Source organism: Vibrio sp. Isolate32 (assembly GCF_022397955.1).
Taxonomy (GTDB): domain Bacteria; phylum Pseudomonadota; class Gammaproteobacteria; order Enterobacterales; family Vibrionaceae; genus Vibrio.
In genome coordinates this window covers 115,343-173,013 of sequence record NZ_JAKEUQ010000007.1, presented here as the reverse complement: position 1 = coordinate 173,013, position 57,671 = coordinate 115,343, and the positions used below count along the sequence as shown (strand labels likewise).

The following is a 57,671-nucleotide window of genomic DNA, read 5'->3' as shown; positions in this document are numbered from 1 at the left end:
AGGTACCAGTCTTTCAGGACAAGCGGTTTCAGATTCTGTACTTATCACTCTGACCGACGATTGGCGTGGCCATGAGATCGTCGATAACGGCAATCAAATCATTCTTCAACCCGGTGTGATTGGCGCTGATGCCAATAAATACCTAGCCCCTTTTCAACGTAAAATCGGCCCAGATCCAGCTTCCATCAACACCTGTAAGATTGGTGGTATTGCCGCCAACAACGCCAGTGGCATGTGTTGTGGTACCGCGCAGAACTCCTATCGCACTGTAGAAAGCATGAAAGTCGTGTTGAGCGATGGCACCCTACTCGATACCGCAGACAATGCCAGCGTTGAATCATTCAAGCAGTCACACAAAACGTTGTTTGATGGTATTGCTGAATTACATCGCCAAACCAGCTCAAATCAAGAACTCGCCGACAGAATCCGTCACAAATACCGTCTTAAAAACACTACGGGCTACGCGCTCAATGCATTGGTCGATTACCACGACCCAATCGAAATCATCAAGCACCTGATGATTGGTTCAGAGGGCACGCTAGGCTTCATCGCCGAGATCACTTACAACACGGTGATTGAGCACCCAAATAAAGCCTCAGCTCTGCTTGTGTTTGCGGACATCGAGCAAGCAAGTAAAGCCGTAACTACACTGTCCAAAACTCCGGTTGCTGCTGTTGAGTTGATGGATGGTAGAGCACTGCGTTCTGTCGCGGATAAGCCGGGTATGCCTGCGTTCATGCCAAGCCTAGATCTAGAAGCTGCAGCTATTTTGGTGGAATCACACGCCAGCTCCCAGCAGGACTTAGATTTACAATGTAAATCAATTTTGGATGCATTGGCTGATTACACGATTATTGAATCTGTTCCTTTCACGTCCGATCCGAAGACTGTCGCTACCCTGTGGGGCATCCGAAAAGGCATGTTCCCAGCCGTTGGTGCAGTGCGTGAAGTCGGTACGACCGTCATTATTGAAGATGTTGCTTTCCCAGTTGAAAACCTAGCGAATGGTATTCGAGAGCTGCAAGAGCTGTTCGATAAATACGACTACAGTGAAGCAATTATTTTCGGTCACGCCCTAGAAGGCAACCTGCACTTTGTATTTACCCAAGGCTTTGATAGCCAAGAAGAGATCGACCGTTACGGTGGTTTCATGGATGACGTTGCCGAGCTTGTCGCCGTGAAATATCAAGGCTCTCTGAAAGCGGAACACGGCACGGGCCGCAACATGGCGCCTTACGTAGAATTGGAATGGGGCAAAGATGGCTACGCTTTGATGCAACAGATCAAAGCGCTGTTCGATCCAGAAAGACTGCTTAACCCTGGCGTTATCATCAACGACAATCCAAACTCCCACATCACAGACTTAAAGCCAATGCCTGCTGCCGACGACCTTGTCGACCGCTGTATTGAGTGTGGATTCTGTGAGCCTGTTTGTCCGTCTCGCACACTGACCTTGTCACCACGACAGCGTATTGTGTTGTACCGTGAGCTGCAACGCCGCCGAGCTGCAGGTGAAGAGATAGAAGCCAGTGAACTAGAGAAAACCTTCGAATACCAGGGTATTGATACCTGCGCGGCAACAGGCCTGTGTGCTGAGCGTTGTCCGGTAGGCATTAACACGGGTGACTTGGTGAAGAAGCTTCGTGTTGCCAAGTATGAGAAGTTCACACCAATCGCTAAGTGGACAGCCGATCATTTCTCGACCACTACGAAGCTCACTAAAGCAGGCCTAAAGACCAATCAAGTAGCGAGTAAAGTCTTGGGTGCAAACACGGTCGGCAAGCTTACCAATGGCTTACGCTCAGTGACCAAAGGCGCGACACCGATTTGGATGCCAGAGATGCCGCAGTCCAACAGTCACTCGCTCACGGCTTCACCAATGACAGCCGCAACATCGAATAACACTAAAAAAGTGGTTTACCTTCCTTCATGTGCCAGCCGAACCATGGGGCAACAGAGCGATGCGAGCGACCAGCGCCCTCTTACTGAAGTGACCATGTCTCTGCTTAAAAAAGCCGGATTTGAAGTCATCCTGCCTAAGAAATTAGACGACCAATGTTGCGGTATGCCTTACGACAGCAAAGGGATGACCGACTTAGCCCAATCTAAAGTACAACAACTCGAAGAAGTCTTGTGGCAAGCGAGTCGTCAAGGTGAATACCCAGTATTGATGGACACCAGTCCGTGTGCCAAACGCAGTATTGAGCAGTTCACCAAGCCGTTAGAAGTACTAGAGCCGACAGGGTTTGTGAATCAATACTTGCTAGAGCACCTGACGCTAGAGCCACTTAAAGAGACCGTGATGCTACATGTCACTTGTAGCTCTCGCCGAATGGGCTTAGAGGGGGCTATGTTAAATCTTGCGAAGGCCTGTACCGAAGAAGTGATTGTTCCAGAGCATATTCAATGTTGTGGCTGGGCGGGTGACAAAGGCTTCACCACGCCAGAACTGAATGAAGCGGCAGTGCACCCACTCAAGGAACAAGTCCCAAGCAACTGCACTCGCGGCTTTAGCAACAGTCGAACCTGTGAGATCGGTTTATCACATCACAGTGGTATTCCATATCAATCGATCTTGTACTTGGTGGACGAAGTGGCGCAGTAGCTTCACTCATACTGCGAGCAATGTGCTCTAGTTTAAAACGAAAATGGCAGCCCAATCAGGCGGCCATTTCTTTATTCGGCTGAAATATATTATTGGACTAAATGCTATTAAGCGAGAACTACAGAGCCTTATGTTATTGAGCTAAGCGAATCAACTCTTCTGGCGAGTAGTGTTCTGCTTCTGCACCTTTGGCAATTAAGTCGATCACTTGGAACTCGCTCATGTCACCAAACTCTTTGGTCAAGTAATCACGAAACGCTTTTTCGTTCGGCCATTTTCCTCGCACGATATAACCCTCTTCTTTGTCGAAATCTTCCGTCTCAAAAAATGAAAAATCGGTCATACCAATATTGTGGCAATACAAAACAAGATACATCGTTAATCCTCAAACAAGGTTATTAATAAAAACTGACAGGAAGATAAAAATCCAACTCAAACACTTCATCACTATTAAGAAAGTGGTTCTTTTGATAATGCACATAAGCGGGCGTTGAACGTTGCTTAAAGCCTGAAGCGGGAAGCCACTTTTCTAATACCATACTGATCTGTGGGAGAAGTTCACCATATACACCCGTAAGGTGAAAAACCGCGTGCAATCCACTTGGAATCACCATCTGGTTAACGACACCACGATATTTAATCGGTTCATCTATCGCAATACACGCCACGTATCTACATTGGTCCATTTCAACCCATGCAGGGTTTGAGTGATGCAAGCCAAATTGGCTCGAAAAATCACGCTGTTCGGTATTTGCCCACGCCTTCAATATCAGCCAAGCATTCCGAATAGATCGGTTGTAGCCAGTATGACGAACATAGGCCGCCATGCGTTCTGGTACTTCCACAATTTTAGGCTCAGGTAATACACGTTGGGCAACCTTTAGATAGCCTGCCGCCACTTCAGGATCTTTCAAGTAAGGTTTTTCTGCTACCTGTAAATCATGTTTACGCCACTCACCCGGTGACATGTTAAAGGTCGCTTTAAATGCTCGGCTAAACGAAGACACCGAACTGAAGCCGCATTTATGAGCGATTTCAACCACAGACGAGCTGGTATCGAACATCAATTGATTGGCCGCATACTCCATCCGGGTGCGTCGGATATATTGATGCAACGACTCCCCGACCACACTTTTAAAGGTGCGATGAAAGTGTTGCTCTGAATAGGCCGCTATCTCAGATAACTCTTTGGCAGACAATGTCTGGCTGATGTCTTGGTGAATATGGAACAGAACATCATTGATTCGCGATATATGTTGACGTGACATCGTTTAAATAGCATAAATGGACATGTTTAAGAGCATAAACGGACACGCTAGTTTTTACAATTGCCGTGTAATATCAAGCGATAGAATAAAAACGATAAACGACGAGACACAACACATGGAAATCGCACAGTCATTACAACAAATTCAATCTTCATATATTCGAGAGATCCTCGCAGCCGCAAGTGATCCAAATGTCATCTCATTGGCCGGTGGTTTACCAGACGAGAAGACATTCCCTATCGATTTAATGAAGCCAACGCTAGAAAACCTAGCGAACATGCCTGAAGTTTTCCAATATGGTTCGACTGCGGGTTACGGCCCGTTGCTTGACCACCTAACACAAAGCTACCAATTGCCAGAGTCACACACGGCAATGATTTGTACCGGTTCTCAGCAAGGCCTAGATTTAATTGCGCGCGCGTATGTTGATCCGGGTGATGTGGTTGTGATGGAAGCGCCAAGCTACTTAGGTGCGATGCAGGTGTTTGGCCTAGTTCAAGCAAACATTGCGACCGTGTCTCAAACTGAATTTGGCCCGAACCTAGATGAGCTGGAAACGTGCTTTGCAGAGCAAGCGCCAAAAATGTTCTATGCTGTGCCTGATTTCCACAACCCAACAGGTGTGTGCTGGGCAACAGAAACTCGTCAAAAAGTGGCTGAGCTGTGTATCAAATACAACGTGGCCTTCATTGAAGATGCGCCTTACCGTGAACTACGTTTCACTGGTACAGAACTGCCGCTGGTTTCTTCATTCTGCCCTGATAACTCTATTGTTCTTCGTTCATTCTCTAAGATTGCATCACCAGGCCTACGTATTGGCGCGGTAACAGGCAAACGCAGCTACCTTGAGCCACTGATCAAAGTGAAACAAGGCGCGGACTTACACTCAAGTGTACCAATGCAAGCACTGCTTGTTGGTCTTCTAAAACATGAAGACTTCAACGTACACATGGAAAACATTCGCACACTGTACAAGTCTCGTTATGAGGTTCTGTTCTCAGAGCTAGAAAAACAACTGCCTGCAGATTGCGTGTTAAAATCCGTAGATGGCGGGATGTTCATTTGGGTTGAAATTCCAGAGTGCGATACCTTCGAATTAGCTAAAACCTTACTATCGAACGGCGTGGCGGTAGTACCAAGCCCTGTATTCTATCCAAAGGCCGGTGAAGCAAAAGCCGCACTGCGCCTAAACTTCACAAACGCCAACCCAGAAGAATTGACTGAAGCGGTGAAACGCTTAGCGGAAGTACTTAACCAAGCGTAATCGCTGATTAAGTAACACAGATTCAACACCAAGCCCTGCTGTATTTGTACAGCAGGGCTTTTTCGTTACTCAAGCCATAAATCCACAATAAAGCAAGTGATAAATAGCCCTACATTTGGTTGGTTTTTGTCCTACATCGCCTTGGTTATACTGCGGCGGATTTTAATAAGCCATCATGACAAGCTAGGTTTCATTGCCCAGCTATGATCAGAATAGGCAACCGCTCTGGATTTACGTTCCAGCTCGCAGAAAGGAAAAACCATGTCTCAATATGTTGTATGTGCTCTGTATAAATTCGTAGCACTTGATGATTACCAAGAAATTCGCCAACCGCTAACTGAGCTTCTAGAAGCCAATAACATTCGCGGTACTTTGTTACTTGCAAGTGAAGGTATCAACGGTACCGTTGCAGGTAAGCGCGAATCTATCGACGCTCTTCTTCAATGGTTCAAGCAAGACACTCGCTTAGCTGATGTTGTTTACAAAGAGTCGTTCAACGACGAACAACCATTCAACCGCACCAAAGTTAAGCTTAAGAAAGAGATCGTAACCATGGGTGTTGAAGGCATCGACCCTCGCCATGTTGTCGGTACTTACGTTAAGCCTAACGAATGGAACGACCTTATCTCTGATCCAGATGTGATCTTGGTTGATACTCGCAACGATTACGAAGTGGACATCGGCACATTCAAAAACGCGGTAAACCCAAACACGGAAACATTCCGTGAATTCCCTCAGTACGTTGAACACAATCTAGATCCTAAGAAGCACAAGAAAGTCGCGATGTTCTGTACGGGTGGTATTCGTTGCGAAAAATCAACGGCCTACATGAAAGAGCAAGGCTTTGAGGAGGTTTACCACCTTGAAGGCGGCATTCTAAAATACCTAGAAGAAGTACCTGAAGAAGAAAGCATGTGGGAAGGCGATTGCTACGTGTTTGATGGCCGTGTTGCCGTTAACCACCAGCTAGAAAAAAGTGGCTACGATGTATGTAACGCTTGTCGTCTACCAATCACAGAAGAAGACAAAGCCTCTGAGCATTTCGAGAAAGGCGTAAGCTGCCCTAAGTGTTTTGATAAGCACTCTGAAGAGCAGAAAGCGCGTTTCCGTGAACGTGAAAAGCAAGTACAGCTATCAAATGCACGCGGCGAAACTCACGTAGGTGGCGATGCTGCTCACCTAATCGAGCAACGTAAGAAAGAAAAACTGGCATACAAAGAGCAACAACGCTCTGGCAAAAAAGCGAAATAATCTCTTAGCAAAAACGCTGTAGCGATCAACGCAACTGAAAAAACAAAGGGCATCAGCGATTCCAATTGGGCACGCTAATGCCCTTTTTTGATCCTAATCTCGCTTTGTGTTTTGAACCACATTTATCTTCAAAAATAGGTTCTATACTGAAGTTAATTTAACGAAAGAGGAAGTGCCAATGCTCAATGAAAACCATGCCTTTATCTTAGATTTCCCAGAGCTGAAATTAGACATTGTTCAACTCAACCACGACGACGAAAAGTTCAAAGCAGACATGCAAAAGTACCATCAGCTAGATTATGATATCCGTCAGCTTGAGATCTCTGGTAGTCCAATTGATGACGACAGCATGCACTACCTAAAAGTAGAACGCATGGAGCTAAAAGACGCGCTACACAAACAGCTCACGCGCCACCACGCGCTTAAGATCGTATAGAAAAATAAATCCAACACTTTATTCTAAGCCATGCACCACGTATGGCTTTTTGGTTTCATCACAGCGTAAATCTAAGCTGATTCGGCTTCTTCAATTATGTTACTGTTTGCTTATTCGAAAGCGTTTGATAAGGAAGTGAGCAGAGTGACAATAGAAGAAGAAAATATACAATTCCAACTCGTTTCAAATTCTGAATTCGAAGAACTGTTTACGTGTGTTAAACAAGGTATTTTCATACACGTAGATAGCGTTTTCGGGTGGGACGACGACTTCCAACGCCAACGACTTTTAAACGATTACCACCCGTCTTGGTTTCATTGGATACGTCGTAAAAATGAAAGGGTGGGACTCGTCTGCTTTAAGCCTTACGACGACGCTTATCATGTTCACCTGTTGATCATCTCCCCTCAATACCAAGGTCAGTCTCTCGGTAAAAAAGTCATGTCGATCATGCACGAAAAAACGCTTCAAGAACAACGTAACCAAATCACTCTGTCGAGCTTTAGAAGTAACACTCGCGCCATTTGTTTTTATCAGTCACTTGGCTACCAAATTGTTGATGACAGCGATGAGGATTTTGTGGGGATGGCTCTCAACCTCGCTAACTCTCAGCCTCGCTAACCATAGAGAAAATACAGATAGCGAGTAGGTAGAGAGCGCTTACTTTAACGCACGGTTGAAATGTCTAATTTATCAATCAACGACGGAAAGCCCCAACCGTTCTCACCTGCCACCACAGGTTCTCCGGTCAAATACTCAAACAGCGTTGGCGCTAAAGAGCCATTAGCTTCGATTTTCAATTGCTGAGAGTTATCGCCAATTGGCGCTCCCCAGAATCCGATGAAGGCATCTTTCTCTAAGTAATCCTCACCAGCATGACGACCCGGTACCTTAGTGTTGTAGCCAATTCCCGCTTTAGGGAACAAGTTAACCGTGCCAGCCCTATCTTCAAGGTAGATATTAACCAGTTGATTCACTGAATCTGGTCGAGGTGTTGGTTGCGTCAATGAAGTCCACTCAGCACTGCTACACCACGTTGTCACATCCGCCTTAACTGCTCGATTAATACACTTTTCGACCAATTGAGAATACTGTGAAAAATCATCTTCGCTTGGTGATGCTAGGTATGGATTTAACCTTTGCGTATTGAGCAAAATCGGCGCTCGGTTGTCTTCAAATGACTCATAGAAAAGCTTGTCACCTTCACGTGTGATCAATTCATCGACCCGTTTTAAATCACGGTTGCCAATCACACGAACAGCGCAGCGTTGTTGATCACATGTGCTTTCTCTTACGACCATATAATCAAGACTTTCAGGCAAGCGTTGCGCTATCTGATTAATGATGTCGATATTCTGACCAGCTGACGCTGCAATCGGAGACCACTGCGTGAGTTCTTGGTAAACCGGCTGAACCTGCCACCCTTGAGCCGAATTAAAAAAGTCCATCATGAAGTTACCACCCGCAGTAGAGGCAACCACCACATCCAACTCCTTAGAACTTGGGTAACTTAGCGCATTGGTAATCTTAGGTCCTTCACCTTCGTCTGAAGATATTTTCTTCACGACAATGGGATAGTCTAACTCCGCTTGCAAGCCTTCAAATACCTGCTTTTCGGGATTGAGTGCGTAGAACACCGGCGTTAAACCATGATCCCCTGCCATACCCCATAGCGTTTTATCGTAAACGCCTGCACTACGGTAAGCCGCTTCAATCTGACGTATCCAATAGTCTAGTCGGTTAAGCTCTCCAGTCGGCATCAAAATCTCATCACTGAAAGGCCCTGTAAAATGGGCGAAATGATCGGGCCATGGGTTATACACCAAGGTATAGTCTGGCAACCCTTTTCCATCTAACTCGGCAAACTGAGTGATCGACTGTTTAACCTGAGCCCTCTTTGAAAACTTAGTGAAAAAATCAAAGCCAGATATAGACTGATACGCCTCAATATCTTCAATCAAGGCTTGACGCTTTTCTTGCAAAACCACTTCGACTTCTGAACGTTCTTGAAGCTCTTTCACGCAACGTTTCTCACCATAATCACGCAGTGACTCACCCAAGCCTAGGTTAACCAGCCCATCGTAAGTGGTATGAGCATTCCAATCGTATTGGGCGTTGCAGTTCAGCGTTTTTAGGTAATCGAGACGATCAAACATCGTCTGTACCTTATTGTCTGCCATTAGTACATCCAGCTGTAGAGCATCATTGCCGAAGAAGTAATAAGCTCGGTCGATATCCCGGTCTACAAAGTGGAAGTTAGGCACGCCTGTCCCACCTTCGTCAGAAACCTTAGCGCCCGTTTTGATGATAGGCAGGTTACGCACGCTGATCGTTGGAGTCGACGAAATACCGACGCGGCTAATGTTGTCTCGATGATCTTGATAAAGCTTTTTAAAGAAAGGCAGATAATGTGGATCACGGTAGGTTTGTTCAGATAGAACTTCCATGAACCTCACTTGTTGCTGATGCTCTGGCTCAATAACACTTTCGAACCTCGGCTTATATTGACTACGTTGTTTATGGTTGTGATAAGCAACCGAAATAAAAGGGGCATTTTCATCAACTAAACCCTCAATCAACCCTTGCTGTAAGCCATCTACCGTCACTTGCACTGCAAAACGTTTATTCTGTTGGGATTCTAAGAACTGAATGAGCGCATCAGGCTGGTCACTGAACGCTTGCTGCATCCAATCATCGAGCGCTTCTGCACGTTCTTCTTTAAACACAAATTGGCGGTAGGCTTTCAGCAAGTTTAAGCGCACAAAATCAATAAGCGTGATGGTAAGAGCTTGTGCTTTGTTATTCGGCTTATCAGCATTTTCTGGTTTACCATCTTCTGCAATCGCCAACATTGCAGACTTCATATCGCCGTCATCCATTCCCAATACCGCTTTACCGATCAAATCAACGATGATCGGTTGAATCTGAGCGATGATCGCTAGATCTTCAGGGCTATTAGTTAAGTAGGTGTAATTATCTGGGAGCTTATCCATATCCTGCCAAACACCAATTTCGAATAACGCATCGTAGATAATCACCATATTGGCAATGAAGTGTTCATCAATACGAATACCTTCATGGTGTCCCGTTGCTTCAGTCGAGGTATCTGATTTGTTATGCTCAGAGACAGGCTCATCACCAACATGATAGAGACTATGTTCAAAGCCCTTTAGCACAGGCTCATCATAAACCGTCGATAAGTAAGATTTGAACACATCTTCACTGCCTAAGCCTGAATAGCGATCGTAATAACTATAGAGAAAATACCCCAAAGGAATTGAGTACGTCGGGCTGGATAACTGTGCAATAACTCGAGCTTTGGTTTTAGCATCTAAAGGCAGCGCGAGAATGTACGCATCTAATGTTACGCCGCCAATCGTGAAAAGTGCCGCGTCGCGAGTAAGCGTGGCCGAGTAACTTAAACTTGAAAGCACCTGATTTTTCAACACTTCACTAGAGCTAAACACACCACCAATAACAGGCGTTGTTGATATATCAGCGGCACTCGGAGCTGACGCAAACGCCAACGAAAGCGTGCTGAATAACATGGCACGGCCGCGAAATTGGGAATAGAAACTCATCAAATATCCTTAGTTTAATGTGTTTTTATAAATGTAATTTATTGTTCCAGTTTACTTTAATAACCCAAACACGCCCACTTAAGCGCCATTTTTTAACAAGCTATAATATGAACAAACCACACTTTGCACCCGACGCAGAAACTGATTCACCATATGTGGTGTAAAGACCTCTACAAACGCTTACCGCTGCCGTCTTCCCACATCACTTCACACTCTTCTTTGATGGCGGCTTTCAATAATTCAACCAGTGGAAATGCTCGGCTACCGATATTAACAGGCGCTTCAGCAACTTCATCTTCATTGTCGTCATCCGTATCGTCTTGCTCTACAGCTTGGCTCTGCTCCGCAGCGATTGCGGTGCGCAGGTTATTCAATGCTTGGGGAACTTCTGTAGCACCAATCGCTCCTGGGATCGTGCCACTATGTCCGAGCATTTTAATAAACTGAAGGCCTACTTCACCAAACATCGTGACACTTGCGTGCGCCTTGCAACTGAACGTAATTAACATAATTGGCCCCTTAATAGTCTAATACTAGAAGAACTATGTGGAGTAAATCATTGGAAAGCAAGCACATAATCATCAGCTAATTTTTACTAAACTTCGCCATTAGTGACATTCATCACCATTTAAAATTCGTTAGCCATCCTTTCATATGAAACCTTGAGAATAGTCACATTAAATGGTCAGCTAAGGCTCCGCGAAGCCAATTATTTAATCTAGTATTAATACCATTATAGAAAATTAGTGGCACGAATCACATGAACAGGCTTGTAGGAAGGCACCTTGAAGAAATGGCGGACATCCGCTCTACCCGAAAACAAAAAATCGTCTACTCCTTTTCACTGACTGCAGCCGCACTCTTTATTTTTTACACATGGGCTTATTTTCAGCGGCAGCACTACACCCTATCGCTGTTCGAGCTGTGTTTCGCTTTTATCGCTATCGCCAATGCGATTTATGTAAGAAAAGTCTTCAATCCGGAGTATTCCGAATTAATCCTTAGCTGTGTGCTGCTTGTACAGGGCGTAATTTTATTTTTATACAGCTATGCAATTCCAAATCGCATACTTTGGCTTTACCCGATTCTAGCTGCCGTAATATTCATCAACGATTTTAGAATTGGCGTTATCCTCAGTACCTTTTTTTGCTTGTTTATCAGCACACTAATTACCGCACTACCCAACAATTTTTCCTTACCTTTTAACAGCACCCATCGTTTTATCCTAAGCTTGTTTACTATGAGTTTGGTGTGTCATACCTCCGCTTATTACTACACGAAAGCCATGAGTTATATTCAACGCTTATATAAAGAAGGGATTGAAGACTTGGCTTACCGAGACCAACTCACTGGGCTAGCAAACCGATGGAGCTTTGAACGTTGGGCTGTTGAAAAGCTCGCCACTGTCGATAGAGAGCGATCACTTACCGCGTTGGTCTTCTTAGATATTGATGATTTCAAAGGCATCAACGACAACTATGGTCACGATGTTGGCGACAGTGTTCTACAACATTTTGCGAATCGCCTAAGTAACAATATTCGTACCCGAGATCGAAAAAACCACAAATACGACTATTCCATCGCACGCTTTGCCGGAGATGAGTTTGTGCTGATGCTCTACGATATCCCAACCAGAAAAGACCTCGACGGTATTCTAGACAGGATCTGTGGATTATTTGATAGCGGTTACCAGACCAACGAGAGAATAAAGGAGCTGACTCTCAGCGTCGGTGTGTCACTGTATCCGCAAGATGCTCAAGATTTACATGAATTAACAAGGTGTGCCGACAAAGCCATGTATGTTGCGAAACATTCAGGCAAGAACCGATACGCATATTACCACGACAACCCTATTTCGACATCAATAGAAGAGTATCCGATGGATAACACCTATTCGAGGCTTGACTCTCCTGAAGTTGAGCAGAGGCTTGAAGCGGGAATAGAAGGAAGTAATGTTACCTTGCTAGAGACTCGCTAATGTTAGCCTGCCAAATACATGGCCCACAAACTGACCAAGCCAATAACAATAATCCAAACCACTTGCCGAACTCGGCTTCGGTTTTCCCACTTGGATCTTGAGACGGTTTTAAACGCAGATTCCTTTGCTGAATGTATAAAAGGCGCCTCAATTTCTCGCTTTTTGATGCGACGTTTCACTGCGCTATTCGCAACCTCGGTAAAACGCTGACCTTGTTCTGTCGTAAAGTCATTATCAAAACCCATCCGACCATGCCTTTCGCCATGTTTTTGCTGAACTGCCATAGCGGCCTCCTTGGCGGTCTACTCTCTATTCAAGTATAGACATAATTTCATATTGTTACCTGTTCAAGATTTTCGAATAAGTCACTCAACGCTGTGCCATCTTCTTTTTCAATCAAATTACATAAACTACAGCTATTCAAGTTTATGAGGGTTGCAATATGTCGAATGTAAGAACCGTAGATCATGTAATCTCAGCACATGCCACCTCAGATGGTGATGGCGTCAAAATCCAAAGACTCGCGGGTTTTAATAACACGCGTTTCTCTCCATTTTTGATGATTGATGAACTTAAATCGGACGAAAGCAAAGACTATGTTGGCGGCTTTCCTCCACATCCTCACCGTGGGATAGAAACGCTCACTTACATGCTCCAAGGTCACTTCCAACACAAAGACCATATGGGGAATGTTGGAGAGTTACGCAGCGGTGGCGCGCAGTGGATGGCTGCAGGTCGTGGTGTCATTCACAGTGAAATGCCAATGATGGAAGAAGGCGCGCTGCATGGTTTTCAGATTTGGATAAACCAACCTGCGACACACAAAATGCAGCCAGCGCAATATCACGACTTCCAAAGTGAAAGCATCGCAGAACATCAAAGTGAACAAAGTGGTTTGTTAAGAGTGATTGCCGGAGGGTTTGAACTGCGCAATCACACTGACGATGATTCAGAGGCTTTACGAACGCAAGGTCCATTACAGAAAACAGGTGTGCCATTAAGCGTTGCGGATTGGCGCTCTCATTCTGGGCAAAAAGTCACGTTAGGGACTAATGTTAATCAAAATGCAATGACTTACGTGTACCGAGGCAGTATTAAGATCGGCGACAAAGTCATCAACCAAGGTCAACTAGCCCTGCTTACCAAAGCTGACTTTCTGTCTTTGGGGAGCTTAGAAGATTCAGGGGTACTGATTTTTTCCGGTGAACCGATTAATGAACCAGTTGTTCACTATGGTCCGTTTGTCATGAACTCGATGGAAGAGATTGAACAGACAATTCAAGACTACAACAACGGTATGTTTGAGACTTACTGATGTCTTGGTTTTGAGCTATGAGCTATGAAGATTGAAGATTGAAGATTGAAGATTGAAGAGATTTTGCAACGAACAACTATTTGGTCATCCACTTGATGACTGCAAAAACAAGTGACACTATCCACTGCCGGTTACTATCACTTATTTAACCACGCTCCTAGAGCGTGGTTTTTTCTATTCAATCAGAGACAAAGATGCCCTGATAGAACGAATTTAGGCCTGATTACAAGTACTCACACAGGTAAGCAGTTGCTTCTTTTACCTGTAGGTCGAATGAAGAGTCACCCGCAACATCAAAAGACTCACCAGATTGGTATGTCGTCCAGTCATCATCGCCAACACGCTTTACAATCAAAGCACCTTTAACAACCGTCATCTTTTCTGGAGCAGCTGTACCGAACGTGTACTCGCCAGCCGCCATTACACCAACACTCACATCAGCACCAGACTGGTTAAACGCTAACGACTTAACGCCACCTTCAAAGTATGTGTTTTCTTTAATCATTGTACTTCCTTGTTATCTTCAAAATGCAATTATTGAGCTCACCGAGTAAGCCTATGCGTAAATTTAGGTGATAATTGTTTTAACCAATTCGAGACTTTCCTACAAGAAATAAATACGCATAGCTTAAGCATTTCTGGAATTCGCTTTCATTGATGACGCAAATGCTGGGGAGCAAGGCTAAAAACCACTAACGCAACCAAATTTATTAGAACATTCGATCCTGCTTCTAACTCTTAGAACAATTTTTGCAAACTAAGGTTTTAGTTAATAGAATCTAAAACAATATCAGTCGAAAAATGAAGAGATAATGGCAAAAAAGCCGACTAAAAGCAGAGATATATTTGCCAACTCGTTACTCTACGGCTTCCTATTAGTTGGCTTTATGGTAGCCCTCACCGCCGGCTATTTTGCTTACCAAGCCCACCAGCAATCTGTCAGCCCAAGCAACGTCTATGGCACATGGATAGAGATTGCGGCGCCACCTTACAACACCGATATCCTTACACTTTCAGATAAAGGTGTCATGATGAATCATCGCCTCATTGCTACCTCGTTTGACTTTGATGGCAAAATTGTCACAATCAATACAGGTTCCGGACCAACGGTTTACACCATCAGTGGCACTTACGATTCACCTCGCTTGAAGCGACTAGAGCCAAGCGTACCATCTCAGCAATTTATTAAAGAAGGCTACGAAAATACTGCTGCTGGTGATACCCATAGTGTCATGCAACAACGGCGTGCTTCCTTAGCGGAAGAATTCAAAAGATAATCCCCTTGTTCCCAGAAGCACAAGTCTTCATGCTTACTCATCGCTCGACCTTGCTCGCTCAACAGACTTCACTTTGTGATTCTGCTTCAACCCACAGTATTTTCTTATAGTTTGTCGCACCTTGTCATAACTTCATGTCGTGAATTTTCACTTGTTAGATTTTCATTCTGAAAGATGATTTGTTTTATAAAACATGGACTCAGCCTCTCATTCATTAAGCAACAGAATTGTAACAAGATACAATTTTTTAGTTGTCCATCGAAAACGGATTTATTTTCAGTTATAAAATTAAAACTCTCTCGAATACTGACTGGGAAGCTCCTTCAAGACTGACTGGAGCCGTTTATGGGGCCATTTGGTTCTCGTAACCTTCAAGGAATGAGAGAAAAAGTATGATTCGTATAAATACCTGTGCTGCGAGCATTGCTCTAGCGCTATCTGGTACAGCATTAGCTGCTCCAACGGCACCTAGCATCGACATGTATGGTTCCAACAACCTGCAGTTTTCTAAAATTGAACTCGCGATGGAAACCACATCAGGCTACAACCAGATGGTGAAATATCACGACAAAGCAAAGGTCGACGTCAAGTTCAACCAATGGAGCGGAACGTCAGGAAACACGTACAACATCTACTTCGATGGCGTTAAAGTTGCCACTGGCCCAATTACTGGCAGCCAAACCACAGCTTCATTCGAATACAGCCAAGGCGGCTTATTTGAGATGGAAATCGAAGCATGTGATGAAACAGGTTGTAGCAAGAGCACACCTGCTCAAATCACGATCGCTGATACCGATGGCTCACATTTGGCGCCACTTGCGATGAATGTGGATCCTAACAACAAGTCATACAACACAGATCCAAACACGGTAGTAGGTACTTACTTTGTGGAGTGGGGTATTTACGGTCGTGATTACACCGTTGATAACCTACCCGCTGACAACTTGACCCATATCCTTTATGGCTTCATTCCAATTTGTGGTCCGAACGAATCAGTTAAATCAGTCGGCGGTAACAGCTACAACGCACTCATGACGGCTTGTCAGGGTGTTAACGATTATGAAGTGGTGATTCATGACCCTTGGGCCGCTTTTCAGAAGAGCTTCCCTCAAGCAGGACACGAATATAGCTCACCGATCAAGGGTAACTACGCAATGATGATGGCGCTCAAACAGCGTAATCCAGATTTGAAGATCATCCCATCCATTGGTGGTTGGACGTTGTCTGACCCGTTCTTTGATTTCACAACCAAAGCCAATCGTGACACCTTTGTGGCGTCTGTTAAGAAATTCCTAAACACATGGAAATTCTACGACGGTGTAGATATCGATTGGGAATTCCCAGGTGGAGGCGGTGCTGCGCCAGATCTTGGTGACCCAGTGAATGATGGTCCAGCTTACATTGCACTGATGGCAGAACTGCGCGCTATGCTCGATGAGCTAGAAGCTGCAAACGGTCGTACTTACGAGCTAACTTCTGCGATTGGTGTCGGCCACGATAAGATTGAAGACGTGAACTACGGCGATGCAATCCAGTACATGGATTACATCTTCGCAATGACTTACGACTTCTACGGCGGTTGGAACAACGTTTTAGGTCACCAAACAGCACTCAACTGCGGTAACTTCATGCGTCCTGGTCAATGTGATGGCACTGGGCTTGATGAAAATGGCGAACAATACACTGGCCCAGCTTACACCACAGACAACGGCATCCAATTGCTGCTCGAACAAGGCGTTCCAGCTAACAAGCTTGTCGTTGGTACAGCCATGTATGGTCGTGGGTGGGAAGGCGTATTACCATCATCACTTTCCGATCCTAGCGACCCTATGACAGGTGTTGGTAACGGCAAACTGAAAGGTAGCTCTGCGCAAGGCGTATGGGAAGATGGCGTTATTGATTACAAAGGCATTAAAGCGAACATGCTTGGCGCGAATAACCAAGGCATCAACGGCTTCGAATATGGCTACGACGAAATGGCAGAAGCGCCTTACGTATGGAACCGTACTTCAGGTCAGTTAATCACATTTGATGACGATCGCTCTGTTAAAGCAAAAGGTGCGTACGTACGTAGCCTTGGTCTTGCGGGTCTATTCTCTTGGGAGATTGATGCTGATAACGGCGACATTTTGAATGCAATGCATGAAGGTCTTGCGGGCGGTACGACAGACCCTGCCAACCGTAAACCAACAGCTGCTGCGGGTGCAGACCAATCGGTTGAAGGCCCAGCTTCTGTTTCTCTAGATGGCAGCGCATCAAAAGACAGCGATGGCACAATTGCGAGTTACGCTTGGTCTCAAGTGAGCGGTACAGCAGTAACACTGGCTAACGCTAATGCCGCGGTTGCAAACTTCGATGTGGTTGAAGTCGCTCAACAAGAAGTACTAACGTTCAGCCTAACGGTAACTGATAACGAAGGTGCTACTGCAACTGACACCGTTGTAGTAACGGTAGCCCCTAAAGACACAGGCCCAGTCAATACAGCACCAGTTGCGGTTGTCTCAGCTCCAGCTGAAGTGAATGCGGGTGATGTAGCCGTGGTTGATGCTTCTGCTTCGAACGATGCTGACCAAGACACATTGACCTTCACGTGGGATGTACCTGCTGGCATTGATGCAACGGTTCAAGGTTCTTCAGTGAGCTTTGTTGCGGCAGAATACACACAAGATACGGTACTGAACTTCTCAGTGACAGTGAGTGATGGTACAGAGACATCAGTCGCAGCTGCATCAGTGAAAGTACTTAAGAAAACCACAGATGGTGGTACTTGTACTAACGCTTGGGATTCAAGTGCAGTCTACACTGGCGGCGACCAAGTGACTCAAGCCGGTAAGGTTTGGGAAGCGAAATGGTGGACCAAAGGTGATGACCCAGTTAACTCTGGTGAGTGGGGCGTATGGAAAGAGATCGGCCCAGCAAACTGTGCTAACTAAGAATAGGCTTTAGCTAAATACTTACTAAACACTAAAAAGTAAAGGCCAACCTGATAATGTCTGGTTGGCCTTTTTATTATTTGTTTTCTTAGCTGGCATTCTACTGACTTACGCTCGTTAGGCTTAGCTAATCAAGTTATCAAAGCTCTCGAACACTTGAGGGCACTTCATCACTCGCCCATGTCCCTGCCCTTGAGTCGCAATCAAGGTAACGCGACCCATTTCATTAGCAGCACGCTGAGACACATCAAACTTAGTAAACTTATCTTGCTCGTCATGCACAATGATGGTCTGAGACTGACGAAGCGCAAGCTTGCCATACGGGTCAACCGACTGAATTGGGTAGTTAAACTGCTCTTCGACTTCTCCAACTACCGCCTCGAAAAGTTTCATTGAGTAACCAGAACGCGCAACGCTGCCAAATAGGTTTTCTAGATAATACAGTACAGGGGCAATCAGCAATAATGGCTTATTTTCCAATTTAACGTGCTTACATTCCAACGCAGAAGCAGTACCCATACTGTGACCGACCAAACCTGCTACCTCACCCACCGAATCGAGAATGGCTTCAAGGCCGTTGACAAACGCAGGGATATGACCATGTACCCCATCGCTGCCACCATGCGCCGGATGATCGTAAGCCAAAGCCGTAAAACCTTGAGTGGCGATGTGCTCCATCAGAGGGAAGAACTGACTCGCGGTGCCAGACCAACCATGGGTCAGCACCCAAACGGGACCAGTACCCAAAGAGTAAGTTTTCAAAACGCCATCGCGGCCTTTGATGTCACTCTTGATAAGCCCTTGGGGATCAGCATTCTTCTGCTCAGTACGCATTGGAGTGAGCAGCAGCTTACGTGCGGTTTTCTTCGCATGGCTAGGCGCTAGGATGTAGTGCAGATTGGTTGTAGCCCCAATTAAGCTACGCTTGAAGCTGAATTTGTTCGATGTATTAAAGTAGATTTTGTCACTCATGACCGTTCCTTGTATCGCCATCATTATTGGCGGATCGAGCTCGGCCCTAAAAATCGAACGACCGTGCTATTTGTTGATATGAAAAATGGCGATAGTGCTGTTTATGCCCGCTTGCCGCCACTTCTCTTAAAATTTTTCGCAAGCCTTAGTTAAGCAAAACTCACATGTGTTGCGAACTAAATAGCTTAGAAGTTAAGCCGCTTTCCAGCTAGCGATTAAGCGCTCTACACCACTCCAAAAATGGGTGTGGCTCGCTTGTTGGCCTCGTAGCGAGTAGAACAAGTTCGCACTCAAGTAGAGACCGTATAACTCGAAGGTAGCCTGTTTAGGATCTAAATCGGCTCTGAACTGTTTGCTCTCAACCGCTTTTGCTACCTGAATAGTCAAGTAGTCAATCCACACTGAAATGGTTTTCTGCAGTGCTTTCTGAATCACAGACGTTTCACTGCCCGCATCTTTCCATGCATCAATAAACATGCAGCTGCCTTGGAATGAATGGTTCCAGCCCAACCAATTGTCGAGCAACTGTTTCAATTTCGCTTCAATATCACCATCTCCCAGCTCTCTTGCGGGAATGATGACTCTTTCGGTGAATATGGCGTTGGAATACTCGAGTACAGAAAGTTGCAGGTTCTCTTTAGAGTTGAAGTGTGCAAACAAGCCACTCTTAGACATACTACATAGCTTGGCTAACTCGCCAATCGTCAAACTCTCAAGCCCATTCTCACTCGCAAGCGCGAATGCATGGCTCAAAATATACTCTTTGGTTATCTTTCCCTTACTCATTATTCACCAAAAACAAATCTGATACGTTATTTTTAGCACGTTCGTTCTTTTTTTCAAAGTTTTTAGCCTAACCAGTGGGATTTAATTTCTCTAATCTAAAAATTGTGGAAAAATGCGACAGTACTCAAAGGATATTGGGTTACACGGTTATTGAATTAACCAGCGAGCGAATTGAGCAACTATTGAGTTTAATCACTAAGGAAAGGGAATGAGCACACTTTGGGAACAGTTTACGTTTTCGGCGTCGGTAACAGGCCCCATCTGTTTAATGCTGTTTCTTGGCGTGATGCTCAAACGTATCGGCTTAATCAATGATAATTTTATTGATGTCGCGTCCAAGGTAGTGTTTCAAGTCACCTTACCTGCAATGCTATTTCTTAGCATCGTTCAATCAAATCACAATTTCTCAGCCAGTAGTTCGTTAGTTGCATTTGGCGTCATCGCTAACTTTGTCTTTTTCTTGTTCACTATTTTCTCAACCAAATTGGTATTCAAAGGTTCGAAAGATCAAGGTGTGATTGTCCAAGGTGGATTCCGAGCTAATACTGCGATCATCGGCCTCGCCTATGTGGCTAATATTTATGGTAATCAAGGTGTTGCATTGGCTGCTATCTATGTCGCGTCCCTGACCGTGCTTTATAACATTCAAGCCGTAATTGCACTGACTCCAAAAGGCAAAGCTACCGGAGCTAAAGCGATTAAAGTGATCGTCAAGTCGATCACCAAAAATCCGTTAATCATTGCTATTTTCTTAGCGGTAGTTTTCTATGCGCTTTCGATTCCTATCCCAAAAATGGTGACAGACGCTGGGCAATACTTTGCCAACATGACCTTGCCTTTGGCACTACTGTGTACCGGTGGGTCGCTGGACATCAGCTCGCTCAAGCAAGAAAAGTTGTCGACGTGGTTCGCCTCTAGCTACAAATTAATTGCCTCACCGTTACTGATTACACTGACTGCTGGGTACTTAGGATTTAAAGGACTCGAGCTCGGGCTTATCTTCTTGATGAGCGCAGCACCAACGGCAGCGGCAAGCTACGTTATGGCTCGAGCGATGGGAGGAAACTCCACACTGGCGGCTAACATCATCGCACTTACCACTGTTGTTTCTCTTATCACTTGTACTCTCGGTATTTTTACACTTACTGCAATGGATTTAATATAGCTGCGACAGGCTTCAAAAAACCGACACAAGCCTTGAAAAAAAGGTCATAAGCCTTGATTTAGCACTAACTGGTTGGGCAGAAAGACTGCTAGATTTCGTCAAATTTTTACTAAGAGATCTGATATGTCTTCCGTTCAACATACGCCTTCACAACACATCGCCAGTATCGAGTTAGGCCGAGTGATCGCTATCTTGGCGATCATTGGTTTGCACGGCCAAATGGCCCTCACTTATTGGCAAATCGATGAAGTGCCTTGGATTGGCTATGTGCTTAACCAAGCCGCTCGTTTTGCGGTACCTCTATTTTTCCTAATTTCCGGTTATCTTATTCAGCCAAAGCTGACTGCATCCCCGTGGCAAACCGTCATTAACTACTCTAAACCACTGCTTAAGGTTTGGTTGGCATGGAGCATCATTTGCTTAGTCATGCCGTTCAACCTCGGGAAGGTAGAAGAGTTTGGCTATCTAGGTGAGCGCGAAGGCTATTGGGGCTTTTTGATGAGCACACCACTTAACTCTTTCTTAGAGGGCGGTTTGGTGCATTTATGGTTCATTCCAGCTCTGGTGTGCGCTGTGTTGATCATCGCTCTATTGGTGGAAATGAAGCTCAACAAGCTTCTATTGCCGCTCGCTATTGCGCTGTATGGCGATGGTGTTCTTGCAGGAAGCTACGCAACACTAACCGGATTAGAAGCCCCCTTCTTCACGCGTAATGGTCCGTTCTTTAGCACTTTGCTCGTTACCGCTGGTTTTCTGATTCGCCAACACCAATGGCAACTATCATCAGCAAAAGCGTTGGGCTTAATCGCAGTGGGAATGATCCTCCACTTTTCAGAAGCAGCATGGTTAAGCCAATTTGATGTCGCCTTTAATATTCACGATTTCTTGTTTGGTACAGCTTTGTGGGGGATTGGTGTGTTTATGTGGCTTTTAGCTAACCCAAACATGGGTAACTACGCTTGGGTTCGTGCCATTTCTAATCGCATGCTGGGTATCTACGTAAGCCATTTGCTGATCATTATCTTGCTGTTTAATGTCTGTGGAATCTTCAGCATTACAGAACTGACCAAAGACGTTACGGTATTTTTTGGTACCGTATTATTGAGCTATGGGTTGGTTGTTGGGATCGAGAAAACGCCATTACGACGCGTGCTACTTCGCTAGGGCGTGTTGACCTTTCGCGGTTAAATTTTGTTCGATATAAAAGCGTTTTAATCGCGGCGAGGGAGAAATAGCCTAGTCATTCTAAGCAAATCTCCCTCAACAAAGAGTAAAACGCTTTTAGCCGAACCCTTCGGGCAGCGTTTGCTGGTCATTTCTACTACATTATCGGCTTCTCATGTAGGCTAGCTACACATCGATGCCTCTGCCTTGTATAAATACCCAGCAACTCGCTGCAAAAATCAGCTCGAAAGATCAACACGCCCTAGTGTTTATACCTAAAACTATCAGCTAAATCAGTTTTAAAGAGCAACAAAAAAGAAAGGCAAGATAACTGAATATCTTGCCTTTCTTTCATCATATTAGAACTGAGATTCTCTCTCGTGAGGTGTTATCGGAACGCCATCGCGCCTTTACCTACCCCTTCATAAGCCACAATTTGTAGTGATTGATTTTCTACCAAACTTGGGGCTACTTGATCCGCAATGTAGCCTGCCAGTAATTCCACCGTGGTATCGGTTGGTAAGATTTCCGTTTCGCTCTTAGCAATCGCTAGCTCAAATTCGCCTTGTGGCGCTGTGTAGCGGAAGCCATAGTGACTTTCATCATTAACACTGTTCGCTTGTTCACTCAGGTTAAGTGATGAAACTGAAACTTGGTCTTCTTTAGAACCTAAGTAAATGTCTTCCCAGCGCTGAGCAAATGCTTGTTCGCGTTGTTCGTCACGTTGACCATCAACCACAATTTCGACTGGAGAACGGTGGCCATGCGCAATACGCTGACAGTTACCATCGTGCTTTTTTAAACCATGGGTATAGTGGTAAAACGCGCCAGTAATGTTCTCATGACGAAGGGTGATCTCTAACCCTGTGACGTTACTTGGTAGGTTATCGCGAAGAATATGATAAACGTGTGCGGTCACACTCTCGATAGTGATCGCTTCTGCATCAATCAAGCAATATGCTTCGTCAGGGCAATGTAGGTGAAGACTCTTGTCACCACGCAAAACATCAACCTTAGAGTAGCCCGCTTTGCTCGCCTGATGCACAATTGCAGCACTTTTCATTGGCAGCAGTAAACGGTGATCAACGTGCTCATCGACAAGCTGTTTGATCTGCTTTTTGACCTTGCTAAAATCCAGCACCATGCTCATTTCATTAAGTTCACCAGACATGGTGACATCTAAAATCCAACTATCTCCTACGACCCCTCTGTGTTCACAGATGTATGAAGAATCGATAACGGTAAGATCTCTTACAAATAGGTTCAAGTTGAACTCCTTAATACTTTAATGAGATACGGGAGGCTGAATAATGTTCAGCAGGCACTTCGTCTCATTGGTGTCTAGATAAAATAGGACGGGCAGGATGTTACAACGAGCTTATAAAGTCCACCTTTTTACATCATCATTCGAGAAATGAACAAACTACGTGCAATTTTCGCTAAAACATAGACCACCAGCCACATTTCAGATAATACTCGCCACCGCCCTTGTTATTGGTTAATTGCTTGCGTACATAAAACATTGATTTTCCTTGTTCCTACTAATACTGCTCTTAGGCTATGTGATCTAGACAACATTTTAAGTGGGTTAGTTATTGATAATCTGACCATATAACTTTGTTACGCTATAACATTTCACAACCTCTGCTTTCGATGGTTTTTTCGCAAAGCGTTTAAGAGGTCAATATTGAGTTAAAGGAAAGTATGATGAAACTACACAAGTTAGCGGCGCTGTGCGCTCTTACTCTCGCCGGTAATGCATTTGCCGACGTCACCGTTAAGGAAACAGATAAATTCCAAGATGTGGCAGATAAAGTAAGTCAACTAACAGAGAAAGGCGAAAAACCGCTGATCGTTATTGATATCGATAACACGCTTCTAACCTCGACGAGCGATATCGGTGGTGATATTTGGTATCAGTGGCAGCGAGGGAAGTTGGATGTGAAGCCATCAGCTGAAGATAAAGTAGATTGCCTATTCCAAGACTCAATCGGCCTGCTTTACGAGCTTGTTCCTATGAGAATTATCGAGGACGATGTGCCAAGCACAGTCAGCGGCTGGCAAGATAAAGGGCTTACTGTAATGGCTCTCACTTCGCGTTCACCAAATTACCGTTATGCGACCGAACGCGAGATGATTCGTAATCAATATGATATGACGCGTTCCGCACTGAAAGAAAAAGGCTCAGATGTGCTGCCAATTTACATCGATAACCCTGACCGCCCACTGAGTTACATTAATGGCATCATGATGACGACAGGAATGAACAAGGGGGTCATGCTCGACTACATCCTTGATAAAACAGGTCAAAGCTTTAGCAGTGTTGTATTTATCGATGACAGTAAAAAGAACATCGTAAACATGGAAGAGGCCTACAAAGATGATACTTCTATCGACATCAACATTTTCCACTACACTAAGGTGGAACATGATCGCATAAAACAGCATGGCTCAGTTTTGACACAAAAGCAGGCAAACAAGATGGCTAGCGATTGGAAAGAACTAAATGTAGTTCTTGATAAAATTGCCCCAGCTCGACTTGGGGAAGCGTGTTTGGGGCAATAATCTAGACCGTTACATTTAGGGTCGTGGGGCTCAACGCTCCCCGGCCTTTTTCCTGCACCATCTATCACTTCTTTTCTCATATCCTCTCACTTACACAGGGATAAATGCCACGCGAACCCAACCTATTTTTATTCTATACTCATGGCAGATAAGCTTTTCATTTCATGGAATAATAATGATATTACCTAGGATTTTGGTACTCGGACTTTATTTATTTTCAGCCCTTTCTTATGCGACTCCGTGGCAGTTCGTCAAAAGCGAAAACGGCATCACCATTCATAAGCGTAATCATGGGAATGGTCTTATTGAAGTTCGAGCCCAAATGCAGGTCGAAACGAGCTACTCAGGTTTTCTCTTATTATTGGAAGACAGCGATAACGTGCCGAATTGGATCGACAATGTGTCGCACAGTGAAGTATTAATGCAAATATCTAACAATGAGAATATCGTCTACACCCAGTTCAAAGCCCCTTGGCCTGCTCGTGACCGAGATATGGTGACGTATTCGAAATATGAAGTAGAAGACGGTCAATTCACCCTAACCATTAAAGATGCATCTAATTACTTGGCTAAAGAGTCGGGGTATATTCGAATCAACGAGGTCGATGCGCTATGGGTTTTGCAGCCTCTAACCAATGGCCTGACCCACATCACCTATACGGCATATGCGAATGCGGGCGGTATCTTGCCTGACTGGTTAATGAATCGCTTATCAGCTAACAACGCATTCAGTACCTTCAAAAAGCTTAAAGACCAGCTTCCAAAGTACCAAGGGCAACAGCACCCTAATCTCTCCCAATAGCTCGGCTTAAGGCGTGGGAGTGTTAATTTCGTATCGCCAAATCACGCGCAAGAATCAGTGTTAAGCCTGCTAATACAATCATCCACAATGTAGTAAGACGTAACGACATGCTTACCCTTACATAAGCTTATCAAACGAAAGGTAAACCAAGTTTAGGACAACTAAAATACCATGCAGGCAAAGGTTAAATACATGCCTTGCTTTCTTCCCTTTAGACTGCGAGCAAGAACACTTTTTCCATGAAAAATACGACCAAAAACAAAAACAACACCATTCATCTCTAGCAGCCCCATCAAAATCACCGTGATTGAGCTGTAACGATAATATTTCCCTATTATTTTATGTTTACTCAGTATTCTTTCTTATCTGTTCGACAATAACCGCCGAGATAAAATAAAAATCACGCCTGAGCACTTGTAAGAGATCTCTAACACTGAGCGTAAGAGATCACAATCAAGCTTCGCAGAAAACTCCTAAAATACAAACCCAATCCCTTGTTTTGGATGAATCCACGCATACTTCTTTCAGTTAGTGGGTACATTTATTTCTTGAGGTGGATTGTGAGTAAAGCCTCTGCAGTGTTTAATACACATGTCGACAGGGTTGGCAGGAACAGGAAAAAGCCTAATGGATTAGGTATCTTCAGGATGATGAGTTTGTAAGGACACCGCTAGGGAGGCAATAGATTGGATAGGTTAAAGGATTTAGCCACGTCAAGGAACGATGCAGGGAGCACCAGTTACCTATTGAAAGATAAGTAACGCGCAGTAGCAGGATGGCTACAAAAAGAATAGACCCCGTTTGGTGAAAGCCAAACGGGGTTTCCTTTTTCTAAAGCCCAAGAAATTTTAGAAGCTAGGCTACAGAATAATGTTCATTAGGAACATCGCACCAAACGCATTCAACACTGAAATAGCGATCATCACTGGAATGTAACGGCCTTCAGTACCAATTGGTCCCATGATACGACCCATGTATTGAACCTGTGAGCCCATCAAGTAAATAGCTGGCGCTAAGATCGCAATATGATTGCCATTCAAGATACCTTGGTCAAACAGCGTGATGACCACACCCACTGCACCGCCCATCGACATCCACGCACCGATCAATACTGCAGCTGCTTCACCCGGCAAACCAAACACCGCCATGATTGGAGCAAACACACTGCCCATCAGATCCAACGCACCCGTAATCTGCAATGCTTTGATGATTACAAACGCCATCAGAACGTTTGGCACTGTCGAGGTAGTCGCAATAACCCAGCCTTTCTTAGCACCTTCAACGAAAATATCAGTCACCATTGGTTTCTTTGCTTTCACTTCGCTCATTATGCTACTTCCTCTTCCAGTTTTTGTTCTTTGTCTGATTTTGGTTTGTCTTCTTTACCTTCAGTAATATTGAGGTAGATACGGAACAGGTTGGCACCCACAAACTWAAAGATGAACATCACCGCCACAGCAAGACCAATAGATGATGTTACCGCGAGAGAACCGTCCATTGCAGTTAGAGTAAATAGCACAGCGCCAGACGAGAAGAAGTTAACGATCGCCGCACCTGCGGTGAATTGGAACATGGTAAAGACATCTGTTTCGCGCTTGGTTAGATGCCCTTCATCTTTAAGCTGACGTGTCATCGCGGCACCTGCATCGGTACTTTGCAAAGAAGCGATCAGTGCCAAGCCTGAGTTACCAGGAATACCCATAAGAGGACGAAGTAGTGGAGTAAGCAGTTTACGAGCCGCATCCAGTGCACCGTAGTGCTCAAGTACGTTGATCATACCCAAAGCAAACATCACGGTCGGAATAAGTGTCAAAGCAAAAATGAAACCGTCGCGAGCACCACTACCGCCTTTACCACGCAGTGACGTCGTTGCCGCTTGAATACCATCGGCCGTTTCACTCACATCGTAAGCGACCTTACCGAATGAACCGTTGAGCGTTGTAAAATCGAACACTCCATACCATTCATTGGACTGCATTAAGCCTGAAAAGAATACAATCGCGAACGCGAGTGCGATATAGCTGCCGATCGTGACTGTACGATCGGTTTTAGTTGGATTAGTCATAAGGACCTCTATACATCTCGTTTATGTGGAACAGAACACGCATAGATAGTGCAAAATAATGAGCAACAGGTTACTGACCAAAATCAAATAGCGTATGACTTTGAATGTAAGTTCATCAACAACATATAAAACTGTGATTACGATTTAGATATAGAAAAACAAACTGACAAAACCCTCACATTTTACATACAAAACCAAATAGAATTCGCTGCAACAACGCAACCAAAAACACACACGTACGATAAAAAATTAGATCTGAATCCATAACTACCAACCCAATCCGATCTCTGATAATGGCCTGTTGAGATATGTGCTGCAGAACAAACAATGACGTTTGATCGAAATGCTGCATAATATTGGCGACACAGAACAAGCTCTATCGGCCCTAAACCCGGTAGGGCTTTTCTTTATTACTCGCGTGTACAAGACTGTAATTTGAGACACACAAGGCCGTACTTCAGCCCACCTCACAGTCTATCGCTTTCCCTGTAATCTGTTGAATTATTAAGATATCTATCACACTCCACATGGTTATTTAGGTCTACGCTTTTACGCGTGTTAATAACTCATTAACTTTGGAGCGTAATCCATGCTATGTATCCAGCTTTCTGTTGTCCTCTCTTTACTGTGTTTTTCTGCGGTGGCGGGGGCAGCTACCTCCCAACTAGGGGAACCTCTCAAGCTTACCAACTCATTTGCTGGCTACCTCTCGCTAACTATTTTCGTTATCGCTTACGTTATAGTGATGATGGAAGAGTATCTAAAGCTGCGAAAGTCCAAACCCGTTCTACTGGCGGCAGGCCTCATTTGGATCATCATTGGTTTTACCTACCAAGAACACAACCTTGTTGAAGTGGCCAAACAAGCACTCGAACACAACTTACTGGAATACGCCGAGCTGTTACTGTTCCTACTCGTTGCCATGACCTACATCAGCGCTATGGAAGAGAGAAGACTATTTGATGCACTGCAAGCGTGGATGGTGGGCAAAGGCTTTAATTTCCGATCTCTGTTCTGGTTAACTGGTATTCTAGCCTTCTTTATCTCCCCCATCGCAGACAACCTCACGACAGCTCTATTGATGTGTGCCGTAGTTCTTAAAGTTGCAGGATCTAACCACCCTAAATTCGTTAACCTAGCCTGTGTGAACATCGTTATTGCAGCCAACGCTGGCGGTGCATTCAGTCCATTCGGCGACATCACAACGCTAATGGTGTGGCAGGCTGGCTACGTGAGTTTTAGTGAGTTCATTCCCTTGTTTATTCCTTCGGTAATGAATTATCTCGTCCCAGCATTAATCATGTCTTATTTTGTTCCAACCACCCAACCCGACACGGTTCATCAACACGTTGAGTTAAAACGTGGCGCAAGACGCATTGTGTTATTATTTATCATGACAATAGCAACTGCGGTTGCCTTCCACGCCGTGCTCCATTTCCCTCCTGTCATGGGCATGATGATGGGGCTGGCATACCTTCAGTTCTTCGGTTATTTCTTACGTAAAACCTTGCCTAATTCACTGGCGAAGAAAAAAGCGGCGGCGATTGCCAATAACGATGAGGGCGCCCTCAAGCGACTCGGATCTGTTGTACCATTTGATGTATTTCGAAGAGTCTCACATGCCGAGTGGGACACACTACTGTTCTTCTACGGTGTAGTAATGTGTGTAGGAGGCTTGAGCTTACTTGGTTACTTAGAACTCGCCTCTGGTGTGATGTATAGCCAATGGGATCCAATTTGGGCCAATATCATGGTGGGGATCTTATCTGCGATTGTCGACAACATTCCGGTGATGTTTGCCGTGTTATCCATGGAGCCGCAAATGTCGATGGGCAACTGGCTACTGATAACCTTAACAGCAGGCGTTGGCGGTAGCTTATTATCTATAGGTAGTGCTGCGGGTGTCGCATTAATGGGGGCTGCGCATGGTAGTTACACCTTCTTTGGCCACTTAAAATGGATGCCAGTGATCATGATTGGCTATGCCGTCAGTATCGCCGCTCACCTATGGCTAAATGACGGGCTTTTCTAATTAAATGCTCCTTTCAAAAGGCTACTCAACGCCTGTCGAGATATTGCTTGGCTGTCATTGTCAGCGTTCTCGTACACGCCTTTAAACATAACAAGTTGTGGATCCTTGGAAGCTCGACTGGTATCAGTTAAGCAACCTGTCAGCAATAATGCGCAGCTGCAACCAGATATAAATAAGGAGAATCTATTCATTTGGGCATCCTTGCCTAGAGAACCTAGTCAAAGAATATGCAACCATACAAGTACTTTCCAGCAAGCCCAAATTTTATTGCAAAGTCACAGTTTGAAAGCCCTTAATATTCGCCCTTGAGTAGTGCAAAATCTTCAACCTTTACCCGCACAGGGCGACACTTCAAGTCGCTAGCTACTAAATAGCTTTCTAAGCTTGTTCTCTACACTCAATAACCAATAAGCGCTGTTTACGCTCTACACCACCCGCATAACCGGTCAGCTTGCCATTTTTACCAATTACTCGGTGACACGGCACAATCACTGAAACCGGATTTTTGCCATTCGCCAACCCCACAGCACGCACTGCTTTTGGGTTACCGATCGCATCCGCCAATTGAGCATAACTCCACGTTTCTCCGTAAGGGATTGTAGTGAGCGCTTGCCAAACCGACTGCTGAAACGGTGTGCCTTTGGCTGCGATCGGTACAGAAAACTCGATAACTTCACCAGAAAAATAACGATTAAGCTGACCGATAACCAATGCAAAGATCGGAAAGCTATCATCTTGAACGCCTAACTGTTCCGGCTTGGTGGTATGCGTTTCAAACCATAGACCGAGCAGCCCCTCATCGTTCGCCTGTAAAGTCACTGTTCCCAATGGGCTCTCATAATAAGTAAAACGGTTAACCATAATATCTCCTAGCCTAGTACTGCAAATGTTTATGTATTGCAGCTGTTTGTAGATTGCTCATGTTCGAGGGTTGCTCTTTCTATTAAGACTGATTCCAACAGTGGAACGTAGCATAGCTTCCCCAAGGTGAAACACTCTCTGTATTAATGGCTGGACGATGCTCGATGAACTTCTTCACCACCAAATCGCCAACCAACAAATGGTTAGGCTCGCTTAACCCGCGAAGCAACGCGTATTGAATTGTCCAAGGCCCAATGCCTTTTAGCTCAATCCATTTAGAAGGATGCGCAGTTTCATTGTCGACCATGTATTCGGCAAAACGCTTTAAGGTCTCTTTGCGGCTTCCCGGCATTCTCAAGAAGCTAACATCAGCCTCCGCTATCTGTTTGGGCGTTGGGAAATACGCTTTCTCGGATGCATCAGAAAGCTCTTTGACCAATAGGTTGAGCTGGCCAATCGCTACGGTTACCGAGACTTGCTGCCCTAGAATCGCTCTTACTCCTGCTTCCCAAGCACTCCACACGCCAGGAATACGAATACCACTCCTGGCCACCAAGTTAGGATCGATAGCCTTAAAGAAGGCCTCGACCTTCGCAATATCGACATCAAGATCGAACATACGTCGAATATTCGCAATCAAGCTTCTTAAATGGCTTATATCGTCCAACTCAAATTCAATGTCCAAGCGGTTACCCTTGACTAAGGTGGCCTTGAACCAACCTTTTGAGCCGTTAACATTTACCGTGCGCTGGTAATAATCCTCACCTACCTCTTCTAAGCCTTCAATCATTCTTCGTCGATAGAAAGCCAACAGGTGCTTCCAATCCAAAGGACCGTGAAAACTAAGCTGAATATGATTACTCACACTATCACTTAGCTTTGCCCGCCGAATTTGGCTTGGCGAGAGCTGCAATTCTTTTAGAAAAGCATCATTGAAACGACGCGTGCTATTAAAACCACTCGCAAAACCTACATCGGTAATGCTCATACTACTAGTGTGCAGCAGCTGCTTGGCAAACATCAATTGGCTATAAAGGCTGTATTGCTTCGGCGACACCCCGATGTAATTGTCGAATAAGGTTCGTAAATAACGATCGGAAATACCTAAACGGGTTGCAAGGTCAACGATTGAGCCTATATTCAGCGCACCGTTATCAATCAACTGCATCGCACGTAAGAAAGTGGTTTCAACGCCCTTCCATGCTGGAGAAAAAGGTGCGCTGTCTGGTCGACAACGTAAACAAGGGCGATACCCAGCCTTTAGCGCCTGAGCTTGATGAGAAAAGTATTCGACGTTTTCCTCTTTAGGTGGTGTCGCCGGGCAGATGGGGCGACAAAAGATTCCTGTGGTTTTCACCGCCGTAAAAAACATTCCATCAAAGCGAGCATCTCGTGCATATCGAGCCAAATGACACTGCTCGCTCGTTAATGTGCTGTTGTGATGAATGTTTCTCGACATACTGTGTTCTTCCCATTTGTATAACATCGACTCCGATAACCAAAAGTTTACCGTGAACCACCATTGTCGCTAGCCATTTTCGGAACTGAAGGTTAGATAAATCACGAAAAAGGGTTTTATTTTTATCCAATTCGACTAGATTTAACAAAGAGAAGTCAATCTTCTCACAACGTCAAACGATAGGTACTTAGCACGCCAAAGATGCAGAAACCTATCGAATATAAAAAGGAAAAGGCTATGGTTCTTCACACGTGTCGTATTGTTTTATCGAACCAACAGGTTCTCACCAGTCAATCAGTCGAACAGTCACTAGGCTTTCTTGAAGACCAAGCAGAACAGGGGGTTTCTAAGATTGAGATAGACGCAACGGATGGACAAACGATCCATTCGTACATGTCGCACTCTCTTGAAGAGTCAATCGAAAACCTAATGAACCTATAAGTGCTTTAACACCATAAAGCCTTTTAGATGGGTTACACACCAGGCTTAAACGATTTTCCAATCTAGAGTGTTCTCTAAATTGGACCGTATGAATATATCTCTGGTTTAAACAAAAATGGCTCCCCAAAAGGGAGCCACTTTTTATTTATTCAACAAAGCAATTAGTGACAGCCGAAACAGCTACTCAGGTGCTTGTTCCGCTGCTTGTTGCAGTGTGTATGCCGTCGATGGGTCAATCTCGTTAACCAACTTCTCAACCTGCATGATCGCCTCTACCGAGGTACTATTTTTACGGTAGCTTAGGTAGATCGGGCGATACCAGTCTTCAACGCCTTTCACCTTGTGCAACTGTCCTGACTCGATAAAAGGTTCAACAAGAGACACTGGCAAATAGGCACTGCCCCCTTTCTCTAAAATGAAATCGAGTGCGATACGAGCCGTTGAGGTGCGTAAGTAGGGCGCTGGTACTTTTGGATGACGCTCTGCGTGCTCAGAACCAAAACGTGTCCCCCAATCAACATAAACATACTTATGCTGGAACACGGATTCTAAATCATCAGGTTGTGTCGATACCAAAACCAACACGAGATCAGCCACTTTTTTACAGTTCAGCTCTTCAGCTTTGATCTGGTCAAATGCAAAGGCCATATCTAAGGTGCGCTCAAGCAAGTTACGGTTCAGTTGCTCACGCCCCATCACCTCTGCCATAAAGCCGTAACCACCAAAAGAATCTGTCACAACACTCAGACAGTTTTGTAAATACGCATCCCAAATATTCGGTGTACCACCCAGCGTTAGCTGCAAGGCTTTTCCACTCTCTAGTGACAGTTCAAACTTAGCCTGTTGCAAAGTAGAAACCATCACCTCAGCGTAGCCAATCAAACGCTCACCTGAAGAGGTAAGCTTGATGTTATTACGATCACGGATGAACAACTGAGTATCAAAATAGCCTTCTAGCTGTTTGATCCGCGCACTCACCGCCGCTTGTGTTAAATACAAGTTTTCAGCAGCACGCCCAAAGTGGCGCACCCTTGCAACCTCAAGAAAGGTTCTAAATACTTTCACATCCATCAAATACATCTCTGTAATAAATCTGCTAACTAGCGGATCTAGGATTGTTTATCGTAAAGGCAAAAACGTTTTGTTTCCTATTTTAGCCTTTTAACAATATTTTCGCGTGAGCAATAAACACTAATTTCTATCTAACCACATTACTGAGGCTGATATGTCTGAGACCGAATTCCGTCACGGAAAAAAACGTTTTTATGACACCATTAAATTCCCACGAGGGTTCGCTAAGTCAGGGGATTTTACTCTTTCAGAAGAGGAAATCCTAACCTTGTTTGGCGACACTATGCTTGCACTTGAGACTGGTGAACTTACACCAACCAATGCAGAAGAAAAGCACTTCCTTAAAGTGTTGTCTCACCCTCATAAGGCAAAGTCCAAGTTAGAGCGTGTTTGGTTGAAGTATATTCAACTGGCTCGCGGACGCCGTCGCTTTCATACCCTAAACGGCTGCAAACGCGGCGAAGTGCCTAGGGAAGAATACGACAGCGAGTTAGTGTTAGAAGATTAGTAAAATCGCCCAAAGTGATACCTCATCACTTTGGGCTTTTTTTCTTTCAAAACATATTTCTTCATCGCAGCCGATAAGTTTAGCTAATCTGGACGATTTTACCAAATAGCACCCCCGAACATGCACGGGATACTTACTGTTACAACTCCATACGTAGTTGGCTATGACTTGTTCATTTACGCCTACGTGACTGACAAAGTAAGCTAGCGACCAAACAATGTTCTCTTTCCTGTAAACCTTACTTAGCCAACTGTACGTTTTTCCAATCTGATGCGACGATTTTTTTGTTTCCCCATGAAATCTGAAATGCTGTAGATAGGTCGAATAAACAACATCATATGCAGATGATGTTCATCAAAGTCTATCTTCTCTATCTCAACCCCAGCCAGGTAAACTTCACAGTAACTTTATCATAACCTTCCGTAGGTAGCTGCACATGCCATGATTCAGGATTTTCTGACTGTACTTAGTGACCTAAACTGCATGATATTTCGCGTAATAAACACTGTGGGACAAGATGTTATATTGCATTTATCCATCGTACTGCCTCCAAAGGCATTCATCCACAGAATAAATTTCCCACAAAGTGCTATAAAAGTCAGCTCGAAAGGTCAACAGACCCTGATCTTTGGGAAACATTACAGTCAAATTGATCACTAAGACTCAACATAATCACTTCGATTAAGCGCATAGCGCACCATTTTTTGATTCAGTGTTCGACGAGGTAAATCCAAGTCTTGCATCACATCATGAATACGCCCTTGATAACGCACTAACGCATCATGAATCACTTTACGCTCAAAACTCTGCACCTGAACCGCCAAAGGAATACCAGCTGTGGTGGATTCCGTTACCGAGTTAGGGCGGCAAGCCAATATATCCCCAACCGTTAGGCTTTCATCCAACGCAAAACGAATCGCGACATTGCGCAGCTCACGCACATTGCCCGGCCATGTATAAGACAATAAGGCATGGCGGTCAGCCTCGCTGGCGATTCGGCTATCGCTGCTTGCTTCTTGGGTAAAGTGTTCAAAAAGAATAAGCGCGTCGTCTTCCCTATCACTAAGTGGCGGTAAATGCAGTTGGGCAACGTTCAAGCGATAGAACAGATCTTGGCGAAAATCTGGATGATTCAGTAAGTCACATTTCGAGGCAGACACAACTCTTAAATCAACATGTTGCTGCTGGTTACCACCTACGCGTTCAACCACATTATCTTGTAAGGTGCGCAGCACTTTGACCTGCATTGACAGGGGCATGCTCTCAATTTCATCGAGAAAGACCGTGCCTTTATCAGCAAACTCAAGCTTACCGATGCGTCGCTTGGCTGCCCCGGTGAAGGCTCCGGCCTCATGCCCAAATAGTTCGCTTTCAAACAAGTTCTCTGGAATGGCACCACAATTGATCGGTACAAAAGGGTGCCTTTTACGTTCACTAAATTTATGCAAACAAGAAGCGACCAACTCTTTACCACAGCCAGTTTCACCATAAATGATCACATTTGTGTCGATGGAAGCTACCTTCTGTATTTGTTCACGCAGATCGCATATCACCTTACTACGACCAATCAGAACCTGCTCGATGCCTTTTAAGTTATTTAGATAGGTTTGGCGACTCACTCTGTCTTGGCTACTTTGATATTTTTCGACCGCTTCAGCAGCAGTTTGAGAAAGGCGCTCAGGGTCAAATGGCTTCTCGATAAAATCATAGGCACCTTGATGTAACGCCTTTACCGCCATATCAACATCACCGTGCCCTGTGATCAAAATAACTGGCACATCTGGCACCAAACTTTTAAAACACCCAAGCAGCTCTACCCCATCGATGTCGGGCAAACGCACATCACTGATGATGGTGTGGAAATCACCCTGTTTTACTGCGTTTATGGCATCTTGCCCAAACTCAAACGCGGTCACATCGAAGCCAGCCAACCGCAACCATTGGCTGGTTGCTTGACGCACGATCGCATCATCTTCAATCAAAGCTACACGTTGCATAGTCTGTTCCTAACACTTAAACCAAACATGCCACCCACGGTATTCAAAAACCGAGCAGACGAAAAGGAGCTACCTCCCACTTTGAGTAACACCTCTTTAACAGTTTTGTGATGTTTGTTAGCTTCAAATTGTTTCACTTTCCAACGACTCAAAAAGCAAACACAAAATAGCTTTAAATCATTAATTTAAAAAGGGGTTAATGAAAAATGATGAATAACAATCGATATTGGTTATTTGTATTTGCCTGTTTAATTATTGGTTTAGTGCAAGTCACAACCAAAAACGGTATCAGCCAGTGGAAACTCGAACAAGCGCAACGTTATGCTGAGCAACGCTTCCTTGGATACATCGCTGAAGCAAGGCGTACCCTTAAGCGTTTCTATTATCTACCCTACCTAGTCACCAACGATGAGACCACGATTCGTTTTATCGATGGTGAAGACCGCCTTGAAAAACGCATCAAAAAACAGCTCATTCAATTAGACAAAGCGGCGAATACCAAAGGCTGGTACTTACTCTCCAATAAGGGTGATTTACTGGTATCGAGTGTGGAAAGAAACCAACTCAGCCGCAAAAATGCCAACACCATCGTGTCTAAGATCCACCAGCAAGGCGGTGCAATTTCTGTAGTGGCCAAAAACAAAGGTGTGACACCCGATTACTTCATTGCCGCACCCGTTTACCGAGCCTCCGATGTGTTGGGTCTTGTCGCGGTTCAAGTAGACCTATCACTGCTGACCGATCAATGGTTTGCCGATGGCGAAGCGGTACTGTTCCAGAACCCTCACGAACAATTTTTCCTCTCCAGTGACAACAGGCTAAATGCCGATTGGTTTAACGACACCTTCAACTCACAGCCAAGTATAACCAAGCGTGATCTTTATGATCAGACTCATATTCAAGTGTGGCAACTGCAAGGTAAAGACTACTTGATTCAGTCAATCAAGTTAGACGACCTCAATTGGCGTTTAACCTACCTCACCCCATTAACTAGCCTCAACCAAACCACTAACTGGATAAGTTGGAGCGTCGCGGTGGGCTGTCTTTTCATCATGCTACTACTGGTCATTCTCTACCAAAGACGCCAGAAGAAACTCAGCAACCTACGAATCCAAAAGCTGATTGAGGAGTCTGAAAAGCGATTGTCTGGAATGATAAACAAGACACACGTTGGACTTGTTCTTATCGATAAACACGGTCACATCCACGACATTAATCTGATGGCGAAAAACTACTTCTGCCTATCCGGTTCGATGATCAGTAATATCAAAGCATGGCAGCTTTTTGAGGCCGGTAACCCGAACTCAACAACTTTGCAGTTGCTGAAGAACTTAGAGCAACATCAGGAGCTGGCCGAGATCACCAGTGTCGAAACCATGGCAAGACGCAGCGATGGCAGTTACTTTCCGGTGTTGTTCTCTATTAGCGCCTTTCCTTGGCATGCCACGACCTATTACTTGTGTACCGTGATTGATATCAGTAAACGTAAGAAAGCGGAGATCGCGGTTCAGGAAGCCAATAAAACGCTGCAACTACGAGTAGAAGAACGAACACAAGACCTCAAAGATGCACAGCAAGAGTTGGTCGAATCAAGCAAGCTTGCCGCACTAGGCCGCATGTCAAGTGCGATTACTCATGAGCTTAATCAGCCTCTTACTGGCCTAAAAACCCTGCTTTCAAGTAACCAGTTACTGATGGAGAGAGGCGAGACTAAGATGTTGAAAGCGAACATGGACTTGGTAATGAGCCTCATCGACAGAATGGCTAACATGACCAGCCAGTTGAAGTCGTTCGCCTTCCAAAGACTAGAAAAACCTTACCCAGTTTCACTAACAGACGCGCTTCAAGAAACCCTGCGTATTCACCAAGCAGAGTTAGAAAACGTCGATATCCGCGTGCGTGTCGCCTCTAATATTTCGATGGTGATGGGAGAAGAGGCTCGACTGCGCCAAGTGCTTGGCAACCTACTTAGAAACGCCGTCGATGCCACGAAAAATCAGACGCCAGCGACCATTGTTATCAGCGCTCATACCGAACAAGAGCGTGTGATCATCAAGGTTCAAGATAACGGTTGTGGTGTGTCTGAAGACCAGCTTGAAACCATTTTCGAACCCTTCCACACCAACAAAAACATGGGCGAAGGTCTCGGGCTCGGATTAGCCATCACCGCCAACAATGTACGGGATATGCAAGGCACCTTGATAGCAAAGAACAACCCAGACCAAGGCATGACATTCTCGTTAACGCTACAGAATATTGATAGTAAGTAGTCGCTTACATAGAGTTTAGAATTCACATCCGATTGAGACGCTAAAACTAAAAAACCGCCCACAGGGGCGGTTTTGATTCACTTTTAGCGTGTGACTTGTTAGCTGATCAGTTAACGACTTACTCAGCCAACTGCTTCAACAATAACTCTGTCGGGCGAACAATCGCGATGATCGATTCGTCGTAGATTTTCGCTGAGTCAGACAGTATCGCTTGATAAGCTTTCACGTCTGCTTCTCTCACCTTTTCGCCTGCTTGCGCTTTAGCAATCAAGGTTAACGCTAAATCTGCGACTTCAACGGTTTTCTCTGCAACCACCACAGTCTCTACCGAAGATACGTTGCCAGCGAAGACAGTTTTAGCCGCTAGTGCAGCCGATTTTGCTTTCTGATAATGCTCAGCAAGTTGCTCCAATGCCTGTTGATTGCCTGTCGCTACTTCATTGGCCAAATCTTGCATCTCATACACCGCGTAGCTTTCTACCGGCAGAGCATCAACAAAGCGGTTTAGGCGCTCGTATTGACTGTACAAAGTGCCTTTAGGCTCTGTTGAGTTCCACTTCTCCCAGTTACGTGCGTAGTACTGTGCTGGCTCGGTGTACTTCGCAAGCACGCGCAGGTCGTGAATATCTTGGCCTTTAGCTATGCGTTTTAACAACATGTCGGCATCCGCATGATGACGCAAGCCAACCGACACTTCAGACCATGTATCCATCGCCTTCATGCGCTTATACATGCTACGTTCGTCAGTCAGTTCTGCATCAGACCAGAAACGCTCTGCAATGGCGTAACTACGCGGCCATAGGTAATTTTCCACGGTGAGGCTGTCTTTGTTTTCCAGCCACATAGTGATCTCGCCGCCCAAGATAAGTTCTTTTTCTTTGTCGGTTAACTCTGCTGGGTAACCGCCATTCGGCTCTGGAATCACGCTCCCTTTGATATCACTGCTCGCAATCACTTCACCAGTGGTTGGCCAACGCACGTTACCAATCAACTGATAACTGCCTTCCACAAAGCCATTCGGATTCAGGTTCAGATTGAATTCCGTGTAAGACATGAAGTTATCAAAGTGACCGACAAAGGTTTTACCCGGCACGTAATCAAGGATGTAGATCTCTTCACGAGACTTACCGTTGTAATCACTGAACGCCCGGAAAGTGCCGTCTTTCGCTTCAATGATAGTCAATGTTCCCTTACGCGGACCGCCTTTTGAACGTGGCTTCTCCCATTGGTACGTCACGAACTTTTCGCCGTTGTGTAGCTTATCGTCGACAGTAATGCCGCTAGGCATTGGGTCATTGCGGTAGTGGTAGCTGGTTGGCTGAGGTTGGTCTAGGTAATAACCTGTAGAAAGAATCCCTGGATAACCCTCTTTGGCTGCTCGACCGATACTGTCGTGCCCTTGCCAGCTTTGAATCACGATAGAAGTTGGCAGATCTTTGTGCCAAATTTCATCCCAACCGGTCATCTTTTTGCCGCGCTCTTCAAGCATCTTCTCAACTTTTACATTGAGGTAAGACTGTAGACCGCGTTCGCCATCGATATTGTTCTCTTCGATAAATTGCTGATGCTTCTCGCTATTTTTCCACTGTGCGTAGTTCGGCTCATCACCACCAATATGGAAATACTCATCTGGGAACAACTCGGTCACTTCATCAAATACATCGCCCAGCATTTCATATAACTCTGGGTTCAACGGATCCATGAGTGGCTCAAACACGCCCCAACCTCTTTCTTGCTCGTAGTTCTGCCCTTCACCGCCTGACATCAGACGAGGATAAGCGTGAGCAACCGCAGAAGAGTGACCCGGAAGAGATACTTCTGGAATAACACGAATACCAAGGTTACGTGCGTATTCAACTAAGTATCGCACTTGGTCTTTAGTGTAGTAATTACCATCAGCCGTTTCAGACCACAGGCGCGGCCATGATTCGGTTTGAATGCGAATGCCTTGATCGTCCCAGAAGTGCCAATGGAAAACGTTCATCTTCGCCGATGCCATCGCATCTAATTGACGAATCAACACTTCAAATTCGATAAAATGACGCGAGGTATCGTAAGAGATACCACGCCAACGAAAACGAGGTTCATCAACAATAGTAACAGCAGGAATGTGGTAACCAGCCGATGTGGTTTCAACGAGCTGTAAAAGGGTTTCGATGCCGTGGATAGCACCATAAGGGCTTGGTGCACTCAACGTAATTTGTTCGCCTTGAGTGGTGATCTTGTAAGATTCTACAGAGTCGATATTCTGAATTTCAGACTTTGGTGCAGCATCAATATCAATGATCAGATTCGCTTGATCTGCGCTATTAACCTGCCAGTTTAGAATCGGCACACCAGTTTGACGCTCTAGTCGGTCGATAAAGCGCTTCGCCGTATATTCAACACGGTCAGAATTAAACCCTTTAATGTAAACTTTAAACTCTCCGTCTACATTCACTTTTCCAGATTTTAATTCAACTATTTGGGGGTAGGGCATTAAATTTAAATCAGTGTTTGGAGCTATTGCAAAAGCCATTGGGGACACTATTGAACCTGAAATCAATAGTGATAATATAGTTTTTTTCATTATTAATTTTCCTATATAAATTTCATTGTATTTTATTTATCAGAGCCTATTCACAAAAATAATAAGCTTTGTTGAATTAGAATGAGAAGTTAACACCAACTCGGAAACGCCAATCCGTTTTGTCATTTTCTGATTGTATCGTATCGGCATCCACCACCTCTGCGTATGGCCTGACAGTTGGTTTCCATTTATAAACGGCTTTGACGGTATGTTCACGAGCATTTAGGTCACCGGTTGCAAGCTCTGCTGTATGGTGCGTTATCTGATCAAAATACGTAAACGCATAAGAGATCATGTACTTATCTGTGTTATAGCCCGTCCAGATATCGTAGCGATTTCGTTTGGCTGTCTCTTCATTGCCATAGTCATTCACTAAAGCTTCGGTCGAAAAGTCATAACGATAACGGCCATGTACAAAGAACCCATTGTCAAAGTTGTAGTTGAGCTTTAGATAAGGCATCAAGAAGGTATTTGAGCCTTGAAAATTCATCACTACGCCAGGGTTCAGCATAAAGTTGTCATTGATGGCATAGGTGTAATAATGGGTAAACTCAGTATTAATCACCTTCGTTTCGTCATACGCTCCCGCTGCATGTCGAACATTCGTCAGTGTTTCTAAACCATACCCATTATCAAAATGGTGACCAACAATAAAACGACTTCGATACTGATCTGTCTTACTTCGATACTCTGCCCTTAAATCAACATAACCCCGGCAATTGAGGTCATTGGTAATAATGCTAATAATGTTAAAGGAAGTAATTTTTTCATAGTTCACCGATATTATGATTATAAAAACCCCACCGCACATTGATATGTGAGGAAAGATATAAATACGGAGACTACCTTTTTGTTTCTTATTAATTATTTTGATTGCATGATATTTTTTATAGCTACTGCTCATATTCAGTAGCTATTATTTTTTATTTTAATAAAGCTAAATTTAACTATTTTACCAATTCAACAGCTTCACGAACCAATACGGCAATCTCATCCCATTGCTCGTTTTCGATCAACGTTGGTGACACCATCCAAGTACCACCACAGCACACCACGCGGTCCACTGCTAGATAGTCATTCACATTGTGTTTGCCGATACCGCCCGTTGGCATTAGAGAGACATCAACGTATGGCGCTAACAGTGATTTCACCATGTTGATGCCGCCAGACGCTTCTGCAGGAAAGAACTTCAAGAAGTTAAGACCAAGCTCTAGCGCTTGCTCAACTTGGCTTGGGTTGTTTACACCCGGTACGATTGGCATACCGATCTCTTGGCAACGTTTTACTGTGTTTGGATTTAAGCCTGGTGCCACGATAAATTCACTGCCCGACTCTTTTGCTAAATCGATCTGTGCTGGCGTTAATACTGTGCCGGCACCGATACACATCTCTGGGTACGCATCACGCATTGCACGAATAGCATCTGCCGCCGCCTCAGTGCGGAATGTCACCTCAGCGACCGGCAAGCCGTTTTCAACCAGCACTTTTGCCAAGGGAACCGCATGTTCAACCTTGTTTATTTGGATAACAGGAATAACTTTGAATTGCTTAAGTGTGTTGATCATTTCTTGGGACATAATAAATTCGCTTTGTTTTTTACTTTTTAATTAAGTGAGTCATGGCGCTTACTGGAATGATGGCACCTGAGTATTGAATCACGGTGGAAGCTAACTGATGACCAAGCTCTGCGGCTTCAATTGCGCTATCACCAGTAAGGCGCGCAGCTAAATAACCCGCAGCGAATGAGTCGCCAGCCGCACAAGTGTCAACTACGTTAGTCACGTGAGTCGCTGAAACATAACTCTCTATGATTTTAGCTTCTTCCTTAACTTGGACAACTTTGCATGGTTCGCAGCCACGTTTGATGACGATCTCTTGACAACCTAAACGAAGGCAGCGTTGTTGAACGCTCTCTGAGCTACCCCATACAAGTATGTCGTCGTCTTCCGTTATCAAGGCAATGTCCACCAACGGGAGTAACTTGGCATACCAATGTTGTGCTTGTTCGGTTGTCCAAAGCTGTGGGCGATAGTTATTATCAAAAATCACTTTACCGCCTAGGTTTGAGAACACGCCAATGGCTTTGAATAGGCGCTCACGCGAGTCATCGTCTAAAATCGCGATGCTAATACCACTAATATAGACCGCATCGACTTGCTTCTCTGTCAGTGCGATTTCAAGCTTATTCAAATCACTAACATGGAAATAAGATTTTACTGCCGCATCGTTGCGCCAGTAGTGAAAGTGTCGCTCACCTGTTTCATCGGTTTCTACCATGTATAAACCAGGCAACTTGTTTGGAATGCGTTCAACGAAATTGGTTTGAATTCCTTCTAGCTGCCAACTATCAATCATGTTCTGAGACAGTTCATCACTACCAAGGGCTGTCGCGTAATGCACCGATAGATTTTGATGTTGAGTTAGGCGAGAAAGGTAAAGCGCGGTATTAAGCGTATCACCGCCAAACTTTTTGGTTAACGGAGAGCCGCTGATTTCGACCATACATTCGCCAAAAAACGCAATATTGAACAGAGAAGATGCCGACATAGCCGCTCCTAAAAATAGAGATAATTAACTTTAGAAAAGGCCCTACCGCTAAGCAGGGCCTGAATTAAGCAAACCAGCTGTGGAGACTAGGTTTAGCTTGTTTGATTTGCAGGACGTTGAGGTGCCGCTTCTTCTTCAAGTACGCCTGATTCAGACATTTCCATCTCCATCAGAGCACGCTCATCATCAAGAATCGCTTTTGCCATTTCAGGTGTTACTTGGTTAGCCGGAGTCACTAAGCTCACAACCACACCTGCCGTTAGAGCAAACAGACATGAAGGAATCACGGGGTTGCCCCAGAAGGCTGTGTAGTCAGCGTTTAGCATTACTGCGAATGAAGCTACAGAAGCACCCGCTAGCGTTGCAAGCGCACCTTGCCAGTTGTAGCGTTTCCAGAATTTACCTAACATACCGCACACAAACATGCCTGACATTACCGTTGAAATCATCTTAGTGATGTAGCCAATGATATCGTTTGACGTAAGGGCGAACAGCAATGCAAAACCAATGACCACAACTAGAGCTAAGCGAGAGTAGTTCAGCATCGACTCTTTGTTTGGTACACGACCTGTGAACATCACGTAAACATCACGCAGTAGGATAGACACGCCCGCAATCGCATCAGAGCTTGCACTCGACATCGTTGCAGAAAGACCTGCGATAAGAACAATCATGCCTACGCCAACCGGAAGAACCGTTGCAGCTACGTAAGGGAACGAGTAGTTCGGGTTATCCAATGATGGGTCAATTGCGTGCGCAGCCATACCAATGATTGCTGGGATAATTGAGAAGAAAAGGTACAACACACCCGATGCCACAAATGAGCGACGAATAGTTGAAACGTCTTTACCTGAGTAGATGCGTTGACGGAATGAAGGCGTTGCAAGTACACCCACACCGATAACCACAGCCAAAGAAACAGCAGGCAGAAGACCCAGTTTATCGATTGCTAAAAAGCTCGTAGCAGCAGGGTCCATCGCAGCGTAAAGGTTATCCATACCACCGATGTGATCCACAGACATAACTGCCATCAAGATGAAGCCAGCAAAAAGGATGATAGCCTGGATAGTATCGGTCCACACAACCGCTGTGTAACCACCGATCACTACGTAAATAGTGAATGCCGCAGCAATAATGATTTTAGCAAGGTTAAGGTCGATATCAGCAATCCACGCTAGGTACATGCCACCGCCTAGAATGTGCGCACCCAACCAACCGATTGACGCGATAAAGATAAGCAGACCAACCACGTTTTTCACGATTCGGTTAGCACCCACGTAATACGCTAGCTCTTCACTCATGGTCATGAAGTTCAGTTTACGAACCGGAGCAAACCAAAGGGCTAGTAATAGGATGCCGATAGCACCGCCAATGCCGTATAGAGCACCAGCCCAACCATTCGCGTACCCGAAGCCAACCGCACCCATACTTGAGCCCGTGCCGACCATAGTCGCGACGGTTGTACCCAGAACTAAGAATAATGGCAGGCCACGGCCGCCTAATAAGAAATCTTCGCCAGATTTTTGATTACGCGAGACGAACCAACCTAACCAAATTAAAAAACATACGTACACGCCGAAGCCTGTAAGAAAAAGAGTGCTGTTCATTTGACACCTCTCAGTGAAATATTAAGCCCATTCCTGAACTTTTATTTATGATTCATTCATTTTATATTTCATATAATTACTTCATTTATTTGATATATTTTAATTAAAGTAATTTTTATAAATGTAGGGTGAGAGTATTAAGGAATAATAACAGGGATGACTACGCCCTAATACTCTCTAAGTAGGTTATTGTGATTAGGTTATTACTAAACGCGATCAGCGCGGTAGCAAGTCACATCTACTTCAACTTTCACGTCTACCACTAGGTCACAGACCATGCAGATACGTGCTGGCGGGTTAGCACCGAAGAACTCTTTGAATACCTTATTAAAAGATTGGAAGTAACGAGAATCCGTTAGCACAACCTTTACGTGCATTACGTCTTCTAGGTCGTAGCCCGCTTCAGTCATAATATCGACACAGTTTTGGATCGCTAGGCGAGACTGATCAACAATGCCACCCTCAACCACTTCACCATCTGTCATCGGTGTCTGGCCAGAAACGTATAGGAAACCACCCGCTTCAGTTGCGCGTGCAAATGGTAAATGTTGTCCGCCTGTACCTGTACCGCCTTCAACACCGTAACGTTTAATAGTCATTTTTTAACTCCACTTCTTTATAGATAATATTGGTGCTTCCCAATATATTTAAATTAATTCGTCGCTTTCTAATTACTGTATATTTAATAAAATAATTAAATTCTAATTACGGTAAATAAAAACGCCGGAACGATTATTTTTAACGATTCCTTTTTGGTAAGTTAACTCACCATTAACAAAGACACTCTCAATTCCTTCTGCAACTGAAATAGGATTTTCAAATGTTGCGGTGTCTTTAATATTCTTTGGATCAAATAAAACTAAATCAGCAAATGCGCCTTGGCGAATTTCACCTCGACCAGACAAGTTGTAACGCTCTGCCGACATACCGGTCATTTTGTGAATCGCTTCAGGCAGTGCGAACAGTTTTTCATCTCGGCAGTAGTGGCCTAACACTTTCGGGAAGGTGCCCCACAACCTTGGATGTGGATGCGGGTCATTCGGCAACCCATCGGAACCAACCATGGTCAGCTTGTATTTCAAAACGCGCTTTACGTCGTTCTCATCCATGCAGTGGTAAACTGCACCAGCTGGTTGAAGCGCTTTCGCAGCGTCCATCAAAGGTAGGTTCATCTCATCAGCAATCTTTTTAAGGGTTTTGCCTGCATGTTCTGGCTTTGTTTCAGACCAAGTGATGAAGATATCGAAATCGTCCGTCACCTGTTTTAAATCTAACGTCGAAGAGCTCGCTGAATATGGGTAACAGTCGCAAGACACATCTTGGTGCTCTGAAACCTTGTCCATCAAATCAAGCACTTCAACGGTTCTGCCCCAGTTGCCTGCACCTGCACATTTAAGGTGAGAGATCACAACCGGCACTTTGGCGTATTGGCCTGTCTCAAACGCCTCTTCCATCGCGCTTAAGATCTCTTCGAATTCGGTACGCATATGCGTGGTATAGATGCCGCCATGGCTAGACAGCACTTTGGCTAACTGCATCACCTCATTCGCGTTGGCTTGCTTCGCACTTGCGTAAGCCAAACCAGAACTCAAGCCTAATGCGCCCTGCTCCATTGCTAAATCAAGGTTGGTTTGCATCGCTGCAATTTCATCTTCACTTGCGGTGCGTTGTAGGTCGTCCATCACTTGGTTACGCAGTGTGGTGTGACCCACTAACGCTGCTACGTTTACTGCGGGTTGAGCTTGCTCTACCGCTTGTGCATACGCCGCAAAAGTTGGGTATTTAAAATCAGCCTGCGCCCCTAAAAGATTCATTGGGTCAGGTGGATCGCCAGCCAAAACGGTCGGTGATGCGCTGATGCCGCAGTTGCCAACAATCACAGTTGTGACACCTTGGCTGATCTTAGGTAGGCAGTCTGGGTAATGAATTACGTTGGTATCGTCGTGTGTATGTACATCGATAAATCCAGGAGCCAATGCTAAGCCAGCTCCCTCAACCAACTGGCCACAATCTTCGTGATCGATTTGACCAATTTCGGCGATTTTTCCATCAAGGATTGCTACATCGGCACAAAACGATTGTTCGCCGGTGCCGTCAAACACCTCTACATTTTTGATTATCGTATCGAACAACATTTTTCACTCTCTCAATCCACTGTGTTGATGGAGCTATATTAAGAATCCAGCCGATTATTTTCAGTGACAAAACACACATAATATTTTAATTTGTATGATAGTTTCTATCACGCAACAAACACAAGATAGATTTAAACATTAAATAACAAACACTTAAATCATGTTAGGAATCAGCAATGAAACATAACCCTGCAAAAAAAGATGTTATAAAGTATCAAAAAGATTGTTTCGTCTTGACTGAAAGAGGCCAAAAAGGGAGAGCAGTATCACAAACTGAGAACGGCGTTTATCGACTGATCGATGAAGATATTTCGCTTCCGGTAGCAATTATCAAACAATCAGCCTTAACCAATAATCTGAATTGGATGCAATCATTCGCTGATCATCATCAGGTGAAATTATCACCACACGGCAAAACATCGATGACGCCTGATTTCTTTCGTCAGCAGCTAGAAAATGGCGCTTGGGGAATTACTGTAGCGACACCTGCTCAAGCAGAGGTTGCGGCAATGGCGGGTGCAAAAAGAATCATCATGGCCAACCAACTAGTAGGTAAAACCAACATTGCGATCGTCGAACAACTTATTCGTGAATTCGACGTTGATTTTTACTGCTGTGTCGATTCACCAGTGAACGTGCAACAACTGAGTCAACACTTCGCTAGCACTGAGCAAATGCTAAAGGTTCTGATCGAGTTTGGAGTACCAGGCGGTCGCTGTGGTTGTCGCTCACCACAAGAGGTTCTAGAGCTTGCGCAATCCATTCAAGACGCGCCTGCGCTTTCTCTTACGGGTATTGAGGTGTACGAAGGTGTGATTCATGGCGACAATGCCGAGCAAGATATTCGTACGTTCTTAAAGCAAGCACTGAGCTCTGTCGAAAACCTTGCATCAGATAGCCTGATCACGGGACAGCCAATCATAACCGGCGCGGGATCGGCTTGGTATGATGTGGTGGCAGAGTGCTTGGCGAACCTAACCGATTGCTTGGCGATCATCCGCCCAGGTTGCTACGCCATTCACGATACTGGGATCTACCTCGATGCTCAAAGCAAGGTGTTGCAGCGCGCACAAGTAAACCAAGGTTACGCGTGTGAACTGGGTGGGGATTTAGAATCGGCCCTTGAGGTTTGGGCATATGTTATCTCTCGCCCAGAGCCAACCAAACTGGTGATTGGGCTTGGTAAGCGTGATGTGGCCTTCGATTCTGGGTTACCTATTGCTGAGCGCGGGTATCGCAATGGCAAAGCTATTTCAGTAAAAGGTCTGACAGCAACAGCCGTGATGGATCAACATACTTTTGTGGAAACGGACGGTTCTTCAGAGATTGAAGTGGGTGACATGATTGCGTTCTCAACCTCACACCCGTGTTTAACTTTCGATAAGTGGCGTTACATTGCTATCAGCGATGACGAGTATCAGGTAACAAACTGGGTAGAGACCTGCTTCTAGCTCGATTTTTCAATAAGCTAGAATCAGCGAAGCATTCAGATATACTAACGGGGCTAAGGCTTGGTTCTTACAAGCTCAGTGCTTAAAAGCTAAGTAGCAACGATTAGCCCCAACAACAAAGGATCAGGATTCTTGAGTTTAGAAGTAGATATCATTTCACAGATAACGGAGCGTTTTCCCGCTCTTCGTGATGCCGAGAAAAAAGTCGCCAAGCTGATCATGGATGACATTGATTTTGCCGCCAAAGCTAGCATTACAGAACTCGCTAAAAACGCGCAAGTCAGTGAAGCGACCATTACCCGTTTTGCTAAGGCGATTGGTTGTAACAACGTACGTGATATGAAGATCAAGCTTGCTCAAACCCTAACAGTTGGCCAGCGCTTTATTCTCGAACCGGTTAACCAAACTGGCTATCAAGGTATCTATGAATCGATCAAGCAGAGCCTAGACATCAACCGTACTCTATTTAAAGAACAAGATGTTGAAACTGCAGTAAATTGGCTACACAAAGCCAGACAGATCATTGCAATCGGCATGGGTGGTGGCTCGACCATCGCCTCTCAAGAGCTGCAACACCGACTGTTTCGTTTGGGCTATCCAGTAGTGTCGTACAACGATGGTTTAATGTCACGCATGGTTGCGGCAACAGCAGATGCCAATGACGTAATGGTGATGATCTCCGCGACCGGTTTTACGCCTGTGATCACTGAAACCGCAGAGCTGGCTAAACAGTATGGACTTAAGATCATCGCGATTACCCCACAAGACACGCCACTGGCAAAGATTGCCGATATCTTGTTGCCGATCAAGCACATGGAAACTGACTTCATCTACAAACCGTCGGCTTCTCGCTACGCTATGTTGGCGTTAGTGGATGTGCTTTCGATGGGGATCGCTGTCAATCATAAGAACCGTTCGCGCGACAAGCTGCGCCGCTTGAAGGTTGCTTTAGACTCCTACCGAGGTGGCGGCGATAGACAGCCCCTAGGTGACTAACGAATCAAGGATGGAATGGGCTTAAATTCGGGCGCGCGACAGTCCTTTGCCAGCTTGTATAAACTCATTTCTAATCCTGTAATTTGCACGCCTACATCTGCTAGTCGGCGAATAGCCAAATTTTATTCTGGGCTGTTCGTGAACGAATACAGTCACTGACCTCCGGCATCTTATATCCAAGCTCTAACAACCCCATTGCGGTTTGATACACGCAAATATGAGCTTCAATACCACACACCAGCCAAGTCTCGACATTCGTGGCTTGCACAATTTCAACGAACTTGGGCTCATCACACGCGTTGAACGTGAATTTAGTTATTGGCTCAACATCACTCAATACGTCATTCAGTTTGCTGACTGTTGCTCCCAATTTATCTGGATTCTGCTCCAAGTGAATAATGGGCAGCCCCAAAACCTGCGCGCCCTTAATCAGCTTCCGACAGTTAGAAATAAGTGTCTCGCTCTTATCAACGAGGCGTGCGAGCCTGCCCTGAACGTCCACAACCACCAAGCCTGTATTTTGTCTCATTAGCATGTTTATTCCTTGTTTTGGCAGTCTAACTCACTAAGCAATCTGATGGAGATGTTTTCTACTATGTAACGATTTAGCTTACAAAGCCATACAGTAATACGTATAAAACTACGGAATAATGCTCACCAACGGTCGAAAGGCTGAAAACAAAAATAATTGATACTGCATGACATTAAAGAGTGAGTAAGAACAATGAACAAATTCGCGAAATCAGCACTAGCACTGGGCTTAATCAGCGCAGTTTCTCTTCCTGCTTTAGCAGCAGGAACTGACGGCGGTGCGTACATCGGTGGCGGCCTTGGTGTGTACCAAGATTCTGATACAGACGGTCAAGGCAACCTAGACTCAGATGGCATGGGCTACAACCTATATGGTGGCTACCAATTCAACCGTATCGTTGGTGTTGAACTTGGTTACAACGATTACGCAGACTACAAAAAAGGTACAGAAAAAATGTCTCCAACATCTGTTTCTGTATCAGCAAACCTAGGTTACACGTTCGACAACACGATTCGTCCGTTCGTATTAGCTGGTTTCAGTTCTGTTGACCTAAACGCAAACAAGAGCGCTGGTTACGCTGATGACAGCGGTACCGGTTTCCACTTTGGTGTTGGTGTTGAATACACGCCAATCGAACATTTAACACTACGTCTAATTTCACAAGCAGACGCAGTGAGTGTTGAAAACGACTACGGCTTTAAGAAAGAAGACAAAACACTAGCATTCAGCAGCATTAGCTTCGGTGGTTCATACAACTTCTAATGTGATTGAACCACATAGAATAAGCTGAACATACTAATTCACTTTGCTGTTCCACCTTGTCATGAAGGTCACTTAGTAAAGTGAATTTTTTGTTTCTACTCCCCTATCGCGTCATTTCACTTTAGCCGGTTTATCGCTCACCATCACCGGTTTGAGCTTTATGCGTTGATATTAGAGCTTTCTTGGTAGCGAGACTAAAATAAAGGAATAAGAGACGCAGGAAAACAAAACCTATGAACCTACCAAGCTTAAACATGTCGATAAACAAGCTGCCTTTTGTGTTGGCTGTATATTACCTGCTTGTTGTCAACCTACCTCTTACCCAAGAACTGTTTAGTATTGTTCAAGCATCGAAGTCTGAAAGCGTTGCGTTTCTTATTTCCATTCCAATCTTCTTCCTTGCTGCCTTTCATTTCATCTTCCAAGTTTTCAACTGGCCTCTATTCTCGAAGCCGTTTTTCATATTATTGCTGATCACCTCAACACTCGTCAGCTACAGCATGTTTAACTACGGCATATTCGTCGACTACGGCATGATAGAGAACGTCTTCGAAACCAATAGCGGTGAAGCGGCGAGCTATATCAGCGGTCACTCGATCTTATGGTTACTAGCCATGGGCGGTATTCCATCAATCATCTTGTTGTTTACCAAACTTGAAAAAGAGTCTTGGAAAGATTTCTTTGTCTGGAAATCGATGGGGCTGCTCTCTTCCTTGATCGTTATTGCGATTATTGCCGGGCTTTTCTATAAGGATTACGTATCGATTGGTCGTAATAACTCGCACATCAAAAAGATGATTATTCCGATCGAGTACGTGGCATCAACGGTCAAATACATCAATAACACCTACATCAAACAACCTACCCCCTATCAAGAATTGGGGTTAGATGCTCAACTCAAACCACAAGCCCAACAAGCAACCAAACCGACTTTATTGGTGTTTGTGCTTGGCGAAACTGCTCGCGTATATAACTACCAGTATCATGGTTATGAGAGAGAAACTAACGCTCATACCAAGCCTTACGACCCGATATTTTTCTCTGATGTTCAGTCGTGTGGAACCGCCACCGCGGTTTCAGTACCCTGCATGTTCTCTAAGATGAACCGTAGTAACTACGACCGTGATAAAGCCTACAACCAAGACAACGTGGTCGACATCATGAACCGAGCAGGTATTCACTCAATCTGGCGAGAGCACGATGGTGGAGCCAAGGCCGTTGCACACCGAATCAAAGAGATGACTCTCGTCGCTAAAGATAGCGATCCTTTGTGCAATAAAGATGAGTGCTACGATACCGCCATGCTAGAGAACTTTGAACAAGATACTCAAGATCTTAAGCAAGATAGCATCATTTTTTACCATATTTCTGGTTCTCATGGTCCGACTTACTTCGAGCGTTACCCAAAAGAACATAAGAAGTTTACGCCTGACTGCGCTCGTGCAGATATTGAAAACTGCACCAAAGAGGAAGTGGTCAACACCTACGACAACACTATATTGTACACGGACTTCTTTCTCTCACAGGCTATTCAGAAGCTAGAGAAACTCATCGATAAGTACAACGTTGCACTGATGTACATTTCCGACCACGGGGAGTCCTTAGGGGAAAACGGCGTCTACTTACATGGCATGCCATACTCTCTCGCACCAAAAGAACAAACTCATGTCCCGATGATCGTATGGATGTCTGATGGCTTTGCCGAGCAAAAAGGGATAAATCAGACTTGCTTAAGAAAGGCAGGGAAGGAGCAGAGTTTTTCACACGATAACTTGTTTGACTCCCTACTTGGCTTAATGGACGTGCAAACCACTGAGTATAGGGAGAACCAAGACATCTTCGCACCCTGTCGTTAGTTTCCATCAATTAGTCGCGCATGCTTGATCTAAAGGGGGCTCGTTTATGAGTTCCCTTTTTTATGTGGGTACTACCTTTGTCTTATTAAAAATTCTGCTGAATACAGGGGAAATACGGCGGTTGTAAGGTTTACAATGTAAATTGAAACCAAATGATAGAAGAAAAAATAGAAGAAGGAGACTTTCTAAAGCGCTTTATCTCAAAAAATAAACGATAAAATGGCTATTTTTTTGAACTTAGTGCTCAATTTTGTTATTCGCTCGGTGAATTTTGGAACCGAATTGGACATGATGTGTCAATTATCAGTAACCACTAAAGACCTATAGGACAAAGGTATGCCTAATCTCTATTGCAAAGGATGTAAAAAAACAACACTACACAAGTCTATAATGAAACGTTGTGAATCAGAGCCCGAGACAGCCTCTGGCCGTATGTTGCAATGGACCTCAAAGCTATTTAGTGGCAACTTATATTACGATATGGAAACGCAGCACTTTTGTCGTACATGCAATTGCCGTTGTGAAACTGGAAGTTCAGTTCCTCAAGTTGGCTTAGCTTAGCTGATGGTAAGTGCTTACTAACCAACATCAAAAAAACCTCCGTTTGGTAGGTTTTTGTCATTTAAGCCTCTTTAAGCGCGATCTCGCTGTTAATGGCATTGCCATCAATTTTTACTTCCCATCCGTAGTTTGAGTATTCATTAGCGAGTGCTTGAGCCACATCTTTTGACACTGTTACTTGTGTCCATGAGCCGATACCGTAGGGTTTATATGCGGGTTCTTGTGTTTTCATAATAGAGTCATCCTTTCTCTTCGATAATTATATTATTCACTTTGCCATATATCCTTTCTTTCGTTTCTGGCTCAACTTATTTGTTTATCAGGCCATTTTTATAATAATTTGTTAATAACCAGAGTTTGATTTATAAGGGTTGCTATCGATTTGTATGGATTTATATTTGGTGTGAATGCGACTTGTGCGTTTAGTTTTTAAATGTGTGAGCGGGGTTTTCTTCGATCGTTCTAGGTATGGAATATACTGAGCCGAATTTAGAATGTTTAAGGAATGTCATGTATCATCATCAGCTTGATCGTATCGATAAAGAAATACTAAGAATTCTGCATATGAAAGGGCGCTTGCCTGTGGTTGAGTTGGCTAAGCAAGTTAACCTAACCACCTCTCCTTGCTCTGATAGATTGAAGCGATTAGAAAAAGAGGGTTACATCACGGGTTACCACGCAGAGCTGTGTTCCGAGAAGTTGGGGCTCGATGTTCAAGTGTTTATCCATATTCGTCTCGACCAAACCAGCTTTTCAATCTTTGATAAGTTTGCCCAAGCTGTGGAAATGATGCCAGAGGTGGAAGAGTGTTATTCGTTGTCGGGAGACTTCGACACCATGATTAAAGTTCGGGTGAAAGACATGAAGGCTTACCAAGCATTTATGGCTACCAAGCTGGGGACCTTACCTGGTGTGATTCAGACGCGCAGTGAAGTGGTGATTGAAGAGCATAAAAAGGGCTTTGGTGTGAACCCTGAGCTGTTAGCGACTTTAAATTAGCGCGCTCCTGGCTTGATCCAGTTTTGATAGATATAAAAATGGAAGCTAATGAGCTTCCATTTTTTGTGACTGCCAGAAAGGGCAATCAGTTAAGCGTAGTCATAAACGCTTTACAATGTAATCCCCGCTGAAATAAGACCAATCACACCGCCGAATACACCACCCCACACGACAAGCCAGCCAAGGTGTTTCTTAATCATGGTTTGAACCATCTCTTTTACCATTTTCGGTGTCAGTTCATTCAAACGCTGGTCGATGATGGCTTCAATGTTCTCTTTGATTTCATCCATCATTGCTGGTGATTCCAGCTCTTCCTTGATGGCATTTTTCACTGAATCACTCTTGCTGATTTCGATAACAGATTCTTGCATCTTCTCAACAAATGGCGCTTTCATTGGCTCTAATGCTTCTGTACCACCAAACATTGCTAGCATACCGCCAAACTGTGAGCTCTCAATAACGTTAACCAGTGAATCGAATGCAGGATTGAAATCGATTTTCTTAATCACAGGCTCTAGGTTCAGTGATTGGCCACCGCTCATTTCGCTGCTTAGGAAGCGGTCGATGTTACTTTCAGTAAAGAACTGCTCCATCATCAGTTGTTTGATGGCTGCTTTGAACTCTTCAAAGCGTGCTGGAATAACGCCAGAACCGTATAGGCCGGGTACTTTCTCGAACAACATGTGAATCGCAAGCCAGTTGGTGATGGCACCAGAAAATGCGAATAAGCCTGCATAAAGTAAGTATTGGTTTGCTGTCGTATAGCCGCTAGCAAGCAGTGCTAACGCGACGACGTTAGTTAGGACACTTTTGTTCATGGTTGATCTCTAGAAAGAATATTGCGCGCATTTTAAGAAAAAAACGCCAAGAAAAAAACAAAAGGATCGATGAAGTTGATGGAACAGGTAGGAAAAGTCGCTGATCTACGGGCATAAGAAAGGCCAGCCTCCCCCCCGAAGTCTAGCCTTATTCCAGAACGCGCAAGCGAAGCCGTCTTGGTTTGTTAGAGTCATTATATAATTACGACATAACATTCTGCCATGTTTAATTTACCGCTATTTAACAAATTGGTGTGAATCACGCCGCATTTTTAAAATAGCACAAAAATTAAGCGCTCGTAGCTTGCTCAAGATCATCAGCAATAAACCCACCCGTTTGGTGATTCCACAGCTGAGCGTAGATACCATTCTGGTTAATCAGCTCTTGATGCGTACCTTCTTCGACAATATTGCCTTCATCAAGCACTATCAGGCGGTCCATCGCAGCAATGGTCGAAAGACGGTGCGCAATTGCGATAACCGTTTTGCCTTCCATTAGCTCAAGCAAGCTCTCTTGGATTGCCGCTTCTACCTCAGAATCGAGGGCAGACGTCGCTTCATCAAGAACCAATAGTGGCGCATTTTTCAAAAGAACACGCGAGATAGCGACACGTTGACGCTGACCACCAGAAAGCTTAACGCCACGTTCACCCACTTGAGCATCGTAACCAATGTTGCCAAACGGGTCGGTTAGGGTTTCGATAAACTCATGAGCGTGCGCTTGTTTGGTCGCTGCGTATACCTCTTCGTCTGATGCTTCTGGCCGACCGTAAAGAATGTTGTCTTTGATCGAACGATGCAGCAGTGAGGTATCTTGAGTCACCATACCTATGTTACTACGCAGAGAATCTTGAGTAACGCTCGAGATCTCTTGGTCATCAATCAGGATGCGGCCACTTTCTACATCGTGGAAACGCAGCAGTAAGTTAACTAGGGTCGACTTACCTGCACCTGAACGACCCACCAAGCCCACTTTTTCACCCGGCTTAATGTTGAGGTTTAGGTTGTTGATCACGCCCTTGTTCTCGCCGTAGTTAAAGCTAACGTTGTCGAAGCTGATGCCGCCTTGAGGAACCTTAAGTGGCTCAGCGTCTTTCTTGTCTTCGATAGCGATGGGCTTAGACAGCGTTTTAATACCATCAATTACAGTACCTAGGTTTTCGAACAGACCGCCGATTTCCCACATGATCCATTTCGACATGCCGTTAATACGCAGAGCCAAGCTCACTGCAATCGCAATTGCACCCACGGTGATTGCGCTATCTAGCCATAAGTAGATAGAGATACCCGCAATGCTGAACACCAATAGATAGTTAGCGAATTCAACGCAGATGTTGAAGCCCGTAACCAAGCGCATTTGACGATGGACCGTATCTAGAAAGCCTTCCATGCCTTCTTCAGCGTATTCGGTTTCTCTTTTACTGTGTGAGAACAGCTTTACGGTTGCGATGTTGGTGTAGCTATCAACAATGCGGCCTGTCATCAACGAACGAGCATCCGCCTGCTCGGAAGACACGTCTTTTAGCTTTGGTACGAAGTGCAGCTGGATACCGACATAAACGAATAGCCAAATCAGCATCGGAGCCATTAAGCGCCAATCTGATTCTGCAAGCATGAACAGCATCGCCGTGAAGTAAACCGTCACGTACACAAACACATCGACCATTTTGGTCACGGTTTCACGCACCGCGAGCGAAGTTTGCATCACTTTGGTGGCGACACGTCCAGCGAAGTCATCTTGATAGAAGGACAGGCTTTGTTTCAAAAGGTAGCGGTGTGCTAACCAACGAATCGACATTGGGTAGTTGCCCAGCAAAGTTTGGTGAAGCAATAGCGAGTAAACACTGATCAAGATTGGCATCACAACCAACAGCAGAATACTGAGCCCCATCAATGTCGATTGGTTGTCTGCTAAGAAAGTGTCTGGGTTGCTTGTTGATAGCCAGTCAACCAGTTGTCCCATGTAACCGAACAGCGCGACTTCGATGATCGCGATGGTCATGCTCATCAACCCTAGCAAGATCAACGGTTTTTCGAAACCTCGAGTGTAATGGCGGCAAAATGCCAGTATTCCAGTAGGAGGTTGTATCGGCTCTCCCTTTGGAAAGGCTTCAGTAAAGCCTTCAAATTTTTTGTACATAGATTTCCCTTTATAAACGAATACATCTATTAGCAACTGCATCGTCTGTGTAGCTTTGTTTTTATAGGTTCGATTTGAAATTTTACAGTCTTGATTTGAAATTATATAAGCGCCCATGCGTTCTTATAAGCATTAAATCATTCGATGGAGTTTGGTTTTCACTCTGGCTTAAACGCTTAGCTCTAGAGCTCGGTTTAACACCGTGTTTTAGTGATCGCGAAAGGTCCAAAACGTATTGTGTATAACGCTTATTTTAGATTGGGTCAGATGGGAAGAGTTAAGCTTATTTCAAACGTAATTGATTGTTATGCAACGGTGATAATCCTAACGCTAATTGGATTAAATTGTAACCTAAACTCGCGGTAACACAGAAAAGACCGCTCGGATATTTATTCAGCAAACTCTCTAATTGATATGCAAACTGTTGGTTATTTCTGATGCGCTGTTATCTTGCAGTAAAAATTACGGCTTAAACTGGATTTAGCAGTAAATGTTTGGGATAAATATTCAAATCATTATTCTTTTCAGTGAATCTTGTTGTAACAACTTGCTTACAATTCTGAGGTAAATAAAAGATAGGGACGGTTGAAATGTTAAACCTACACAAAAAATCACTTCACATTACTAATGTT

Annotated in this window: 49 protein-coding genes and 2 pseudogenes (2 of these 51 running past the window's edge); 24 read left to right on the top strand and 27 right to left on the bottom strand. The window is 44.6% G+C overall.

Annotated elements, in window-relative coordinates:
* Positions 1-2,605 carry the 3' portion of an FAD-binding and (Fe-S)-binding domain-containing protein gene (locus L1D11_RS07765; RefSeq protein WP_239832116.1) on the top strand. It extends 251 nt beyond the left edge of the window, so 2,605 of the gene's 2,856 nt are visible here — the last part of the coding sequence; its start codon lies beyond the left edge, outside the window; it ends in the stop codon at positions 2,603-2,605.
* Between the two features lie 133 nt (positions 2,606-2,738).
* Here the strand turns inward: L1D11_RS07765 and L1D11_RS07760 are convergent, their stop codons facing one another.
* The gene (locus L1D11_RS07760; protein ID WP_004732776.1) at positions 2,739-2,981 is read right to left on the bottom strand and encodes a hypothetical protein; all 243 of its coding nucleotides are present in this window, start codon (positions 2,979-2,981) and stop codon (positions 2,739-2,741) included.
* 22 nt (positions 2,982-3,003) lie between these two features.
* The gene (locus tag L1D11_RS07755) at positions 3,004-3,873 is read right to left on the bottom strand and encodes a helix-turn-helix domain-containing protein (protein WP_215402763.1); all 870 of its coding nucleotides are present in this window, start codon (positions 3,871-3,873) and stop codon (positions 3,004-3,006) included.
* A gap of 115 nt (positions 3,874-3,988) precedes the next feature.
* Between L1D11_RS07755 and L1D11_RS07750 the strand changes: the two genes are divergently transcribed.
* The 4 genes from L1D11_RS07750 (at position 3,989) to L1D11_RS07735 (ending at position 7,445) form a co-directional block, all read left to right on the top strand.
* Positions 3,989-5,137: a PLP-dependent aminotransferase family protein gene (locus L1D11_RS07750; RefSeq protein ID WP_239832117.1), complete on the top strand. Its 1,149-nt coding sequence runs from the start codon at positions 3,989-3,991 to the stop codon at positions 5,135-5,137.
* A 261-nt stretch (positions 5,138-5,398) separates the two neighbouring features.
* Positions 5,399-6,388: a rhodanese-related sulfurtransferase gene (locus L1D11_RS07745; RefSeq protein ID WP_239832118.1), complete on the top strand. Its 990-nt coding sequence runs from the start codon at positions 5,399-5,401 to the stop codon at positions 6,386-6,388.
* A 178-nt stretch (positions 6,389-6,566) separates the two neighbouring features.
* Positions 6,567-6,824: a YdcH family protein gene (locus tag L1D11_RS07740; RefSeq protein WP_239832119.1), complete on the top strand. Its 258-nt coding sequence runs from the start codon at positions 6,567-6,569 to the stop codon at positions 6,822-6,824.
* Between the two features lie 96 nt (positions 6,825-6,920).
* Positions 6,921-7,445 carry a GNAT family N-acetyltransferase gene (locus L1D11_RS07735; protein WP_239832120.1) on the top strand — a complete coding sequence of 175 codons (525 nt, stop codon included), beginning with the start codon at positions 6,921-6,923 and terminating at the stop codon, positions 7,443-7,445.
* A 44-nt stretch (positions 7,446-7,489) separates the two neighbouring features.
* Here L1D11_RS07735 and L1D11_RS07730 read toward each other — a convergent pair whose 3' ends face one another.
* Positions 7,490-10,405 carry an alkaline phosphatase family protein gene (locus L1D11_RS07730; protein ID WP_239832121.1) on the bottom strand — a complete coding sequence of 972 codons (2,916 nt, stop codon included), beginning with the start codon at positions 10,403-10,405 and terminating at the stop codon, positions 7,490-7,492.
* 170 nt (positions 10,406-10,575) lie between these two features.
* Positions 10,576-10,914, bottom strand: a complete 339-nt coding sequence (locus L1D11_RS07725; protein ID WP_239832122.1) for a DUF1840 domain-containing protein — start codon at positions 10,912-10,914, stop codon at positions 10,576-10,578.
* A 284-nt stretch (positions 10,915-11,198) separates the two neighbouring features.
* Here L1D11_RS07725 and L1D11_RS07720 point away from each other — a divergent pair, with 284 nt between their 5' ends.
* Positions 11,199-12,383, top strand: coding sequence for a GGDEF domain-containing protein (locus tag L1D11_RS07720; protein WP_239832142.1), 1,185 nt, complete (start codon positions 11,199-11,201; stop codon positions 12,381-12,383).
* A 2-nt stretch (positions 12,384-12,385) separates the two neighbouring features.
* On the opposite strand, the gene L1D11_RS07715 is transcribed toward L1D11_RS07720, so the two are convergent.
* Positions 12,386-12,667 (bottom strand): hypothetical protein, encoded by a 282-nt coding sequence (locus L1D11_RS07715; RefSeq protein WP_239832123.1) that lies wholly within the window; start codon positions 12,665-12,667, stop codon positions 12,386-12,388.
* 158 nt (positions 12,668-12,825) lie between these two features.
* On the opposite strand from L1D11_RS07715, the gene L1D11_RS07710 reads away from it, so the two are divergent.
* Positions 12,826-13,698, top strand: coding sequence for a pirin family protein (locus L1D11_RS07710; RefSeq protein ID WP_239832124.1), 873 nt, complete (start codon positions 12,826-12,828; stop codon positions 13,696-13,698).
* A 223-nt stretch (positions 13,699-13,921) separates the two neighbouring features.
* Here L1D11_RS07710 and L1D11_RS07705 read toward each other — a convergent pair whose 3' ends face one another.
* Positions 13,922-14,203 carry a pyrimidine/purine nucleoside phosphorylase gene (locus L1D11_RS07705; RefSeq protein ID WP_017057600.1) on the bottom strand — a complete coding sequence of 94 codons (282 nt, stop codon included), beginning with the start codon at positions 14,201-14,203 and terminating at the stop codon, positions 13,922-13,924.
* Positions 14,204-14,510: 307 nt separating this feature from the next.
* Between L1D11_RS07705 and L1D11_RS07700 the strand changes: the two genes are divergently transcribed.
* The gene (locus L1D11_RS07700) at positions 14,511-14,975 is read left to right on the top strand and encodes a DUF2850 domain-containing protein (protein WP_239832125.1); all 465 of its coding nucleotides are present in this window, start codon (positions 14,511-14,513) and stop codon (positions 14,973-14,975) included.
* A gap of 392 nt (positions 14,976-15,367) precedes the next feature.
* Entirely contained in the window at positions 15,368-17,908 is a 2,541-nt protein-coding gene (locus tag L1D11_RS07695; RefSeq protein ID WP_239832126.1) for a glycosyl hydrolase family 18 protein, read from the top strand.
* A gap of 123 nt (positions 17,909-18,031) precedes the next feature.
* On the opposite strand, the gene L1D11_RS07690 is transcribed toward L1D11_RS07695, so the two are convergent.
* The gene (locus L1D11_RS07690) at positions 18,032-18,880 is read right to left on the bottom strand and encodes an alpha/beta hydrolase (protein ID WP_239832127.1); all 849 of its coding nucleotides are present in this window, start codon (positions 18,878-18,880) and stop codon (positions 18,032-18,034) included.
* A gap of 192 nt (positions 18,881-19,072) precedes the next feature.
* Positions 19,073-19,666 (bottom strand): TetR/AcrR family transcriptional regulator, encoded by a 594-nt coding sequence (locus L1D11_RS07685; protein WP_239832128.1) that lies wholly within the window; start codon positions 19,664-19,666, stop codon positions 19,073-19,075.
* Between the two features lie 208 nt (positions 19,667-19,874).
* Between L1D11_RS07685 and L1D11_RS07680 the strand changes: the two genes are divergently transcribed.
* Together L1D11_RS07680 and L1D11_RS07675 are read left to right on the top strand one after the other, a co-directional pair.
* The gene (locus tag L1D11_RS07680) at positions 19,875-20,831 is read left to right on the top strand and encodes an AEC family transporter (RefSeq protein WP_239832129.1); all 957 of its coding nucleotides are present in this window, start codon (positions 19,875-19,877) and stop codon (positions 20,829-20,831) included.
* A gap of 123 nt (positions 20,832-20,954) precedes the next feature.
* On the top strand, positions 20,955-21,995 hold the full coding sequence (locus L1D11_RS07675) for an acyltransferase family protein (protein ID WP_239832130.1): 1,041 nt from the start codon (positions 20,955-20,957) through the stop codon (positions 21,993-21,995).
* Positions 21,996-22,383: 388 nt separating this feature from the next.
* Here the strand turns inward: L1D11_RS07675 and L1D11_RS07670 are convergent, their stop codons facing one another.
* On the bottom strand, positions 22,384-23,262 hold the full coding sequence (locus tag L1D11_RS07670; RefSeq protein WP_239832131.1) for a 6-carboxytetrahydropterin synthase: 879 nt from the start codon (positions 23,260-23,262) through the stop codon (positions 22,384-22,386).
* Positions 23,263-23,702: 440 nt separating this feature from the next.
* On the opposite strand from L1D11_RS07670, the gene L1D11_RS07665 reads away from it, so the two are divergent.
* Both L1D11_RS07665 and L1D11_RS07660 read left to right on the top strand, forming a co-directional pair.
* Positions 23,703-24,560 carry a DUF2608 domain-containing protein gene (locus L1D11_RS07665; RefSeq protein WP_239862314.1) on the top strand — a complete coding sequence of 286 codons (858 nt, stop codon included), beginning with the start codon at positions 23,703-23,705 and terminating at the stop codon, positions 24,558-24,560.
* Positions 24,561-24,735: 175 nt separating this feature from the next.
* Positions 24,736-25,362, top strand: coding sequence for an START domain-containing protein (locus L1D11_RS07660; RefSeq protein WP_239832133.1), 627 nt, complete (start codon positions 24,736-24,738; stop codon positions 25,360-25,362).
* 117 nt (positions 25,363-25,479) lie between these two features.
* On the opposite strand, the pseudogene L1D11_RS22715 reads toward L1D11_RS07660, so the two are convergent.
* From L1D11_RS22715 to L1D11_RS07650, 3 genes and pseudogenes are all read right to left on the bottom strand, one after another.
* Positions 25,480-25,670 (bottom strand): annotated as a pseudogene (locus tag L1D11_RS22715) (hypothetical protein); the annotation flags it as partial.
* 552 nt (positions 25,671-26,222) lie between these two features.
* On the bottom strand, positions 26,223-26,690 hold the full coding sequence (locus tag L1D11_RS07655) for a YjiG family protein (protein WP_004737023.1): 468 nt from the start codon (positions 26,688-26,690) through the stop codon (positions 26,223-26,225).
* Positions 26,690-27,427, bottom strand: a complete 738-nt coding sequence (locus L1D11_RS07650) for a nucleoside recognition domain-containing protein (protein WP_239862312.1) — start codon at positions 27,425-27,427, stop codon at positions 26,690-26,692. The genes L1D11_RS07655 and L1D11_RS07650 overlap by 1 nt, the downstream gene beginning before the upstream one ends.
* A gap of 589 nt (positions 27,428-28,016) precedes the next feature.
* Here L1D11_RS07650 and nhaD point away from each other — a divergent pair.
* Positions 28,017-29,459 (top strand): sodium:proton antiporter NhaD, encoded by a 1,443-nt coding sequence (gene nhaD, locus L1D11_RS07645; protein ID WP_239832135.1) that lies wholly within the window; start codon positions 28,017-28,019, stop codon positions 29,457-29,459.
* Between the two features lie 378 nt (positions 29,460-29,837).
* Here nhaD and L1D11_RS07640 read toward each other — a convergent pair whose 3' ends face one another.
* Entirely contained in the window at positions 29,838-30,320 is a 483-nt protein-coding gene (locus tag L1D11_RS07640; protein ID WP_239862310.1) for a methylated-DNA--[protein]-cysteine S-methyltransferase, read from the bottom strand.
* An 82-nt stretch (positions 30,321-30,402) separates the two neighbouring features.
* A complete protein-coding gene (locus L1D11_RS07635) occupies positions 30,403-31,779 on the bottom strand; it encodes an AlkA N-terminal domain-containing protein (RefSeq protein ID WP_239832137.1) in 1,377 nt (458 codons plus the stop codon).
* 237 nt (positions 31,780-32,016) lie between these two features.
* Here L1D11_RS07635 and L1D11_RS07630 point away from each other — a divergent pair, with 237 nt between their 5' ends.
* On the top strand, positions 32,017-32,220 hold the full coding sequence (locus L1D11_RS07630) for a hypothetical protein (protein ID WP_239832138.1): 204 nt from the start codon (positions 32,017-32,019) through the stop codon (positions 32,218-32,220).
* A gap of 180 nt (positions 32,221-32,400) precedes the next feature.
* Here L1D11_RS07630 and L1D11_RS07625 read toward each other — a convergent pair whose 3' ends face one another.
* The gene (locus L1D11_RS07625; RefSeq protein ID WP_128163267.1) at positions 32,401-33,291 is read right to left on the bottom strand and encodes a LysR family transcriptional regulator; all 891 of its coding nucleotides are present in this window, start codon (positions 33,289-33,291) and stop codon (positions 32,401-32,403) included.
* Between the two features lie 154 nt (positions 33,292-33,445).
* Between L1D11_RS07625 and L1D11_RS07620 the strand changes: the two genes are divergently transcribed.
* On the top strand, positions 33,446-33,799 hold the full coding sequence (locus tag L1D11_RS07620) for a DUF413 domain-containing protein (protein WP_128163264.1): 354 nt from the start codon (positions 33,446-33,448) through the stop codon (positions 33,797-33,799).
* A 656-nt stretch (positions 33,800-34,455) separates the two neighbouring features.
* On the opposite strand, the gene L1D11_RS07615 is transcribed toward L1D11_RS07620, so the two are convergent.
* On the bottom strand, positions 34,456-35,796 hold the full coding sequence (locus L1D11_RS07615) for a sigma-54 dependent transcriptional regulator (RefSeq protein ID WP_239832139.1): 1,341 nt from the start codon (positions 35,794-35,796) through the stop codon (positions 34,456-34,458).
* A 206-nt stretch (positions 35,797-36,002) separates the two neighbouring features.
* On the opposite strand from L1D11_RS07615, the gene L1D11_RS07610 reads away from it, so the two are divergent.
* Complete coding sequence (locus L1D11_RS07610; protein WP_239832140.1) at positions 36,003-38,066, top strand: ATP-binding protein; 2,064 nt, start codon at positions 36,003-36,005, stop codon at positions 38,064-38,066.
* 118 nt (positions 38,067-38,184) lie between these two features.
* On the opposite strand, the gene L1D11_RS07605 is transcribed toward L1D11_RS07610, so the two are convergent.
* The 7 genes from L1D11_RS07605 to L1D11_RS07575 all read right to left on the bottom strand — a co-directional run bounded on the left by L1D11_RS07605 (position 38,185) and on the right by L1D11_RS07575 (position 46,924).
* On the bottom strand, positions 38,185-40,635 hold the full coding sequence (locus L1D11_RS07605; RefSeq protein ID WP_239862308.1) for a family 20 glycosylhydrolase: 2,451 nt from the start codon (positions 40,633-40,635) through the stop codon (positions 38,185-38,187).
* 76 nt (positions 40,636-40,711) lie between these two features.
* A complete protein-coding gene (locus L1D11_RS07600; protein ID WP_239862318.1) occupies positions 40,712-41,446 on the bottom strand; it encodes an oligogalacturonate-specific porin KdgM family protein in 735 nt (244 codons plus the stop codon).
* A gap of 136 nt (positions 41,447-41,582) precedes the next feature.
* Positions 41,583-42,212, bottom strand: a complete 630-nt coding sequence (locus tag L1D11_RS07595) for a bifunctional 4-hydroxy-2-oxoglutarate aldolase/2-dehydro-3-deoxy-phosphogluconate aldolase (RefSeq protein WP_239834781.1) — start codon at positions 42,210-42,212, stop codon at positions 41,583-41,585.
* A 19-nt stretch (positions 42,213-42,231) separates the two neighbouring features.
* On the bottom strand, positions 42,232-43,182 hold the full coding sequence (locus tag L1D11_RS07590; protein ID WP_239834782.1) for a sugar kinase: 951 nt from the start codon (positions 43,180-43,182) through the stop codon (positions 42,232-42,234).
* Between the two features lie 92 nt (positions 43,183-43,274).
* Positions 43,275-44,789, bottom strand: a complete 1,515-nt coding sequence (locus L1D11_RS07585; RefSeq protein WP_239834783.1) for a sodium:solute symporter family protein — start codon at positions 44,787-44,789, stop codon at positions 43,275-43,277.
* Positions 44,790-44,995: 206 nt separating this feature from the next.
* A complete protein-coding gene (locus L1D11_RS07580; RefSeq protein ID WP_239834879.1) occupies positions 44,996-45,388 on the bottom strand; it encodes a RidA family protein in 393 nt (130 codons plus the stop codon).
* Between the two features lie 102 nt (positions 45,389-45,490).
* Positions 45,491-46,924 (bottom strand): D-aminoacylase, encoded by a 1,434-nt coding sequence (locus L1D11_RS07575; RefSeq protein ID WP_239832827.1) that lies wholly within the window; start codon positions 46,922-46,924, stop codon positions 45,491-45,493.
* A 176-nt stretch (positions 46,925-47,100) separates the two neighbouring features.
* Between L1D11_RS07575 and L1D11_RS07570 the strand changes: the two genes are divergently transcribed.
* Together L1D11_RS07570 and L1D11_RS07565 are read left to right on the top strand one after the other, a co-directional pair.
* Complete coding sequence (locus tag L1D11_RS07570) at positions 47,101-48,375, top strand: amino acid deaminase (protein WP_239832826.1); 1,275 nt, start codon at positions 47,101-47,103, stop codon at positions 48,373-48,375.
* 132 nt (positions 48,376-48,507) lie between these two features.
* Positions 48,508-49,371, top strand: coding sequence for a MurR/RpiR family transcriptional regulator (locus tag L1D11_RS07565; RefSeq protein WP_239832825.1), 864 nt, complete (start codon positions 48,508-48,510; stop codon positions 49,369-49,371).
* Here L1D11_RS07565 and L1D11_RS07560 read toward each other — a convergent pair.
* A pseudogene (locus tag L1D11_RS07560) lies at positions 49,368-49,906 on the bottom strand (isochorismatase family protein). The gene L1D11_RS07565 and the pseudogene L1D11_RS07560 sit on opposite strands and share 4 nt — an antisense overlap.
* Before the next feature lie 189 nt (positions 49,907-50,095).
* Here L1D11_RS07560 and L1D11_RS07555 point away from each other — a divergent pair.
* The 3 genes from L1D11_RS07555 (at position 50,096) to L1D11_RS07545 (ending at position 53,082) form a co-directional block, all read left to right on the top strand.
* A complete protein-coding gene (locus L1D11_RS07555) occupies positions 50,096-50,665 on the top strand; it encodes a porin family protein (RefSeq protein WP_239832824.1) in 570 nt (189 codons plus the stop codon).
* A gap of 233 nt (positions 50,666-50,898) precedes the next feature.
* Entirely contained in the window at positions 50,899-52,521 is a 1,623-nt protein-coding gene (locus L1D11_RS07550) for a phosphoethanolamine--lipid A transferase (RefSeq protein ID WP_239832823.1), read from the top strand.
* Between the two features lie 336 nt (positions 52,522-52,857).
* Positions 52,858-53,082, top strand: a complete 225-nt coding sequence (locus L1D11_RS07545) for a hypothetical protein (protein WP_239832822.1) — start codon at positions 52,858-52,860, stop codon at positions 53,080-53,082.
* A gap of 61 nt (positions 53,083-53,143) precedes the next feature.
* Here L1D11_RS07545 and L1D11_RS07540 read toward each other — a convergent pair whose 3' ends face one another.
* Positions 53,144-53,314: a hypothetical protein gene (locus L1D11_RS07540; RefSeq protein WP_239832821.1), complete on the bottom strand. Its 171-nt coding sequence runs from the start codon at positions 53,312-53,314 to the stop codon at positions 53,144-53,146.
* 278 nt (positions 53,315-53,592) lie between these two features.
* Between L1D11_RS07540 and L1D11_RS07535 the strand changes: the two genes are divergently transcribed.
* Positions 53,593-54,081, top strand: coding sequence for an Lrp/AsnC ligand binding domain-containing protein (locus tag L1D11_RS07535; protein ID WP_239832820.1), 489 nt, complete (start codon positions 53,593-53,595; stop codon positions 54,079-54,081).
* Between the two features lie 110 nt (positions 54,082-54,191).
* Here the strand turns inward: L1D11_RS07535 and L1D11_RS07530 are convergent, their stop codons facing one another.
* Positions 54,192-54,899, bottom strand: coding sequence for a DUF445 domain-containing protein (locus L1D11_RS07530; protein ID WP_239832819.1), 708 nt, complete (start codon positions 54,897-54,899; stop codon positions 54,192-54,194).
* 289 nt (positions 54,900-55,188) lie between these two features.
* Entirely contained in the window at positions 55,189-57,039 is a 1,851-nt protein-coding gene (locus L1D11_RS07525) for an ABC transporter ATP-binding protein (RefSeq protein ID WP_239832818.1), read from the bottom strand.
* 590 nt (positions 57,040-57,629) lie between these two features.
* On the opposite strand from L1D11_RS07525, the gene L1D11_RS07520 reads away from it, so the two are divergent.
* Positions 57,630-57,671, top strand: the beginning of a protein-coding gene (locus L1D11_RS07520) for an arginine deiminase-related protein (RefSeq protein ID WP_239832817.1). Its footprint extends 933 nt past the window's final position; the window shows 42 of its 975 coding nt (coding positions 1-42); its start codon is at positions 57,630-57,632; its stop codon lies beyond the right edge, outside the window.

Bases quoted from the DNA above. Each gene is read 5' to 3' on its own strand.
- L1D11_RS07760 (WP_004732776.1), bottom strand. From the start codon at position 2,981: ATGTATCTTGTTTTGTATTGCCACAATATTGGTATGACCGATTTTTCA.
- L1D11_RS07755 (WP_215402763.1), bottom strand. From the start codon at position 3,873: ATGTCACGTCAACATATATCGCGAATCAATGATGTTCTGTTCCATATT.
- L1D11_RS07750 (WP_239832117.1), top strand. From the start codon at position 3,989: ATGGAAATCGCACAGTCATTACAACAAATTCAATCTTCATATATTCGA.
- L1D11_RS07745 (WP_239832118.1), top strand. From the start codon at position 5,399: ATGTCTCAATATGTTGTATGTGCTCTGTATAAATTCGTAGCACTTGAT.
- L1D11_RS07740 (WP_239832119.1), top strand. From the start codon at position 6,567: ATGCTCAATGAAAACCATGCCTTTATCTTAGATTTCCCAGAGCTGAAA.
- L1D11_RS07735 (WP_239832120.1), top strand. From the start codon at position 6,921: ATGTTACTGTTTGCTTATTCGAAAGCGTTTGATAAGGAAGTGAGCAGA.
- L1D11_RS07730 (WP_239832121.1), bottom strand. From the start codon at position 10,405: ATGAGTTTCTATTCCCAATTTCGCGGCCGTGCCATGTTATTCAGCACG.
- L1D11_RS07725 (WP_239832122.1), bottom strand. From the start codon at position 10,914: ATGTTAATTACGTTCAGTTGCAAGGCGCACGCAAGTGTCACGATGTTT.
- L1D11_RS07720 (WP_239832142.1), top strand. From the start codon at position 11,199: ATGGCGGACATCCGCTCTACCCGAAAACAAAAAATCGTCTACTCCTTT.
- L1D11_RS07715 (WP_239832123.1), bottom strand. From the start codon at position 12,667: ATGGCAGTTCAGCAAAAACATGGCGAAAGGCATGGTCGGATGGGTTTT.
- L1D11_RS07710 (WP_239832124.1), top strand. From the start codon at position 12,826: ATGTCGAATGTAAGAACCGTAGATCATGTAATCTCAGCACATGCCACC.
- L1D11_RS07705 (WP_017057600.1), bottom strand. From the start codon at position 14,203: ATGATTAAAGAAAACACATACTTTGAAGGTGGCGTTAAGTCGTTAGCG.
- L1D11_RS07700 (WP_239832125.1), top strand. From the start codon at position 14,511: ATGGCAAAAAAGCCGACTAAAAGCAGAGATATATTTGCCAACTCGTTA.
- L1D11_RS07695 (WP_239832126.1), top strand. From the start codon at position 15,368: ATGATTCGTATAAATACCTGTGCTGCGAGCATTGCTCTAGCGCTATCT.
- L1D11_RS07690 (WP_239832127.1), bottom strand. From the start codon at position 18,880: ATGAGTGACAAAATCTACTTTAATACATCGAACAAATTCAGCTTCAAG.
- L1D11_RS07685 (WP_239832128.1), bottom strand. From the start codon at position 19,666: ATGAGTAAGGGAAAGATAACCAAAGAGTATATTTTGAGCCATGCATTC.
- L1D11_RS07680 (WP_239832129.1), top strand. From the start codon at position 19,875: ATGAGCACACTTTGGGAACAGTTTACGTTTTCGGCGTCGGTAACAGGC.
- L1D11_RS07675 (WP_239832130.1), top strand. From the start codon at position 20,955: ATGTCTTCCGTTCAACATACGCCTTCACAACACATCGCCAGTATCGAG.
- L1D11_RS07665 (WP_239862314.1), top strand. From the start codon at position 23,703: ATGAAACTACACAAGTTAGCGGCGCTGTGCGCTCTTACTCTCGCCGGT.
- L1D11_RS07660 (WP_239832133.1), top strand. From the start codon at position 24,736: ATGATATTACCTAGGATTTTGGTACTCGGACTTTATTTATTTTCAGCC.
- L1D11_RS07655 (WP_004737023.1), bottom strand. From the start codon at position 26,690: ATGAGCGAAGTGAAAGCAAAGAAACCAATGGTGACTGATATTTTCGTT.
- nhaD (WP_239832135.1), top strand. From the start codon at position 28,017: ATGCTATGTATCCAGCTTTCTGTTGTCCTCTCTTTACTGTGTTTTTCT.
- L1D11_RS07640 (WP_239862310.1), bottom strand. From the start codon at position 30,320: ATGGTTAACCGTTTTACTTATTATGAGAGCCCATTGGGAACAGTGACT.
- L1D11_RS07635 (WP_239832137.1), bottom strand. From the start codon at position 31,779: ATGTCGAGAAACATTCATCACAACAGCACATTAACGAGCGAGCAGTGT.
- L1D11_RS07630 (WP_239832138.1), top strand. From the start codon at position 32,017: ATGGTTCTTCACACGTGTCGTATTGTTTTATCGAACCAACAGGTTCTC.
- L1D11_RS07625 (WP_128163267.1), bottom strand. From the start codon at position 33,291: ATGGATGTGAAAGTATTTAGAACCTTTCTTGAGGTTGCAAGGGTGCGC.
- L1D11_RS07620 (WP_128163264.1), top strand. From the start codon at position 33,446: ATGTCTGAGACCGAATTCCGTCACGGAAAAAAACGTTTTTATGACACC.
- L1D11_RS07615 (WP_239832139.1), bottom strand. From the start codon at position 35,796: ATGCAACGTGTAGCTTTGATTGAAGATGATGCGATCGTGCGTCAAGCA.
- L1D11_RS07610 (WP_239832140.1), top strand. From the start codon at position 36,003: ATGATGAATAACAATCGATATTGGTTATTTGTATTTGCCTGTTTAATT.
- L1D11_RS07605 (WP_239862308.1), bottom strand. From the start codon at position 40,635: ATGAAAAAAACTATATTATCACTATTGATTTCAGGTTCAATAGTGTCC.
- L1D11_RS07600 (WP_239862318.1), bottom strand. From the start codon at position 41,446: ATGTGCGGTGGGGTTTTTATAATCATAATATCGGTGAACTATGAAAAA.
- L1D11_RS07595 (WP_239834781.1), bottom strand. From the start codon at position 42,212: ATGTCCCAAGAAATGATCAACACACTTAAGCAATTCAAAGTTATTCCT.
- L1D11_RS07590 (WP_239834782.1), bottom strand. From the start codon at position 43,182: ATGTCGGCATCTTCTCTGTTCAATATTGCGTTTTTTGGCGAATGTATG.
- L1D11_RS07585 (WP_239834783.1), bottom strand. From the start codon at position 44,789: ATGAACAGCACTCTTTTTCTTACAGGCTTCGGCGTGTACGTATGTTTT.
- L1D11_RS07580 (WP_239834879.1), bottom strand. From the start codon at position 45,388: ATGACTATTAAACGTTACGGTGTTGAAGGCGGTACAGGTACAGGCGGA.
- L1D11_RS07575 (WP_239832827.1), bottom strand. From the start codon at position 46,924: ATGTTGTTCGATACGATAATCAAAAATGTAGAGGTGTTTGACGGCACC.
- L1D11_RS07570 (WP_239832826.1), top strand. From the start codon at position 47,101: ATGAAACATAACCCTGCAAAAAAAGATGTTATAAAGTATCAAAAAGAT.
- L1D11_RS07555 (WP_239832824.1), top strand. From the start codon at position 50,096: ATGAACAAATTCGCGAAATCAGCACTAGCACTGGGCTTAATCAGCGCA.
- L1D11_RS07550 (WP_239832823.1), top strand. From the start codon at position 50,899: ATGAACCTACCAAGCTTAAACATGTCGATAAACAAGCTGCCTTTTGTG.
- L1D11_RS07545 (WP_239832822.1), top strand. From the start codon at position 52,858: ATGCCTAATCTCTATTGCAAAGGATGTAAAAAAACAACACTACACAAG.
- L1D11_RS07540 (WP_239832821.1), bottom strand. From the start codon at position 53,314: ATGAAAACACAAGAACCCGCATATAAACCCTACGGTATCGGCTCATGG.
- L1D11_RS07535 (WP_239832820.1), top strand. From the start codon at position 53,593: ATGTATCATCATCAGCTTGATCGTATCGATAAAGAAATACTAAGAATT.
- L1D11_RS07530 (WP_239832819.1), bottom strand. From the start codon at position 54,899: ATGAACAAAAGTGTCCTAACTAACGTCGTCGCGTTAGCACTGCTTGCT.
- L1D11_RS07525 (WP_239832818.1), bottom strand. From the start codon at position 57,039: ATGTACAAAAAATTTGAAGGCTTTACTGAAGCCTTTCCAAAGGGAGAG.